At 66.7% G+C, this 54,935-nt stretch carries 56 protein-coding genes (1 of these 56 running past the window's edge); 26 read left to right on the forward strand and 30 right to left on the reverse strand.

Annotated elements, in window-relative coordinates:
- The 5 genes from AC3WOH_RS29145 to AC3WOH_RS29165 form a co-directional block, all read right to left on the reverse strand.
- A partial coding sequence (locus AC3WOH_RS29145) for a cupin domain-containing protein (RefSeq protein WP_492232798.1) occupies nucleotides 1-460 on the reverse strand: 460 nt, incomplete at its 3' end.
- Between the two features lie 20 nt (nucleotides 461-480).
- Nucleotides 481-810: a DHCW motif cupin fold protein gene (locus AC3WOH_RS29150; protein WP_492232799.1), complete on the reverse strand. Its 330-nt coding sequence runs from the start codon at nucleotides 808-810 to the stop codon at nucleotides 481-483.
- 6 nt (nucleotides 811-816) lie between these two features.
- Complete coding sequence (locus AC3WOH_RS29155; RefSeq protein ID WP_492232800.1) at nucleotides 817-1,278, reverse strand: RidA family protein; 462 nt, start codon at nucleotides 1,276-1,278, stop codon at nucleotides 817-819.
- Nucleotides 1,275-2,189 carry a DMT family transporter gene (locus AC3WOH_RS29160; RefSeq protein ID WP_492232801.1) on the reverse strand — a complete coding sequence of 305 codons (915 nt, stop codon included), beginning with the start codon at nucleotides 2,187-2,189 and terminating at the stop codon, nucleotides 1,275-1,277. The genes AC3WOH_RS29155 and AC3WOH_RS29160 overlap by 4 nt, the downstream gene beginning before the upstream one ends.
- On the reverse strand, nucleotides 2,186-2,800 hold the full coding sequence (locus tag AC3WOH_RS29165; protein WP_492232802.1) for a LysE family translocator: 615 nt from the start codon (nucleotides 2,798-2,800) through the stop codon (nucleotides 2,186-2,188). The genes AC3WOH_RS29160 and AC3WOH_RS29165 overlap by 4 nt, the downstream gene beginning before the upstream one ends.
- A 138-nt stretch (nucleotides 2,801-2,938) precedes the next feature.
- On the opposite strand from AC3WOH_RS29165, the gene AC3WOH_RS29170 reads away from it, so the two are divergent.
- Both AC3WOH_RS29170 and cls read left to right on the forward strand, forming a co-directional pair.
- Complete coding sequence (locus tag AC3WOH_RS29170) at nucleotides 2,939-4,405, forward strand: aminotransferase-like domain-containing protein (RefSeq protein WP_492232803.1); 1,467 nt, start codon at nucleotides 2,939-2,941, stop codon at nucleotides 4,403-4,405.
- Nucleotides 4,406-4,493: 88 nt separating this feature from the next.
- Nucleotides 4,494-5,966, forward strand: a complete 1,473-nt coding sequence (gene cls / locus AC3WOH_RS29175) for a cardiolipin synthase (RefSeq protein ID WP_492232849.1) — start codon at nucleotides 4,494-4,496, stop codon at nucleotides 5,964-5,966.
- Nucleotides 5,967-5,978: 12 nt separating this feature from the next.
- Here the strand turns inward: cls and AC3WOH_RS29180 are convergent, their stop codons facing one another.
- The 13 genes from AC3WOH_RS29180 to AC3WOH_RS29240 form a co-directional block, all read right to left on the reverse strand.
- Nucleotides 5,979-7,211: an HDOD domain-containing protein gene (locus AC3WOH_RS29180; RefSeq protein WP_492232804.1), complete on the reverse strand. Its 1,233-nt coding sequence runs from the start codon at nucleotides 7,209-7,211 to the stop codon at nucleotides 5,979-5,981.
- A gap of 67 nt (nucleotides 7,212-7,278) precedes the next feature.
- A complete protein-coding gene (gene flgL / locus AC3WOH_RS29185) occupies nucleotides 7,279-8,538 on the reverse strand; it encodes a flagellar hook-associated protein FlgL (RefSeq protein WP_492232805.1) in 1,260 nt (419 codons plus the stop codon).
- Nucleotides 8,539-8,716: 178 nt separating this feature from the next.
- On the reverse strand, nucleotides 8,717-10,645 hold the full coding sequence (gene flgK, locus AC3WOH_RS29190; RefSeq protein WP_492232806.1) for a flagellar hook-associated protein FlgK: 1,929 nt from the start codon (nucleotides 10,643-10,645) through the stop codon (nucleotides 8,717-8,719).
- Nucleotides 10,646-10,661: 16 nt separating this feature from the next.
- Nucleotides 10,662-11,588 (reverse strand): flagellar assembly peptidoglycan hydrolase FlgJ, encoded by a 927-nt coding sequence (gene flgJ, locus AC3WOH_RS29195; protein WP_492232807.1) that lies wholly within the window; start codon nucleotides 11,586-11,588, stop codon nucleotides 10,662-10,664.
- Between the two features lie 2 nt (nucleotides 11,589-11,590).
- Nucleotides 11,591-12,745 (reverse strand): flagellar basal body P-ring protein FlgI, encoded by a 1,155-nt coding sequence (locus AC3WOH_RS29200; protein WP_492232850.1) that lies wholly within the window; start codon nucleotides 12,743-12,745, stop codon nucleotides 11,591-11,593.
- Nucleotides 12,746-12,903: 158 nt separating this feature from the next.
- A complete protein-coding gene (locus tag AC3WOH_RS29205) occupies nucleotides 12,904-13,536 on the reverse strand; it encodes a hypothetical protein (RefSeq protein WP_492232808.1) in 633 nt (210 codons plus the stop codon).
- A 75-nt stretch (nucleotides 13,537-13,611) separates the two neighbouring features.
- Entirely contained in the window at nucleotides 13,612-14,325 is a 714-nt protein-coding gene (locus AC3WOH_RS29210) for a flagellar basal body L-ring protein FlgH (RefSeq protein WP_492232809.1), read from the reverse strand.
- Nucleotides 14,326-14,366: 41 nt separating this feature from the next.
- A complete protein-coding gene (gene flgG / locus AC3WOH_RS29215) occupies nucleotides 14,367-15,149 on the reverse strand; it encodes a flagellar basal-body rod protein FlgG (protein ID WP_492232810.1) in 783 nt (260 codons plus the stop codon).
- A gap of 27 nt (nucleotides 15,150-15,176) precedes the next feature.
- A complete protein-coding gene (gene flgF / locus AC3WOH_RS29220; RefSeq protein WP_492232811.1) occupies nucleotides 15,177-15,917 on the reverse strand; it encodes a flagellar basal-body rod protein FlgF in 741 nt (246 codons plus the stop codon).
- A gap of 31 nt (nucleotides 15,918-15,948) precedes the next feature.
- Entirely contained in the window at nucleotides 15,949-17,229 is a 1,281-nt protein-coding gene (gene flgE / locus AC3WOH_RS29225; protein ID WP_492232812.1) for a flagellar hook protein FlgE, read from the reverse strand.
- Nucleotides 17,230-17,289: 60 nt separating this feature from the next.
- Complete coding sequence (locus AC3WOH_RS29230; RefSeq protein ID WP_492232813.1) at nucleotides 17,290-17,943, reverse strand: flagellar hook assembly protein FlgD; 654 nt, start codon at nucleotides 17,941-17,943, stop codon at nucleotides 17,290-17,292.
- 17 nt (nucleotides 17,944-17,960) lie between these two features.
- Complete coding sequence (flgC, locus tag AC3WOH_RS29235) at nucleotides 17,961-18,365, reverse strand: flagellar basal body rod protein FlgC (RefSeq protein ID WP_409959578.1); 405 nt, start codon at nucleotides 18,363-18,365, stop codon at nucleotides 17,961-17,963.
- 33 nt (nucleotides 18,366-18,398) lie between these two features.
- A complete protein-coding gene (locus AC3WOH_RS29240; protein WP_492232814.1) occupies nucleotides 18,399-18,890 on the reverse strand; it encodes a flagellar basal body rod protein FlgB in 492 nt (163 codons plus the stop codon).
- A 213-nt stretch (nucleotides 18,891-19,103) separates the two neighbouring features.
- On the opposite strand from AC3WOH_RS29240, the gene flgA reads away from it, so the two are divergent.
- The 3 genes from flgA to AC3WOH_RS29255 all read left to right on the forward strand — a co-directional run bounded on the left by flgA (nucleotide 19,104) and on the right by AC3WOH_RS29255 (nucleotide 20,704).
- On the forward strand, nucleotides 19,104-19,844 hold the full coding sequence (flgA, locus tag AC3WOH_RS29245) for a flagellar basal body P-ring formation chaperone FlgA (protein ID WP_492232815.1): 741 nt from the start codon (nucleotides 19,104-19,106) through the stop codon (nucleotides 19,842-19,844).
- A gap of 92 nt (nucleotides 19,845-19,936) precedes the next feature.
- Nucleotides 19,937-20,266 carry a flagellar biosynthesis anti-sigma factor FlgM gene (flgM, locus tag AC3WOH_RS29250; RefSeq protein WP_184860547.1) on the forward strand — a complete coding sequence of 110 codons (330 nt, stop codon included), beginning with the start codon at nucleotides 19,937-19,939 and terminating at the stop codon, nucleotides 20,264-20,266.
- Nucleotides 20,267-20,323: 57 nt separating this feature from the next.
- Nucleotides 20,324-20,704, forward strand: a complete 381-nt coding sequence (locus AC3WOH_RS29255) for a hypothetical protein (RefSeq protein WP_492232851.1) — start codon at nucleotides 20,324-20,326, stop codon at nucleotides 20,702-20,704.
- Nucleotides 20,705-20,949: 245 nt separating this feature from the next.
- On the opposite strand, the gene AC3WOH_RS29260 is transcribed toward AC3WOH_RS29255, so the two are convergent.
- The 9 genes from AC3WOH_RS29260 to motA all read right to left on the reverse strand — a co-directional run bounded on the left by AC3WOH_RS29260 (nucleotide 20,950) and on the right by motA (nucleotide 30,304).
- On the reverse strand, nucleotides 20,950-21,666 hold the full coding sequence (locus AC3WOH_RS29260; RefSeq protein WP_184860549.1) for an RNA polymerase sigma factor FliA: 717 nt from the start codon (nucleotides 21,664-21,666) through the stop codon (nucleotides 20,950-20,952).
- 4 nt (nucleotides 21,667-21,670) lie between these two features.
- On the reverse strand, nucleotides 21,671-22,465 hold the full coding sequence (locus AC3WOH_RS29265; RefSeq protein ID WP_492232816.1) for a hypothetical protein: 795 nt from the start codon (nucleotides 22,463-22,465) through the stop codon (nucleotides 21,671-21,673).
- On the reverse strand, nucleotides 22,458-23,990 hold the full coding sequence (gene flhF / locus AC3WOH_RS29270) for a flagellar biosynthesis GTPase FlhF (RefSeq protein WP_492232817.1): 1,533 nt from the start codon (nucleotides 23,988-23,990) through the stop codon (nucleotides 22,458-22,460). The genes AC3WOH_RS29265 and flhF overlap by 8 nt, the downstream gene beginning before the upstream one ends.
- Nucleotides 23,987-26,062: a flagellar biosynthesis protein FlhA gene (gene flhA, locus AC3WOH_RS29275; protein WP_492232818.1), complete on the reverse strand. Its 2,076-nt coding sequence runs from the start codon at nucleotides 26,060-26,062 to the stop codon at nucleotides 23,987-23,989. Before flhA ends, flhF begins: the two co-directional genes overlap by 4 nt.
- Entirely contained in the window at nucleotides 26,059-27,222 is a 1,164-nt protein-coding gene (locus tag AC3WOH_RS29280) for an EscU/YscU/HrcU family type III secretion system export apparatus switch protein (protein WP_492232819.1), read from the reverse strand. Before AC3WOH_RS29280 ends, flhA begins: the two co-directional genes overlap by 4 nt.
- Before the next feature lie 177 nt (nucleotides 27,223-27,399).
- A complete protein-coding gene (locus tag AC3WOH_RS29285) occupies nucleotides 27,400-28,032 on the reverse strand; it encodes a protein phosphatase CheZ (RefSeq protein ID WP_492232820.1) in 633 nt (210 codons plus the stop codon).
- Between the two features lie 4 nt (nucleotides 28,033-28,036).
- Nucleotides 28,037-28,423: a chemotaxis response regulator CheY gene (cheY, locus tag AC3WOH_RS29290; protein WP_184860561.1), complete on the reverse strand. Its 387-nt coding sequence runs from the start codon at nucleotides 28,421-28,423 to the stop codon at nucleotides 28,037-28,039.
- Between the two features lie 72 nt (nucleotides 28,424-28,495).
- The gene (gene motB / locus AC3WOH_RS29295) at nucleotides 28,496-29,428 is read right to left on the reverse strand and encodes a flagellar motor protein MotB (RefSeq protein WP_492232821.1); all 933 of its coding nucleotides are present in this window, start codon (nucleotides 29,426-29,428) and stop codon (nucleotides 28,496-28,498) included.
- A gap of 15 nt (nucleotides 29,429-29,443) precedes the next feature.
- Nucleotides 29,444-30,304, reverse strand: coding sequence for a flagellar motor stator protein MotA (motA, locus tag AC3WOH_RS29300; RefSeq protein ID WP_184860565.1), 861 nt, complete (start codon nucleotides 30,302-30,304; stop codon nucleotides 29,444-29,446).
- 333 nt (nucleotides 30,305-30,637) lie between these two features.
- Here motA and rfbF point away from each other — a divergent pair, with 333 nt between their 5' ends.
- From rfbF to AC3WOH_RS29340, 8 genes are read left to right on the forward strand one after another with little or no spacing between them, the layout of a single operon-like run.
- On the forward strand, nucleotides 30,638-31,420 hold the full coding sequence (gene rfbF / locus AC3WOH_RS29305; RefSeq protein WP_492232822.1) for a glucose-1-phosphate cytidylyltransferase: 783 nt from the start codon (nucleotides 30,638-30,640) through the stop codon (nucleotides 31,418-31,420).
- Between the two features lie 2 nt (nucleotides 31,421-31,422).
- On the forward strand, nucleotides 31,423-32,502 hold the full coding sequence (rfbG, locus tag AC3WOH_RS29310; protein WP_492232823.1) for a CDP-glucose 4,6-dehydratase: 1,080 nt from the start codon (nucleotides 31,423-31,425) through the stop codon (nucleotides 32,500-32,502).
- Nucleotides 32,499-33,062, forward strand: a complete 564-nt coding sequence (locus AC3WOH_RS29315; RefSeq protein WP_492232824.1) for a dTDP-4-dehydrorhamnose 3,5-epimerase family protein — start codon at nucleotides 32,499-32,501, stop codon at nucleotides 33,060-33,062. The genes rfbG and AC3WOH_RS29315 overlap by 4 nt, the downstream gene beginning before the upstream one ends.
- Before the next feature lie 13 nt (nucleotides 33,063-33,075).
- On the forward strand, nucleotides 33,076-34,302 hold the full coding sequence (locus AC3WOH_RS29320; protein ID WP_492232825.1) for a methyltransferase domain-containing protein: 1,227 nt from the start codon (nucleotides 33,076-33,078) through the stop codon (nucleotides 34,300-34,302).
- Nucleotides 34,299-34,787 carry an acyltransferase gene (locus tag AC3WOH_RS29325; protein WP_492232826.1) on the forward strand — a complete coding sequence of 163 codons (489 nt, stop codon included), beginning with the start codon at nucleotides 34,299-34,301 and terminating at the stop codon, nucleotides 34,785-34,787. Before AC3WOH_RS29320 ends, AC3WOH_RS29325 begins: the two co-directional genes overlap by 4 nt.
- On the forward strand, nucleotides 34,784-35,575 hold the full coding sequence (locus AC3WOH_RS29330) for an NAD-dependent epimerase/dehydratase family protein (RefSeq protein ID WP_492232827.1): 792 nt from the start codon (nucleotides 34,784-34,786) through the stop codon (nucleotides 35,573-35,575). Before AC3WOH_RS29325 ends, AC3WOH_RS29330 begins: the two co-directional genes overlap by 4 nt.
- Before the next feature lie 30 nt (nucleotides 35,576-35,605).
- Nucleotides 35,606-36,352: a class I SAM-dependent methyltransferase gene (locus tag AC3WOH_RS29335; RefSeq protein ID WP_492232828.1), complete on the forward strand. Its 747-nt coding sequence runs from the start codon at nucleotides 35,606-35,608 to the stop codon at nucleotides 36,350-36,352.
- Nucleotides 36,353-36,362: 10 nt separating this feature from the next.
- A complete protein-coding gene (locus AC3WOH_RS29340; protein WP_492232829.1) occupies nucleotides 36,363-37,142 on the forward strand; it encodes a cephalosporin hydroxylase family protein in 780 nt (259 codons plus the stop codon).
- Nucleotides 37,143-37,167: 25 nt separating this feature from the next.
- On the opposite strand, the gene AC3WOH_RS29345 is transcribed toward AC3WOH_RS29340, so the two are convergent.
- Entirely contained in the window at nucleotides 37,168-39,345 is a 2,178-nt protein-coding gene (locus tag AC3WOH_RS29345; protein WP_492232830.1) for an O-linked N-acetylglucosamine transferase, SPINDLY family protein, read from the reverse strand.
- A 128-nt stretch (nucleotides 39,346-39,473) separates the two neighbouring features.
- Complete coding sequence (locus AC3WOH_RS29350) at nucleotides 39,474-40,985, reverse strand: flagellin N-terminal helical domain-containing protein (RefSeq protein WP_492232831.1); 1,512 nt, start codon at nucleotides 40,983-40,985, stop codon at nucleotides 39,474-39,476.
- A 324-nt stretch (nucleotides 40,986-41,309) separates the two neighbouring features.
- On the opposite strand from AC3WOH_RS29350, the gene AC3WOH_RS29355 reads away from it, so the two are divergent.
- From AC3WOH_RS29355 to AC3WOH_RS29370, 4 genes are all read left to right on the forward strand, one after another.
- Complete coding sequence (locus tag AC3WOH_RS29355; protein ID WP_492232832.1) at nucleotides 41,310-42,821, forward strand: flagellin N-terminal helical domain-containing protein; 1,512 nt, start codon at nucleotides 41,310-41,312, stop codon at nucleotides 42,819-42,821.
- 239 nt (nucleotides 42,822-43,060) lie between these two features.
- Complete coding sequence (gene fliD, locus AC3WOH_RS29360; protein WP_492232833.1) at nucleotides 43,061-44,491, forward strand: flagellar filament capping protein FliD; 1,431 nt, start codon at nucleotides 43,061-43,063, stop codon at nucleotides 44,489-44,491.
- 65 nt (nucleotides 44,492-44,556) lie between these two features.
- The gene (fliS, locus tag AC3WOH_RS29365) at nucleotides 44,557-45,015 is read left to right on the forward strand and encodes a flagellar export chaperone FliS (RefSeq protein ID WP_492232834.1); all 459 of its coding nucleotides are present in this window, start codon (nucleotides 44,557-44,559) and stop codon (nucleotides 45,013-45,015) included.
- A gap of 3 nt (nucleotides 45,016-45,018) precedes the next feature.
- Complete coding sequence (locus AC3WOH_RS29370) at nucleotides 45,019-45,318, forward strand: flagellar protein FliT (protein ID WP_007860919.1); 300 nt, start codon at nucleotides 45,019-45,021, stop codon at nucleotides 45,316-45,318.
- Nucleotides 45,319-45,583: 265 nt separating this feature from the next.
- Here AC3WOH_RS29370 and fliE read toward each other — a convergent pair whose 3' ends face one another.
- Nucleotides 45,584-45,895: a flagellar hook-basal body complex protein FliE gene (gene fliE / locus AC3WOH_RS29375; RefSeq protein ID WP_492232835.1), complete on the reverse strand. Its 312-nt coding sequence runs from the start codon at nucleotides 45,893-45,895 to the stop codon at nucleotides 45,584-45,586.
- A gap of 175 nt (nucleotides 45,896-46,070) precedes the next feature.
- Here fliE and fliF point away from each other — a divergent pair, with 175 nt between their 5' ends.
- The 9 genes from fliF to fliN all read left to right on the forward strand — a co-directional run.
- The gene (gene fliF / locus AC3WOH_RS29380; RefSeq protein ID WP_492232836.1) at nucleotides 46,071-47,780 is read left to right on the forward strand and encodes a flagellar basal-body MS-ring/collar protein FliF; all 1,710 of its coding nucleotides are present in this window, start codon (nucleotides 46,071-46,073) and stop codon (nucleotides 47,778-47,780) included.
- A 32-nt stretch (nucleotides 47,781-47,812) separates the two neighbouring features.
- Nucleotides 47,813-48,808 (forward strand): flagellar motor switch protein FliG, encoded by a 996-nt coding sequence (gene fliG, locus AC3WOH_RS29385; protein WP_184860588.1) that lies wholly within the window; start codon nucleotides 47,813-47,815, stop codon nucleotides 48,806-48,808.
- Nucleotides 48,795-49,523: a FliH/SctL family protein gene (locus AC3WOH_RS29390; protein ID WP_492232837.1), complete on the forward strand. Its 729-nt coding sequence runs from the start codon at nucleotides 48,795-48,797 to the stop codon at nucleotides 49,521-49,523. The genes fliG and AC3WOH_RS29390 overlap by 14 nt, the downstream gene beginning before the upstream one ends.
- Complete coding sequence (gene fliI / locus AC3WOH_RS29395) at nucleotides 49,513-50,913, forward strand: flagellar protein export ATPase FliI (RefSeq protein ID WP_492232838.1); 1,401 nt, start codon at nucleotides 49,513-49,515, stop codon at nucleotides 50,911-50,913. Before AC3WOH_RS29390 ends, fliI begins: the two co-directional genes overlap by 11 nt.
- Before the next feature lie 18 nt (nucleotides 50,914-50,931).
- Nucleotides 50,932-51,381 (forward strand): flagellar export protein FliJ, encoded by a 450-nt coding sequence (gene fliJ, locus AC3WOH_RS29400; RefSeq protein WP_492232839.1) that lies wholly within the window; start codon nucleotides 50,932-50,934, stop codon nucleotides 51,379-51,381.
- Between the two features lie 24 nt (nucleotides 51,382-51,405).
- Nucleotides 51,406-52,809 (forward strand): flagellar hook-length control protein FliK, encoded by a 1,404-nt coding sequence (locus AC3WOH_RS29405; RefSeq protein WP_492232840.1) that lies wholly within the window; start codon nucleotides 51,406-51,408, stop codon nucleotides 52,807-52,809.
- A gap of 188 nt (nucleotides 52,810-52,997) precedes the next feature.
- Nucleotides 52,998-53,576, forward strand: a complete 579-nt coding sequence (locus AC3WOH_RS29410; RefSeq protein ID WP_492232841.1) for a flagellar basal body-associated FliL family protein — start codon at nucleotides 52,998-53,000, stop codon at nucleotides 53,574-53,576.
- An 18-nt stretch (nucleotides 53,577-53,594) separates the two neighbouring features.
- Entirely contained in the window at nucleotides 53,595-54,599 is a 1,005-nt protein-coding gene (fliM, locus tag AC3WOH_RS29415) for a flagellar motor switch protein FliM (RefSeq protein ID WP_184860598.1), read from the forward strand.
- A protein-coding gene (fliN, locus tag AC3WOH_RS29420) for a flagellar motor switch protein FliN (RefSeq protein ID WP_492232842.1) crosses the window boundary here: on the forward strand, nucleotides 54,589-54,935 show its 5' portion. 97 nt of this gene lie beyond the right edge of the window; only the first 347 of its 444 coding nucleotides appear in the window; its start codon is at nucleotides 54,589-54,591; its stop codon lies off the right edge, out of view. Before fliM ends, fliN begins: the two co-directional genes overlap by 11 nt.

The following is a 54,935-nucleotide window of genomic DNA, read 5'->3' on the forward strand; positions in this document are numbered from 1 at the left end:
GTCCAATCGCCCGATTTCGCCCCAACCCTTCGGGCAAGTGCCTTGCCGGGGGGTCTGCGGCGTTGCGGCGCTTGTTGATAGCCGGGCTATCAACTGCGCACCGCGCCTTGCATCCCATCCCGGCAAGGCACTTGCGCGACCCCGAATAAATTGTGAACAGGTTCTTTAAGACCACCCACGTTGCAAAGTCGTCAGAAAAATCTTCAAAGCGGTGGGGTTGTCCCGCCGGTACGAAAAACGCATCGCCAGGCGCAAAGCGGTGCCGCTCCTGCCCCTGCACGAATTGTCCCCGCCCGCTGTGGATGAAGTACAGCTCATCCTGGGCGTGCGGTTGCTGCGGGTCGTGCCCGCGCGATGCATACAGTTCCGTGCGCATGGATCCATGCGCGATCAGTTCGGCAAAACGCTCCCCGTTCGGCCCCGGGAGCCGCGCAAGTCCTTGTTCCACCGAGTATTTCATAGCGCGAGAGCCCTTGCCCTTCAGTCCACGATGAACAGCGTGGCGCCCTTGGGCGCGGTCGAGCGGTGCGCCTCGGCATTGTCCGCCACCTGGTAGCTCATGCCGGGCGTCAGGGTGAACTGCCGGCCATCCTCCAGTTCGGTGTGCAATTCGCCCGCCAGGCACAGCAGCACATGGCCCTTGCGGCACCAGTGGTCGGACACATAGCCCGGGGTGTATTCGACCTTGCGCACGCGCAGGTCGCCGTACTGCAGCGTCTGCCAGAAGGCCTGGCCGGCCTGGGCGCTCTTTTCCACGCGCTCGACCGTGCTCCAGTCGGTGGCGGCGAAGGGGATGTTGTTGATTTGCATGGCGTATCAGTCTTTCACGCGCACGATGGCCTCGATCTCCACCGCAAAACCGCGCGGCAGCGAGCCCACGCCCACGGCGGAGCGCGCATGGCGGCCGGCCTCGCCGAACACCTCGACCAGCAGGTCCGAGCAGCCGTTGACCACCTCGGTGTACTGCATGAAATCGGGCGTGGCGTTCACCATGCCCAGCACCTTGACCACCCGCTGCACGCGGGACAGGTCTCCGAGGGCCTGTTGCATGGTGGCGATCAGGTGCAGGCCCACCTCGCGGGCATGCCCGCGCGCCTGGGCGGTGCTGATCTCGCGCCCCACCTTGGGCACGCTGTCCATGTCCTCGCGCAAGGGCGATCCCTTGCCCGACAGGTACAGGGTGTGGCCATCGAGCACCCAGGCGTCGAAGTTGCCGCGGGGTGCCGTGACGGTGGGCAGGGCCAAGCCCAGGTCGGCCAGGCGTTGTTCGGGGCTCATGCAGGGCTTCCTTGGTGGATCGGCATCTTCTTGCCCACGAACACCGTGGCGATCACGGCGAGCGCGAAGGCGGCGGTGGCCAGGTCCAGGCGCTCGCCCACCAGCGGCACGGCGAACAGCAGGCTCAAAAAGGGCTGGATCAGCTGGATCTGGCTGACCCGCACGGCACCCAGGGCCAGGGCGCGGTACCAGGCGAAAAAGCCGATCCACATCGAGAACAGGGCCACATAGGCGAAGCCGACCCAGGCCATGGGGCCGATGGCTGCAGGCGTGGCCGGCGCGAACCACCAGGTCACGGGCAGGGTCAGCGGCAGGGAGCAGGCCAGCACCCAGCAGATCACCTGCTCAGCCCCCAGGCTGGGCGTGAGCCGCGCACCGCCGATGTAGCCCAGGGCGCCGGTCGTCATGGCGACGATGAGGTAGAGGTTGGCCGCACCCAGGTAGAAGCCGCCCGCGCGCCAGGCCATGAAGGCCAGCACCAGGCCGCTGCCCAGCACGGCGCAGGCCCAGAAGCCGGCCGAGGGGCGTTGCCGGTACCACAGTGCACCGAGCACGGCCGTGGACAAGGGCAGCAGGGCCGTGACCACGGCGCCATGGGTGCTGGGCACGTAGCGCAGGGCCAGCGCCAGGAACAGCGGAAAGCCGACGATGACACCGAAGGCCGTGACGCCGAGCACCGGCCACTGCGAGCGCACGGGAACCCGCAGGCGCCCTTGGGCGTGCTGCCAGCCCAGGTAGGCCAGCGACAGCAGCCCGGCCACGGCCGCCCGGCCGAAGGTGACGAACCAGGGGGACAGCTGCGGCGCATCGGTGGAGCCGACCGCCAGGCGCGTCATCGGCAAGGTGGCGGCAAACAGCGTGACGCCCACCAGGCCCCAGACCAGGGCTTCGCGTTCCTGGCTGCGGTTCATAGCGTGAGCATCCAGGCCGCCGTGGCCACCAGCACCAAGGCCAGCGCGCGGTTGAACCAGAGCAGGCGCGTGCCCTGTGCCAGCCACTGGCGCAGCAGCGAACCCACCAGGGCATAGACGAAATTGCTGGTGAACGCGAACACCATCATCACCCCGCAGATGATGGCCAGGCGCTCGCCGGGATTGCTCGAAGGCTGGCCCGCGGCGTTCACCACCCAGCCCGCGCTGAGCGTGAGCGCCAGCATCCAGGCCTTGATGTTCACGAACTGCAGGCCCACCCCCTGCCAGAAGGTCACCGACAGGCGCGTGCTGTCCACCTGGGTCATCTGGCCCGCGCGGCTGAGCTTCCAGGCCAGCCACAGCATGTAGGCCACGCCCAGCAGGGTCACGGCCATGCGCAGGGCCGGCACGCCCGTGATCAGGGCGCCCAGGCCCAGGCCGCTCACCAGCATCAGCAGCGTCCAGCCCGTGGGCACGGCCACGCAGAAATTCAGCGCCCGGCGCAGCCCGAGGTTGGCCGCCAGGGCCGTGGACAGGGTCGTGTTGGGGCCCGGCGAAAAGCTCATCGCGGTGCAGAAGACCAGCAGGGCAGTGAGTTCGGCGGCGGTCATGGGGCGGGTTCGGAATTCGTGGGCTTGTCAGCGTCTGGCCTTCACTGTAATCTTGGGCGCCAGTACACGACCAGTACAGTACAGCAGGTCAGTTGGTCATCTGTATTGGCCGCCTTGGCAGTACACCGGATTTCGCCCATGTTGATGAAGACCCCCACCCAGTCGCTCACCGAGCAGCTCTCGGCCCGTTTTGGTGAACGCATCCGCAACCGCCTGCTGGCGCCCGGGGCGCGCCTGCCCTCGGTGCGCCAGTGCGCGCTGCAGCATGGTGTCAGCCCCTCCACCGTCGTGGCGGCGTATGACCAACTGCTGGCGCAGGGGCTGGTCGAGGCGCGCAAGAACCGCGGCTTTTTCGTGCGCGAAGTGGCCCCCGTGGGCGCCGAGGCCGTGAAGGCCGGGGAGTCCGCGGCGATGGAGGTGGCGGCCGGCAACTGGACCACAGCCCACTGGTTCGCCGCGCGCGGGGCGGCGCGCGGCTCGCCGCCGGTGAATGCCACGGCGCTGATCAGGGGCATGTTCCACAAGATCAGCGACAAGCCCCAGCCCGGCATGGGCGTGCTGCCGCCGCAGTGGCTGGAGTCGACCTTCATGCCCGCCGCCGTGCGCAAGGTCACGAGCACCCGCGCGCTGCAGGAATACTCGCTGCAGTACGGCGAGCCGCTGGGCGACGGCGGACTGCGCCGCCTGCTGGTCAAGAAGCTGGCCAGCCTGAACGTGCACACGGGGCCCGAGAACATCCTGACCACCGTGGGGGCCACGCATGCCCTGGACATCGTGAGCCGCACCCTGCTGCGCCCGGGCGATCCGGTGATGGTGGAGGAGCCTGGCTGGGCCGTGGAGTTCGCGCGCCTGGCGGCCCTGGGCATGCACATCCTGCCCGTGCCGCGGCGCGCCGACGGCCCCGATCTGGAGGTGATGGCGCGCTACTGCGAGGTGCACAAGCCCAAGCTCTATGTGAGCGTGAGCGTGTTCCACAACCCCACGGGCTACTGCCTGTCGCCGGGCAGTGCGCACCGCATCCTGCAACTGGCCAACCAGCACAACTTCCACATCGTCGAGGACGATACCTACAGCCACATCGCGCCGGAACACGCCACACGGCTCACGGCCCTCGATGGCCTGCAGCGCACCATCTACGTGAGCGGCTTTGCCAAGATCCTCGCGCCCAACTGGCGCATCGGCTTCCTGGCCGCACCGCAGGGCCTGGTCGAGCAGTTGCTCGACACCAAGCTGCTGGCCACGCTGACCACGCCCGCCCTGCTCGAAAAAGCGCTGGCGCTGTGCATTGAGCAGGGCCAGCTGCGCCGGCATGCCGAGCGCATCCGCACCCGGCTCGATGCGGCGCGGGCGCGCAGCGTCAAGCTCGCGCTCAGCGCGGGTTGCACCTTCGCGGCCGACCCCGTGGGCCTGTTCGGCTGGGTGGACACCGGTGTGGACACCGATGCCCTGTCGCAGCGTATGCTCGACGAGGGCTACCTGCTGGCCCCGGGGGCACTGTTCCATGCCGAGCGCAAGCCCAGCACCCTCATGCGCATCAATTTTGCGACCACGCAGGACGCTGCGTTCTGGCGCACCTTCGAGCGGGTTGTGAAACAGAGCCGCTGACCCTGGGGTGTCACCGCGGCTGCCTACAATCGCGGTCTGATCCCACTACCGCGAAGGAACCATGGACGTACAAGGGCGCTGGGCCGCAATGACCGAGGGCCTGCAGTCCCTGGTGCAGTTCTTTCCCGGCGGGCACGAAGGCCTGCTGACGGCGATCTCCGTCACCTGGAGCCTGTACATCGCCGTGCTGGCGGTCTGGATCGTGCTGCAAAAGCGCCCTCCGGTGTCCACGCTCAGCTGGATCCTGTCGATGGCGCTGCTGCCTTTCGTGGGCTATGTCATCTACTATTTCTTCGGCCCGCAGCGCCTGCGCAAGCAGCGCTTGAAGCGCATGCGCAGCCAGTCGGCGCTGTATGCCCATGCCGATTTCGCCAGCCTGCGCGAGACGGCGGCCGCAGCGCCCGAGGCCCTGCGCCAGCTGGTGCTGCTGGGCGAGGCCAGTTGCGACCTGCGCGTATCCACCGCGGTGCGGGTGGACCTGCTGGTCGACGGGGCAGAGACCTTCGATGCGATCTTCGACGCCATCCGCGCAGCGCGCCACCATGTGCACCTGGAGTACTACATCTACGAGCCCGATGGCATCGGCACGGCCCTGCGCGACCTGCTGGTGGCCAAGGCGCGCGAGGGCGTGATCGTGCGGCTGCTGGTCGATGCCCTGGGCTCCAAGCGGCTGGGCCGGCGATTCCTCGCTCCGCTGCTCGATGCGGGCGTGCAGGTGGCGTTCTTCCATGCCTCGCGCATCGGCCGGCGCGTGCGCCCCGTGATCAACTTCCGCACCCACCGCAAGATCGTGGTCTGCGATGGCGTGGTCGGGTTCACCGGCGGCATCAACATCACCGACGAAGAAGACCCGCGCGCGCGGCGCGATGCCTACCACGATGTGCACCTGCGCATCGAGGGCGGGGCCGTGCGCCTGCTGCAGATGACCTTCATGGAGGACTGGGTCTACACCACGGGCGAAGGCCCGGCGGCCGTGGCGCGCGAAAGCCGCCACCTGCTGCCCGCCACCGAACCGGGCGACCACCCGGTGCAGATCCTGACCTCGGGGCCGGACAATGCCAACGAGGCCATCCACCGCATGTATGTGGCGGCCATCCACATGGCCACCGAGCGCGTGTGGCTCACCACGCCGTACTTCGTGCCGGGGGAGCCCGCGCTCATGGCACTGACCAGCGCCGCACTGCGCGGGGTGGATGTGCGCCTGATCGTGCCCCGGCGCAGCGATTCCTTCGTGGTCAGCGCGGCCGCGCGCTCCTACTTCGACGAGTTGATCGCGGCCGGCGTCAAGGTCTGGGAGTACACGGCCGGCATGCTGCATTCCAAGACCATGCTGGTGGACGGCAACTGCGCCTTCATCGGCACGGCCAATTTCGACAACCGCAGCTTCCGGCTCAACTTCGAGGTCTGTGCCGTGGTCTACGGACCGGCGTTGGCCCTGCCGTTGGCGCGCCAGTTCGAGGCCGACATGCGGCGTGCCCGGGCCGTGCCCACGCGCCGCCGCCAGGCCTTCCTGCCGCGACTGGGCGATGCCACGGCGCGCTTGTTCTCGCCGCTGCTGTAGCCGCTGGCAGCGCTAGCGCTGCACCTCGAGATCAGACAGCACGCGCAGCAGGCCGCGGTTGACCTCTTCCAGGTCCATCTCGTAGGTTTCGCACAGGTGGCGGATGGCGCTTGCGTCCCCGGTCTCCAGTGCACAGGCCATCTGCAGGCTGGGGGCGTAGGGGCCGGTCTGCAGCACGGTGGCGTCGTAGATGCGCTCGGACAGCGGGATGCGCCTGAGGATGTTGGCCAGGGGCTCCTGCATCAGCTCGTCGATCTGCGAGAGCAGGCCGCACAGGTAGATCTCGCGGCGCAGTTCGTTCTCGATGCCGGCATCCAGCAGTTGGGTCATGAGCGTGGCGCGCAGCACCATGGATTCGCGCACGGGCTGCATGTTGGGGTCGGTGTTGGAATGGGGCAACTGGTCCGACAGCCAGCGGTTGATGGACCCGTAGCCCATCATCACCAGCCCGCGGCGCAGCGAGTCGATGCCGGTGCGCAGGCCCAGCGACGCCGAGTTGGTGTAGACCATGAAGCGGTAGGCCAGGAGCGGGTCCTCGCCCATGATGTCCTCGAAGGTTTCGAGCGACTGCTCCGCGTCGATGGCCTTCTGCAGCTTGGCGATCACGGCGTGCGAGGGCTGCTGCGGCGTGTGGCGCATGCTGTAGAGCACGTCTTCCGTGGGCCAGCCGGCCAGGGCCAGGGCGTTGTGCTTGTCCAGGCAATGCTCCATCAGGGCACGGCTGGGGATGTTCTCGTACATCTGCCCGGCCAGGATGGGGCTCACGGCCCGGGGGGGCGTGCGGGCTGCCGGGCTGCCGGGACGGGGGTTGGCCTGCAGGGTTGCCACCGCGTCGGCCGGCGTCAGGCTCAGCAGGCTGTTGTCGAAGCACTGGGCCACGGCGGGCTCGGGCAGCTGGCCGATGTTGCCACGCCAGACCAGCTTCAAGCCGCGCTGGTGCGCGGCCTTCACCAGGGTATAGACGCCCGAGTCCTGCAGCCAGTCGCCGCGCACCTCGATCCACGGGGCGCCGCGGGGGGCATGCTCGAGCATGTCGGCCAGCACCTGGTGGGTCTGGGGCGAGAGCAGCAGGGGGGGCGAACTCGCGGACCACAGCTCCTGCAGCGTGCGCAGCAGGTGGCCGGTCTCGACCAGGGCGGCGGGGGATTCGTTCTGGACGTAGAGCTGGATGGCAGCCAGCTTGCGGGCGCGGTTCCACAGGGGGCGGTACCCCAGGATCAGGCTGCCGAGGACGGATTGGACCATGGGCTCTCAGGCGTTGTCTCGTTGGGGGCCGGCCCCCGCCCGGGAGTGCGGCTCGGGGCAGGCCCGCTTAACTGATGAAATTGAACAAGGACAGCTTCTGCACCTGGGCATAGGACTTGAGTGCTGCCTCGTAGCCCACCTGCTGGTTCTGGAAGTCTGAAATGCCCTTGATCATATCCAGATCCTCGGCGCGCGAGCGGTCGCCCTCGAGCTGGATCGAGCGCTTTTCCTGGTCGCCCGTGATGCGGTCGGCGCGGTTGAGCAGCTCGCCCGCATAGCTGCGCATATTGCTCAGGCGTTCGAGGCCGATGTCCACGTTGGTCAGGGCCTGGCCTACGGCCTGGGTGGCCGCGTTGCTGTTGACGGCGCCGCGGATGTCGCGGATCGCGCTGTCCAGGGTGCTGAACACGCTGGCCGTGGGCTGCAGGGTGATGGCGTCGCCGTTGGCGGGGTTGCCCTTGATGTCGAAGGTCAGCCCCGGGATGCCGGTCACCGAGATGGTCACGGGCTTGTCGGTCGGGTAGTCGGGAACCACAACGGGGGCCGAGACCACGCCGGTCGTGGTGTTGGTGATGGTGTAGGTCGCGGTGGTGGTGCCCGTGGTCGCGCCCGGGCCCACCGCACTGAAGGTGATGGAGTAGTTGTTCCCGGTCACCAGGCTCAGGTCCACCGGCTTGACGCCCGTGGTGGTCAGCTGCTGGTTGTTGTTGATCGTGGCGGGGTTCACCTGCACGTTGTAGGCCCCATCGCGCTGCGGCTGGAACATGAAGGCGAATTCGCCATCCAGCATGTTGGGGATGGAGGTCCCCGTGCTGCTCGACTGCCCGGGTTGACCGTTGAACAGGTAGTCCGGCGACGTGGACAGCGGGCCCAGGAACGGAGCGAGTGCGCTGCCCAGGGCGCCGAGCAGCGGCAGGCCGTTGGTGTCCTTGCGGTTGGACACCTCCAGCAGTTGCTCGCGCAAGCCCTGCAACTGGTTGGCAATGGTGGCGCGGTCGTTGCTGGTCAGGGTGGCACTGCCGGCATTGACCATCAGCTCACGGGCGTTCTGCACCAGGCTGATGGCGTCGCCCAGCGCGGACTCGGCCTGCGCGACGGCGTTGCGCTGGGTCTCCAGCGCGCGTTGCTCGGTCTGGATGCGGGTGAGGCGGGTCAGCGCGCGCTCGGCCTGCGCGGCCGACACGGGGTCGTCGCTGGCGCGCACGACGCGCTTGCCCGAGGTCAGGTTTTCCTGCAGGTTGGACAGGTTGGTCTGGCGCGCGCCCAGGTTGCGCAGCGCGTTGTCGTACATGTTGGCGGTGCCAAGGCGGTAGAGGGTATTGCTCATGTCGAACTCCTGAACCTGTATCCCAAGGTGATCATTTCAGTTATCCATGGCACGGCGCGCCACGCGCAAAGCACGAAACCGGCGCGGCACAAGCCAGTGCCCCCGTGCAAGGGCCGCCCCGCCGCACCGGGGGCGTCCCCCTGGGGGGAAGGCGCGAAGCGACTCAGGGGGGGGAGGGTCATCGCGTCAACCCCTGGATGAGGGTGTCGAAGATGCTTTGCGCAATCTGCAGCATTTTGGCGGAAGCCTGGTAAGCCTGCTGGTATTGGATCAGCTTGGCGGCCTCCTCGTCGAGGTTCACGCCCGAGACCGCCGTGCGGTCACGCTCCAGGTTGGCGGCAATGGTCGTGGACAGCTCGGCGGCGAAGGTGGCGCTTTGCGTGCGCGTGCCCACCTGGGCCATCAGGCCGGAATAGCCATCGGCGAGCGTCGATTCGTCGAACATCTTCACGTCGCGCAGGTTCATCAGCGCGGTGGCGTTGCCGGCATTGCGCGTGTAGTTGTCGCCGTACTGGGGGTCCAGCGCATTGCCGACCCGCACGGTATCGCCGGTCTTGGGCGAGCCCTGCAGCTTGATCTCCCAGCCGTCGATGGTGATGGTGGACCCCGAGGTGTAGGGGATGCCTGCCGTGCCCGAAGGGGGGGTGGTCGAGCCGTTCACGGCGTAGGTCGTGGGCGGTCCCGCCGTGAAGGTCAGGGTCACGCCGCCCGGGATCGGCGGGGTGACCAGCGTGTCGGTGGCCTTGAGCCCGGCCAGCTGCAGGGTGCCGCCATTGGTCGTTCCCATGGCGGCGTTGATCGGGTTGGCGGCGGCCAGGTCACGGGGCGAGTACACCAGCGCATTGATGTTGGCGCCGGCCGTATTGAACGGCTGGAACAGCATGCGGTCGCCCGGCACGCCCGGTGTCGTGAGGTTGAAGGTCAGTCCATCGATGTCCAGGGTGGCCAGGTTGGCGGCATCGGTGAAGGCCGTGGCCTTGCCGTCGGACAGGCGCACCACCTGGCCGGCCGTGCCGGTGGTGAAGCGGATCTCGTAGTCGGAGGCGGCGAACTTGGTGGGGTCGCTGAAGGTCACCGTGCCCACGCCGGCGCCGTTGGTCAGGCCCGGCATGCTCGTGGGAATGCTGAACAGGTCCTTGCCCACCTGGCCGTCCAGCGTCAGGCCGAGCTTGTGCTGCTCGTTCAAGGTCATGCCGATGGCCATGGCCATGCGCCCGAGCAGATTGCGGCTTTCCGACAGGTCGGTGTTGTTGAAGCGCAGCAGCCCCGAGACCGAGCCGCCGCCGAGCATGTTCTCGTCCACCGCGATGGCCGGCGAGCCCGGGCGGTTGAAGAACAGCTTGAGCTGGCCGCTGCCGGGAAACTGCGTCGCATCGTCCACCGACACCTGCGACGGGGTGGTGCCCAGCACCAGGGGCTGGCTGCCGCCCACGAACAGGCCGACCGTGCCATCGTCCGCAGGAATCTGCGTGGTCTGCACGTACTGGTTCATCTCGCGGATCAGTTGATCGCGGTTGTCCAGCAGGTCATTGGGCGTCTGGCCGTTGCCTTTGGCGCGCGCGATCTGTTCATTCACGGCGGCGATCTGCCCTGCCAGGCTGTTGATCGCGGTGATGCTGCTTTGCAGTTGCTCCTTGACCGTGTACTCGATCTCGTCGACGCGCTCGGCGGCGGAGCGCATGCGCGAGGCGGTCTCGTCGATGCGCGTGAGCACCAGCGTGCGGGCCGTGATGTCGGTGGGGGCACTGACCACGTCCGAGAACGCGTTCATCATGTCGTTGATGGCCGCGCCCAGGCCCGTGGCCCCGCCGCTGAACACCTCCTGCAGCTGGCGCAGGCGCTCGGCGCGCACGATGTCGCCGCTCTGCACCGAGCCGGCGGCGGCCGACTGGCGCGTGAGCAGCTCGCTCTGGTTGCGCAAAATGGTCTGCACGTCCACACCCTGGCCGATGTAGCCGCCGCCCGTGAACTGGCCCTGCACGGTCTGCAGCACCACGGTCTGGCGTGAATAGCCGGGCGTGTTGACGTTGGCAATGTTGTTGCCGGCGGTCTGCAGGGCCACCTGGTTGGCGAGCAGGGCGCGGGCGCCGACGTTGAGCAGGCTCATGGTCTACCTCGTGTTCTCACGCCTGCGCACGCTGCTGCTGCGCGCGCTGCACACTGTTGATGGCGCCGCTGAGCTTGCGGGCGTACTCGGGGTCGGTGGCATAGCCCGCCTTCTGCAGCGCGGAGGCATAGTCCATGGCCGAGCCGGACTGCGCCACGGACTCCGCCTTTGCGTAGCGCGGGCTTTCCTTGATGAGGCGCGCGTAGTCGCGGAACGAATCCTCGTACGAGTCGTAGGCGCGGAACTTGGCCACCACCTTGCGCGGCGTGCCGTTGATGTACTCGGTGGTCGTGACCTCGGCAACCTTGCCGGTCCAGCCCTTGCCGGCCTTGATGCCGAACAGGTTGAAGGAATTGCTGCCGTCGGCGTTCTTGATCTCGCTCTTGCCCCAGCCGGTCTCGTGGCCGGCCTGGCCGAGCATGAAGCTGGCCGGGATGCCGCTTTCCTGCGACACCTTCTCGGCCGTGCCGCTCAGGTGTTGCACGAAACCATCGCGGCCCTTCGGGGCCTGGCCCACGGCCTCGGTGCCGGTGGAGCCGGGTGCGACCCGGGCCGCCGTTGTGCGCTGGACCTGCGACAGGCTGAGGGTGGAAGGCACGGAGAAGGTCGGATCGGGGCCGCCCATCTGGCGCGAGAGCTGGCGCGCGATGGCCTCGGACAGGCCACCGGGCTGGCCGGCCATCTGCACCGACAGCTGCTGGTCGAGCAGGTCGGTGCCCAGGTTGCCCCCGGCACTGTCCAGCAGGCCCGACTTCATGGTGGCCTCGCGCATGCTCTTGATGAGCTCGCGCATGAACAGGGACTCGAACTGCTTGGCCGCCTCTTTCGTGGCCTGGGGGTTGTTGGCGCCGGCCTCGTACTTGAGCGCATTGAGCGAGCGAACGTCGGCCGCCAGCGCATTGGACGCGCTGGTGGTGGAAGACGAAGGCAGCGTGAGGGCCATGGTCAGATCACTTCGAGCTCGGCGTTCAGGGCGCCGGCGGCCTTGATGGCCTGCAGGATGGCCAGGAGGTCACCCGGCGTGGCGCCCAGCGTGTTCAGGGCGCGCACCACGTCGGCCAGTTGCGGCGAGGGCGGCATCTGGATGATGTTGCCCGGCTCCTGGTTGATCTTGATGTCGCTTTGCTGCGTGACCACGGTCTGCCCTTGCGACAGCGGGTTGGGCTGGCTGATGACCGGGCGCGAGCTGATGGTGATGGACAGGTTGCCGTGCGCAATGGCGCAGGGCCCCAGGGTCACGGCCTGGTTGAGCACGATGGAGCCGGTGCGGGCATTGATCACCACCTTGGCGGCCGGGGCGGCCATCTCCAGCGGCAGCTCTTCCAGGTCCGCGATGAAGCCGACGCGGGCACCGGGATCGCTGGGCGCGCGCACCTGCACCGTGCGGCCGTCCAGGGCCGTGGCTAGACCGTTGCCCAGGCGGCTGTTGATGGCCTGGGCCACGCGGCGCGCGGTCTGGAAGTCGGAGGCGTTGAGCCCGAGGCTGATGGTGTCGCCCTCGTTGAGGGGCGTGGGCACGGAGCGCTCGACCTGGGCACCCAGGGGGATGCGGCCGGCGGCCAGGTGGTTGATCTGCACCTTGCTGCCACCGGAGGAGGCGCCGGCACCGCCGACCACCAGGTTGCCCTGGGCCAGGGCGTAGATCTCGCCATCGGCGCCGCGCAGAGGCGTGACCATGAGCATGCCGCCCTTGAGCGACTTGGAATTGCCCATGGAGGAGACGTTGACGTCGATTTGCTGGCCGGGCTGTGCGAACGCGGGCAACTGGGCCGTGACGATCACGGCGGCAACGTTCTTGAGCTGCAGCTGCGAGGCCGTGCCGGGGGGCAGGCTGATGCCCATCTGCTGCAGGTAGTTGGACATGGCCTGCGTGGTGTAGGGCATCTGGGTGGTCTGGTCGCCCGTGCCGTCCAGGCCCACCACCAGGCCATAGCCAGTCAACTGGTTGGTGCGCACGCCCTGCACCGCCGCGATTTCCTTGATGCGCAGCGCATGCGCCGGCCAGGTGGCGCAGACCAGGGCCACGGCGAGGGCCATGAGCCACAGGGTGCGCAAGGGGGCGGCCGAAAAGGGCGAGGGCAGGGCTTTCATGGCCCTTATTGTGGGCGGATGGCGCCCGAAAGGAATGCCCAAAAAGAGGCGAATTCACCCGCCTTTTGGCGATGGCCGTTGTTACATCTGGGCCGTTTCAGGCCGCGTCTGCCCGCGCAGGCTGGGCCGGCCTGGCGCGTGCAGTCTGGGTGCAGGCCGGCAGGCGGTTACTCGCAGTAGTTGTTGGTGAAGCCCTTCCAGGGCTTGCGCAGCATGAACGGCACGGTGTCCCACGCGCTCCAGGTGCGCGGGTCGTCGAAATTGACCGTGGCGGCGGGGGCTATGATGGCCGTGACCATCCAGATACCCGCGTCCAGGCCGTGCAGCGTGAGGTTGCCGCCAAGCACCACTTCGGTCTGGGCGCCACCGAGGTTGTCGGCCGTGGCGATGTAGGCGTCCGTGGTCTGGATGTTCCCCGGCCCCACGTACACCTTGAAGATGGCTCCGGTGGTGATCAGGGGCGAGCGCACCAGGGGAAAGACGAATCCACTCTCCCGGTGGAAGATCAGGTACACGTTCTGCAGGGTGCTCGGGGTGGTGCCCACCCCGGGTTTGCCGGCGTCGTACTTGATGGTGAAGGCGAACTGGTCGAGCGCGGTCGCATCGCAGGGCGAGAACTTGATGCCGGCGGGCAGTGTCTTGTTCTTGGACACGGCCTCGGAGGCCGAGCCCTTGGGCGCCGTCACCGTGAGGGCCACGGAGTAGGCATAGGTGGTCCCCTGCGCCGAGGCCGCTGGCGAGAACGCAGCGGCGGCAAGGGTCATCAGGCCGCAGGCCAGGGAGCGGCGAAGAAAGGGCATCGGAAACCTCGAATCTGACAGCACAAAAAAGACAGGCCGGGGCACGGGCAATGCGCCCCGGCGTCACATTTTGTATCAGAACGGCGTCACGGTGTTGAAGAAGCGTCCGAGCCAGCCGGTGACCTGGGCTTCGTTCTGTGCGCCGCGGCCGCGCGATTCCACGCGCACATTGGCCACTTGGGTGGATGCCACGATGGAGCCGGGCTGCAGTGCGCGCGGGTCCACGGTGCCCGAGAAGCGCAGCACGTCCACGTTCTGGTTCACCCCGATCTGCTTTTCGCCGGTCACCACCAGGTGGCCGTTGGGCAGCACATCGACGACGGTGGCGGTGATCGAGCCCTGGAAGGTGTTGGCGCTCTCGGTGCCACCCTTGCCCTCGAAGGCATTTTCCGAATTGGCACCCACGCCGAGCTTGTTGGTGAACTTCTGGCTGGTGAAGGGCAGTGCCGTCACCCCGCTGGTCATCTTGGAGGTGCGGTCCACGGTGGAGGAGGACTTCTGGCTGGCCGTCACGTTCTCCACGATCTGGATGGTCACGTTGTCGCCCACCAGGCGCGCACGCCGGTCTTCGAACGAAGGGCGGTAACTGGCCGTGTGGAACAGCCCGCCGGTGACGGGGGGCGGCGTGCGTGGCGCGGTTGCGGCGAGGGGCGGCGGGGTGGTGGGCAGGATGTCCACGGGCGGCGGCGGTGACAGGCTGGCGCAGCCCGTGCCGAGCACGGCGGCGGCCAGGGTGGGCCATGCAAGAAGGCGGGCGCGTGCGGCCTGGAAGGCGTGGAGGAAAGTCATGGTGAAGGTCCTGGCGGGGCGGCTTGTGACCGGTCTGCGGGTTACATCTGGCTGAGCTTGGCCAGCATCTGGTCCGAGGTCTGGATGGCCTTGGAATTCATTTCGTAGGCGCGCTGGGTCTGGATCATGGTCACCAGTTCCTGCACCACGTTCACGTTGGAGGTTTCGAGGTAGCCCTGCATGATGGTGCCCAGGCCATTGGTGCCGGGCGTGCCCTGCTGGGGCTGGCCCGAAGCCGCCGTCTCGATGAACAGGTTCTGGCCGCGCGGCTCCAGGCCGCCCGGGTTCACGAAAGTGGCCATGGCGATGTTGCCCAGCGGCTGTGGCGCGGTGTTGCCGGGCACGGTGGCGGTGACGGCACCCTCGGCGCTGATGGAGACGCTGGTCGCGTTGGCGGGCACGGTGATGCCGTTGGCAATGGGCAGGCCGCTGGCGGTCACCAGGCGGCCCTGCGAGTCGAGCTGGAACGAGCCGTCGCGCGTGTAGCCGATGGTGCCGTCCGGCTGCGTGACTTCGAAGAATCCATTGCCCTTGATGGCCACGTCCAGGTTGTTGTTGGACTGCTGCATGCTGCCCTGCATGAAATTGCGCGCCGTGGCCACGGTGCGCACCCCCAGGCCCAGGTGCAGACCGGTGGGCAACTGGCTTTGCTCGGTGGTCTGGGCACCCACCTGGCGCAGGTTCTGGTAGATCAGGTCTTCGAACACCGCGTTGGCGCGCTTGTACCCGGTGGTGGACACGTTGGCCAGGTTGTGGGAGATGACGTCCAGCTGGGTCTGCTGGGCCTCCATGCCGGTCTTGGCGATCCAGAGGGAATTGATCATGGCGTTTTCCTAGGGGCTGGTGGCGGTTCAGCCGTTGATGCTCAGCAATTGGCTGGCGGCCTTGTCATCGGCCTCGGCGGTCTGCAGCATCTTGATCTGCTGCTCGAACTGGCGCGAGGCGGCGATCATGCCGACCATGGTTTCCACCGCATTCACGTTGGAGCCTTCGATCGCGCCCGACAGCAGGCGGGCATTGGGGTCGTTCGGGATCTGTTCGCCCGAGGTGGCGCGGAACAGCCCGTCGTCACCGCGCTTGAGCGGGTCTTCGGCGGTGGGCGTGGCCAGTTTCAGGCGCCCGATGGCCGCCGGGGGTTGGCCCGCCGTCTTGGCGGTCAGGGTGCCGTCCGATCCGATCGACACCTCGGCGTTGGGGGGCACGTCGATGGGGCCGCCACCATCCGAGAGCACGGGCAGCCCGGTGTTGGTCAGCAGCGCCCCGGTGGGGGAGACCTCGAAGCCGCCATTGCGGGTGTAGGCCTCCACGCCATCCAGGCCCTGCACCGCGAACCAGGCATTGCCGACGGCCATGGCATCGAGGGCGCGGCCCGTGCGCTGCACGGGGCCCGGCTTGTCGACATAGCCCGAGGTGGCTTCCAGCGCGAACACGCGTGTGGTGGAGCCATCGCCCTGCAGCGGGACGGAGCGGAAGGTGGACATCTCCGCGCGGAAGCCGTTGGTGGACGCATTGGCCAGGTTGTTGGCCAGCACCGACTGCCGGTGGGCAGCGGCGCTGGCACCTGTCATGGAGGTGTAGATGATGCGGTCCATGGCGGCTTCCGGTCAGGGGATCAGGGGTGGGTCAGCGCAGGTTCACCAGGGTGGACATCACCTGGTCTTGCGTCTTGATGGTCTGCGCATTGGCCTGGTAGGTGCGCTGCGCGGTCATCATGTTCACGAGCTCGGCCGTGAGGTCGACGTTGGAGTCTTCCAGCGCACCCGAACGCAGCGCGCCGAAGTTGCCGTCCGTGGCCGTTCCCATCACGGGCTGGCCCGATTCGAAGGTGGCCACCCAGTTGTTGCCGCCCACCGAGGCCAGGCCCTGGGTGTTGCGGAAGCTCGACAGCGCGATCTGCCCTTCGGCGCGCGTGACGCCGTTGGAGTAGCGCGTCATGATCATGCCGTTGTTCTCGACGTTGATGCCCGTGAGGTCGCCCGCGGTGTAGCCGTCCTGCGAGAGGTCGGACACCGAGAACTTGCGGCCGAACTGCGTCACGTTGTCCAGGTTCACCTCGACGTCGTAGGCGGGCAGGTTGTTCGGGTTGGGCGGCGTGGGGTTGACGTTCAGCGTTAGCGCAAAGCCGGTGGCGGGCGGTGTGGCGGCCGGGCCGGTGATCACGCCGTTGTTGTCGAAGGTGATCTGGCCGATGGCCGTGGCCACCACGGGGGGCACGGCCGTGGGGTCGTCGAGGGCGTCGTAGACGTCCCAGGTGTTGTCCGTGGCGGTCTTCTGGAAGTACAGGTTGACCGGCTTGGCCACGCCCTGGCTGTCGAACACGTTGATCGAAGTGCCGTAGGTGGCGCGCGGCGTGGCGGGCACGGGCGGCGTGGCGGCCGGGTCGCCGGCGGCGTCGGTGGCGCGCGCGTCCAGGTTGAAGGCGGCGTCGATGCGGGTGGTCTGCTTAGCGGGGATGGGCTCCGAAGTGGGGAACACCATGGGGATCGGGTCGGTGCCCGTGCGCAGGCCGGTGGTGGGGTCGATCGGGTAGCCCATGACCTTGGCGTTGTCATTGGTCACCATGTTGCCCACCTTGTCCAGCTTGAAGTTGCCGGCGCGGGTGTAGGCGGCAGAGCCATCGGGCAATTGCAGGGTGAAGAAGCCGTTGCCGTTGATCGCCACGTCCAGGCTGTTGCCGGTGATGGTCAGGTTGCCCTGTGTGAACTGCTGGGCCACTGCGGCCGTTTCCACCCCGATGCCCGCATTGGTGCCGCCGGCCGAGCCGATGGCATTGGCCACCATTTCCGCGAATTCGGCCCGCGATGCCTTGAAGCCCACGGTGTTGGAGTTGGCGATGTTGTGGCCGATGACGTCCAGGTTCTTGCTGGCGGCGTTCAGGCCGGAGAGGCCTTGCTGGAAACCCATGGTGTTCTCCTTGAGGGGCGTGTGCGGGGGATCGGGGGAGGGGGCGGCCGGGGTCCGTCGTCAGACGATGGACTTGATCTGGCCGTAGTTGATGTTCTTGCCGTTGGCCAGCGTGAGCACGAGCTGGCCATCGGTGGCGCCCGCCGCCGTGACCTTGGACTGGGTGAGTGCCGTGTATTCGAGCGTGGTGGTGCCGTTGACGGCCTTGACGCGGAACTGCAGGCCTTCGGTGGAGCCCTTGTAGCCGCTGGCGTCCCATTCGAAATTGTGGCGGCCCGCGTCCTTGGGACCCAGGTCCAAGGTGTCGACCACCTGGCCGCCGGGGGTCACCACTTCCACCTCCACCTTGGTGGCGGGGTAGGCGATCTCGAATCCGGCCTTGCCCACCTTGTCGGCCACGGTCATGCCCGAGCCCTCCGTCAGCACATTGCGCCCGACCAGGGTCGTGCCCTGCATGACCTGCAGCGAGTTGAACTGGGCGGCCATGCTGGCCATGGTGGTGTTGAGCTGCTGGATGCCCGTGACGGTGTTGATCTGCGCGATCTGCGAGGTCATCTGGGCGTTGTCCAGCGGGTTCATCGGGTCCTGGTTGTTGAGCTGGGCGACCAGCAGCTTGAGGAACCGGTCCTGGGAGGCGGCAGGGTCGTTGGCGGCCGTCGCCTTGGCGTTGGCGGTGTCGGCGGTCGTGGTGGCGTTGGTGGCGTTGAGGATCATGGCAAGGGTCTCCCGGGTTACTGGCCCATCTGCAGGGTCTTGAGCAGAAGTGACTTGGCCGTGTTCATCACCTCGACGTTGTTCTGGTAGGAGCGCGACGCGGAAATCATGTTCACCATCTCTTCCACGGCATTGACGTTGGAGTGGGTCACATAGCCCTGCTCGTCGGCCGAGGGGTGGCTGGGGTCGTGGATCTTGCGGCCGGGCACGTTGCTCTCGGTGATGGCGCTCACGCGCACGCCGTCCGAGCCCTCCTGCCCCATGTTGGTGGTGCGAAAGACGACCTGGCGGGCCTTGTAGGCATTGCCGTCGGGGCCGGCCACCGCGTCGACGTTGGCCAGGTTGCTGGCCACGACGTTCAGGCGCTGGGACTGCGCGCTGATGGCGCTGCCCGAGACGTTGAAGATGGAGAACATGGACATGGTGGGGTGCCTCTTCTGTCGCGGTGGGGCTCGTTACTGGCCCTGGATGGCGCTGAGCATGGTCTTGGCGTTGCCGTTGATGAAGCGCAGCGTGGCCTCGTAGCGCACGGCGTTGTCCACGAAGGCGGCGCGTTCGCGGTCCAGGTCCACCGAGTTGTTGTCCAGCGCGGGCTGGGTCTGCAGCGAGTAGGCCAGCTTGCCCTTGCCGCCCAGCTCTGCCGACGAGCCTTCGTCGGCGGTGGATGCGGTGATGTGCCGCGGGTCCGTGCCTATCGTGACCGTGGGCCGCTGGGTGGTGTAGCCGGAGTTGCCCAGCGTGGTGGTGGACAGGCGGTGGGGCGATTCGGTGTACGAGGAGCGCTCGCCCGTGGCGTTGCTCAGCGCGTCGGAAAACTTGAAGTCGCGCGCGACGTAGCCGGGGGTGTCGGCGTTGGCGATGTTGCTGGCGATGGCGCGCTGGCGCTCGGCACGCAGGATCAGTGCGTTGCCGTGGAAGTCCAGCCGGTTGGTCATCTTGTCAAGCATGTCTGCCTCACGTCCAGGTTGCGAAATGCCAGCAAACACGGTTTTCTGGCGTGGCTCGATTATGAAAACCGCCCGGATTTTCTAAAGCGCGAAGAGCCTGCGTTTGGGGTCGCAGTTCGGGGCTTCGGCAGCGGCGGCTGGGCCTACAGTGGTGGTCGTGAAATGGCCTGTGCACCGCGCTGCAGGGCCGCATTGACCCACCAGGAGGCGCCCATGGCACCCGCATTTCCCATCTTGTCCACCGCTGGCCGCACTGTGCTCGCCGCGCTTGCATGCGCATGGCTGGCCAACGCGGCGCAGGCCCAGTCCGTGGCCGACCCGGCGGCGGAGCTGCCCGCCCTGACCCAGCGCTGGCTGGACGACGCCATCACGCGCAACCAGCCCGCGGGCCTGCCGCTGCGCATGGAGGTGAGCATCGGTGCGCTGGACACGCGGCTGCGCCTGGCGCCCTGTGCCCGGGTCGAACCCTACCTGCCTGCGGGCTCGCGCCTGTGGGGGCGCACCCGGTTGGGCCTGCGCTGCGTGGAGGGGCAGACCGCCTGGAACGTGTTCCTGCCGGTCACGGTCAAGGCCTTCGGGCCGGCATGGGTGCTGACGGGCAATGTGGCCTCCGGGGCCGTGCTGGCGGCCACCGATGCAGCAGAGGCGGAAGTGGACTGGGCGGCCGACGCCGCCGCGGTGGTGGCCAATCCCGACCAGTGGGTCGGCCAGATCGCCTCGCGCCCCCTGGTCGCGGGGCAGGCCTTGCGCCAGTCGATGGTGCGCCCGCCCAGCATCTTCAAGGCCGGGGCCCAGGTGCGGGTGGTGGCACAAGGCCCCGGATATGCGGTAACCTCGGCAGGCCAGGCGCTCACTGCGGGCGCCGTAGGCCAGACTGTGCGGGTCCGCATGGATAATGGGCGCACCATCTCTGGTATTGTGGGTGAAAATGGGACGGTTGACGTTACCCTTTGATGCATCACACCTGCATAAATAGCTAAAGTCCAGCGCCGAAGGGTCGAAAACATTGCTACGAGCTCCGTGTCATCGGAGCGCTGGAGAAGGCGATGAAGATAGGTCAACAACCGGAACTTCCGGGCGCACTGGCGCAGACGGGGCAGGCCAAGCAGGCCAAAACCCCCGCACCTGCCCCTGCGGCACCCCAAGGAGTGGCCCAGAGCACCACGGCGGCTCCTGCCCCCGGCGTGCCTGTGACGGTTTCCACTGCGGCGCGGGCCCTGGACCAGACCACCCGTGCAGCGAGCGATTTCGACACGAAGAAGGTGGCCGCCGTGCGCGCAGCCATCGAAAAGGGTACTTTCTCGGTCAGCGCCGGCGCGATTGCCGACAAGCTGCTGGCCAACGCCCAAGAGATTTTCTCCCGTTCGCGCGGCTAGCGCGCCATCGCCTCTCGCAGGCGCACCCGCCGCATCCACCAGGAAACACCCGTGAGCATGCCGCTGGAAGACGCCCTGCAAGCCGTAGAGCAGCACATCGAGGCAGTGTCTGCCGCCCTGCTCAAGGCCGACGCCCCCACCTTGGAACAAGCCAGCACCGGGTTGCGCGATGCCGCAGCCCGTTTTTCGTATGCGCTGGATCTCTCCCGCCAGCAGGTGAGCTCCATCACCCCCGCCCTCCAGGCCCGCATGGACGCCATCGCCGCCACCCTCGTGGTGCACCGCGAAAGCCTGGCCCGCCTGGCCGCCATCACCGACCGCCAGACCGCCGTGCTCGTCCCCTCGCAGGACAGCTCCGCCAACGCCACCTACGGCAACGGCCTGGGCGGCAAGCAAAACGCCCCCGGCATCGCCAAGATCTACCGCTCCGCGGGCTGATCGGCGCACGCCACAGGCGCCGCAAGGCCGCACTGTATGGCCACAATTCTGAGTTTGTAGTTTGTATTAGTACATATACGCTGCAGCGCGCCAGCGCCAAGAGCAGGCCGTGGATAGCGCGCTGCCCATACCAGGGCAGCCGTGCAAGGGCCGCCCCGCCGCACGGGCTGCGTCCCCCTTCCCGAATTACGCAGTAATTCGAGAGAAGGGGTGAAGGCGCGAAAGCGCCTCAGGGGGTTGTACGCCTAATGACTTCGCATCTTCGCCCGCAAGCGGGCAATCGACTGGCTGTGCAGCTGGCACACCCGGGATTCGGTGACGCCCAGCACGGCCGCGATCTCCTTGAGATTCATGTCGTGCTCGTAGTACATGCCCATGATGTGCTGTTCGCGCTCGGGCAGCGACTCGATGGCGCTGACCAGCGCCGAGCGCAGGCGGTGGTCGCGCAGCATCTCGAGCGGGTTGGCCGCCTCATCACCCACATGGCGGTCGAGGAAACCATCGTCCTCCTCGTTGCCATGGGTCATGTCCTCCAGGTACACGAGCTGCGTGCCGCGCACCTTGCCCAGCAGGTTCTGGTATTCGGGCAGGGGCATGCCCATCTCGGTGGCGATCTCCGACTCGAGCGGGCTGCGGCCCAGGCGCTGCTCCAGCCGGTTGACGGCCTGCTCGATGTCTTTCTGGCTCTTGCGCGAGCTGCGCGACATCCAGTCGCCCTCGCGCAGTTCATCGAGCATGGCACCGCGGATGCGCTGGGTGGCAAAGGTCTCGAACTGCACGCCCTGGGCGGCTTCGTAGCGCGAAAGGGCTTCCGCCAGGCCCATCATGCCGACCTGGATCAGATCATCCAGCTCCACATTGGGAGGCAGCTTGGCAATCATGTGGTGGGCGATCCGCCGTACCAGGGGTACGTGCTGGCGAATCATCGCATCACGATCGAGCTGGCCTTTGGCGGTGTACATCAGTTCAGTGGCTCCGGACGAGATGTGCGGGCGTGGATGGGAAGCTGCTGGATGCCGCAGCTGCCACCATCGACCCATTGATGGTGCCCGCGTTTTCCAGCAGTTGCAAGGCCAGGCGCTGCAGGTCCTGCGGGTTCTGCGTGGAGACGGCCGTAGTGTGCACGTGCCCGCCGAGGTGGCGCTCGGCGCAGTCCTGCAATGTCTGCAAGGCGACAAGGGTCTTGCGGCGCTCCCGGACTCCCGAGCCGCGCACCAGGGCCGCCACTGTACAGGACAGCCCGGTGTACTGCGCCATCTGTTTCAGACTTTTGTACGTGGTGAGCACCCCGGCGGAGCCGCCCTCCATCACCATCAGCGGGGTGGTGCGGGTGTGGGTGAGCAACTGCCCCAGCAGGGGGGCGGGCGCATGCAGCACCAGGATGCTGTAGGCGCGGAAGTAGGGCTGGATGTCCTGCAGCGGCGAGACATGGGGCGGGCGATCGGTCCGGGTGAGCTGCCACAGGCCCCGGGCGGCGGGAAGCACCGCCAGCGAGGAGGCATTGGCGCCGCCTTCCAGGCCATCGTGCCAGGGGGCCTGGCGCAGCAGGTGGTACAGGCCGGGCGATTCCTCGGACTCGTAGCCCGTGGCGTCGAGCACCACGACCGGGTAGCCCAGGCGCTGCAGGCTGGCGCAGACCTGCCACAGGGTTTCCAGGCCGCTGCCGGGCTGCTCCTGGCTGGCCACGGCCAGCACGCGCAACTCGGTCTGCGGGGTGAAGCTGTGCAGGCTCGCAGCCTGGTGAAAGCCGGTATCAAGCATCGACCAACCCCCTGTCCGTCACCAGTTCTGGCGAGTGTGAGAAAAAGAAATTCAGGTCGCTGGCCTTGGGATCGAACGGCGACTTGACGGGTGCCCGCATCGAGGTGCCGATGAGCTGGTGGGCGTCGGCAGCCTCCCAGTCCTCGGGCACGCGCTGGCCGTTGGTCACGCCGCGCAGCACCATCTGGTGGCGGATCAGCGCGTCGATCGAGGGGCCGAGCTTTACGGCCTCGTCGACCTTGGACAGGATGGCCTGCTGCGAGCCATTGGTCTTGAACGAGGTCAGCACATCGTCCAGCGTGTCGCCGTGGCAGCCGGCGTTGAGCACCAGCAGGCGGTTGACGTGGGGCAGGTCGAGCACGTCGAGCATGTCGCGCTTGCGTGGATCGCGCGGCGCGACACCGGTGGTGTCGATCAGCACCATCTTCTTGCCGCTGAGCAGGCCCAGCAGGTCCTGCAGCGCCGCACGGTCGTGCGCCAGGTGGGCCACGATGCCCAGCATGCGGCCATAGGTGCGCAGCTGCTCATGGGCACCCACGCGGTAGGTGTCCAGCGTGATCAGGCCCACGCTGCCGGGGCCGTGGATGCGCGCGCACAGGGCTGCGAGCTTGGCCGTGGTGGTGGTCTTGCCGACGCCGGTGGAGCCCACCATGGCGAAGATGCCGCCTTGCTCGTACAGGGGGAGGGCGCCGGCATCGGTCTTGAGGTTGCGTTCCAGCACGTCCATGAGCCAGCGCACGGCTTCGGCAGCCGACAGGTCCTCGGGCAGGCGCTCCAGCACGGCGCGGGCCAGGGCGGGCGAGTAGCCGGCCCGGATCATCTTGAGCATCAGATTGGACTGGATCGGGTTCTGGCGCGCCTGGCCCAGCCAGGCCAGCGTGTTGAAGCGGTCCTCGATGAGATCCTTCATCGATTGCAGCTCGTTCATCAGGTTCTGCTGGCCGTTGAGCTGCGCGTTGGACAGGGCGGGCGCTTCCTGGTGGTGGTGGCGCTGTGGCTTGCGTGGGGCCGGCTCGGGCAGGTCCATGGGAATGGAGCGCAGCGGGTTGTGGCGGGCCACCTGGGATGCCGGGCGCTCGCGGGCGAGTTCCTCCGCGCGGTCGCGGCTGCGCTGCATCATGGGCACGGGGTCCGACGGGCCGGCAATCGCTTCATGGCGGCGGCGCAGCATGCGTTCGCGCACGTAGTCCTGGAAGGACAGGGTGCTCATGGCCAGTTGCTCGGTGTCTTCCTCGACCGGGTTGCGGTTCGTGGCGATCGGCTGGGCAGCGCGGGGCTGCGGCTGCTGCTGTTGTTGCTGCTGGCGCTGGCTGGCCTGCACCAGGGGCGAGGCGGCGCTGGCGGCCGGTTGCTTGGCGACCGCGGCGCTGTCCAGGGCGGACAGGGTGTCCTCGGCCGTGGCCATCACTTCCACGCCATTGGCCGTGGGGCGGTTGGACAGGATCAGCGTGCCCTCGCCAAAGGCCATGCGTGCTTTGGCCAGTGCTTCACGGGACGTGGCAGCGTGGAAGCGTTTGATGTTCATGATGCACCTTTGAGGATGGGCCCGATGCGGATCGTGTGGGTCTCGGGAATTTCACTGTGGGCAAGGACCTGCAGACGGGGCGCGACGCGGCGCACCAGGCGGGAGATCGCATTGCGGATCTGGTCGGGAACGAGCAGGCAGGCGGGCAGGCCCATCTCCTCCTGGCGCAGGGCCACTTCGGCGGCCTTCTGGGTCAGGATGTCGGCCACGCCGGGGTCGAGCGCCGGGGCGGCGGTATTGCCCAGGGCCTGCACCAGCAGGCGCTCCAGACCGGGCTCGATGGCGATGACGTTGAGCTCGCGCGTCGGGCCGTAGATCTGCTGCACGATGGCTGGCGACAGGGCGATGCGCACGCGGCGGGCCAGCTCCACGGGGTCGGAGATGCCGCCGGCGTGCTCGGCCAGGGTCTCGATGATGGTGCGGATATCGCGGATGTGCACAGACTCTTCCAGCAGCAGCTGGAGGACTTTCTGGAACGTGGCGATGGAGACCATTTTCGGGACGACTTCTTCGATGAGCTTGGGGGCCAGCTTGGCGACGTGTTCCACCAGTTGTTGGGTTTCCGTGCGGCTGAGCAACTTGGCTGCCTGCACTTGCATCAAGTGTGACAAATGCGTCGCCATCACGGTTTCCGAATCAACGACCGTAAAGCCGGCCATTTGCGCCGCTTCCTTCTGGCGGTCGTCGATCCAGTGGGCGGGCAGGCCGAAAGCCGGGTCGGTCGTGGGCGTGCCGATCAGCGGCGTGGTGATGCCGCCGGGGTTGATGGCCAGGAACATGCCGGGGAAGGCCTCGCCTTCGCCCACCACCACGCCGCGCAGCGTGATGCGGTAGCCGCTGGGCTTGAGCTCCAGGTTGTCGCGCACGTGCACGGCCGGCGGCAGAAAGCCCACTTCCTGCGCAAACTTGCGGCGCACGCCCTTGATGCGGGTCAAGAGGTCGCCCTGGCGGCTCTTGTCCACCAGCGTGATCAGGCGGTAACCCAGCTCCAGGCCCAGCAGGTCCACGGGCTGCAGGTCGTCCCAGGTGGCTTCGCCGTCGGTGGCCACGGGGGGCGGTGCGGGGGCTTCCACAGGCACCTGCTGGCGCTGGTGCAGGGTCCAGGCCCAGTAGCCGATGCCGCCGCCGATGACCAGGAACACCAGGTGGGGCATGCCGGGGATCAGGCCCAGCAGGATCAGCACGCCGGCCGTCACGGCCAGCACGCGGGGCGACATGAACAGCTGCTGCACGATCTGGCGGCCCATGTCCTGTTCCTTGCCCACGCGCGAGATCACCATGGCGGCGGCCACGGAGATCAGCAGGCCGGGGATCTGGGCCACCAGGGCGTCACCGATGGCCAGCAGGATGTAGCTGTCGGCGGCCTGCTTGGCCGAGAGGTCGTGCTGCAGCACACCGATGGTGAAGCCGCCGATGATGTTGATGAGCAGGATCAGGATGCCGGCGACGGCGTCGCCGCGCACGAACTTGGAGGCACCGTCCATGGAGCCGAAGAAGTTGGCTTCCTCGGCCACTTCGGCGCGGCGGCGCTTGGCCTCCTTCTCGTCGATCAGGCCGGCGTTGAGGTCGGCGTCCACGGCCATCTGCTTGCCGGGCATGGCGTCCAGGGTGAAGCGGGCCGAGACCTCGGCGATGCGCTCGGCACCTTTGGTCACCACCACGAAGTTGATCACCACCAGGATGGCGAACACGATCAGGCCCACGGCGAAGTTGCCGCCGATCAGGAAGTGGCCGAAGGCCTCGATCACGGCACCGGCGGCACCGGGGCCGGTGTGGCCTTCGAGCAGCACCACGCGGGTGGAGGCCACGTTCAGCGACAGGCGCATCAGCGTGGTCAGCAGCAGCACCGAGGGGAAGGCGGCGAAGTCCAGCGGCCGCACCATGTAGGCCGACACCATCATCACCATCAGCGCCACGGCGATGTTCAGGGTGAAGAAGGTGTCCAGCATCCAGGGCGGGATGGGCAACACCATCAGCGCCAGGATGGCCACCACGAGCAGGGGCGCCGACATGCCCTGCAGGGCGGAGCTGTTGTTGCCCGCCCATTGCCGAAGGGTGTTCAATTGGTTCATGGCGCGCTGCCTTGCACGGTGGAGGGAGAGGTCTTGTTCAGCGGATCGAGCTCAGGTGGCACGAAGGGTTCGACCAGTTCGCCCGGCATCTGCCCCTCGCCGCGCAGGGCGGCCTTGAGGCGGTACACATAGGCCAGCACCTGGGCCACGGCGGCGTACAGCGTGGCAGGGATGGCCTGGTCGATTTCGGCATGGGCGTACAGGGCGCGGGCCAGCATGGGCGACTGCAGCACGGGCACGTCGTGGGCCTTGGCCAGGTCGCGGATGCGCATGGCAACCAGGTCGGTGCCGCGCGAGATCACCTGCGGGGCGGCCATGGTCTTGTCGTCGTACTTCAGGGCCACGGCATAGTGGGTGGGGTTCATCACCACGAAGTCCGCCTTGGGAACGGCCGCTACGCTGGCGCCGTCGGCCATCTCGCGCTGCTTCTGGCGGATGCGGCCCTTGGTGTGCGGATCGCCATCGGACTCCTTGTGCTCCTGCTTGACTTCCTCGTGCGACATCTTCAGGCGCGAGCGGAAGAAGTAGGCCTGCAGGGGCACGTCGATCAGGGCCGCCATGAACACCACCAGCAGCATCAGGCTGACACCGGAGACCAGCCATTCGGACATCTGGCGGATGGCCATGGGCGAAGGCTGCAGCACCAGCATGGCCACGCGCTCGATGCTGCCCGCCATGTAGTGCCAGGCCACGGCGGAGATGATGGCCGTCATCAGCACCATCTTGGCCACGTTGGCCATCTGCTGCTTGGAAAACAGGTTGGCGACGCCGGACAGGGGGTTGAGCCGGTTGAACTGCGGGCTGATGGGCTTGCTGCTGAAGATCCAGCCGCCGGCGCCGATGGCGCTGAGCAGCGCGGCGCCGCTGGTGAGCACGGCGAACAAGGTGCTGGCGACCAGGCCCACGATGACCATGGTGCGCAGCCGGTCCAGCATGGTGGTGGGGGCCATCACCGTGCTGACGTTGAACACCAGCTGGTGGCTCATGGCCTGCTGCAGCTGTTCCATGAGGGTCGGGGCCAGGACCAGCATGGCGCCGCCACCCGCACCCAGAATCGCCAGGTGCGACAGGTCGCGCGAGCGCGCACCCTGCCCGTCTTCGCGCGCTTTCTGCAGCTTGCGTTCGGACGCCGGAAGGCTTTTTTCTTGGCTGGATTCCATGATGGCATGACAACTCGTGTCCTGCCATTGTCGTGAGCGACCCGGAAATCTAAAGACGGATAAAAGGCGGCTGCAGGCCTCTTTTCCCTTGTACCCTGCTGCCGCTGCACGGCGCCGGGCAGGCGAGCATGGCCATCGCTGGCGGGCGGCGCAGCACCAGGCCGGTCACCAACCGGGTCAGAAACCCAGGCTGGCCAGCAGGTCGTCCACCTGGGACTGGTCGGTGACGATGTCCGGGGTGTTCTCCGGATCCACCACGGGGCCGGCGAGGTGCTCGCGCGGGGCCTCGGCGGTCAGTGCCGCGGGCACATGGGCATGGGGCGGCGCGGTCTGGATCAGCAGCTGCACGAGCTGCTCCTCGATGGTGGCCGCCAGATTGACCACCCGGGCGATCACCTGGCCCGTGAGGTCGTGGAAGTCCTGCGCCATCATGATTTCGGTCAGGTGCGTATCGGCTTCCATGGTGACGCGCTCCACGTCGGTCAGGAAGTTCATGATCTCGCCCTTGGCCACGGCGGCCACAGGGTCTTTCACCAGGGAGGCCACCACGCGGCGTGTCTCGGCCGCGATGAAGTCGTGCTGGGCCTTGGCCTGTTCGACCCGATTGAGCACCTTTTCGGCCGCTTCACCCGTGAGGCGCGCGATATAGGACAGGCGGCTCTGGGCGTCCGGCAGCTCGCCCATGGAGCCGCGCAGCTTGTCGGCGTAGCCCAGTTCGTTGAGCGAATCGTGGAGCTGGCGGGTCAGCAGGCCGATTTTGTGGTGGACATCGGTCGCGGGTTCCCCAGGGGTATGGTCGGGTGTATCCATGGCGTCACAGCCCCATCTTCTTGAGAATCAGCAAGACCTTTTCTTCAAGCGTGGCCTTGGTGAAAGGCTTGACGATGTAACCGGCGGCGCCGCCCTGGGCGGCTGCAACGATGTCTTCCTTGCGGGCCTCGGCAGTCACCATCAGCACCGGCAGGTGCTTGAGCTTGTCGTCTTTCTTGATTTCCGCCAGAAGCTGGAAACCGTTCATGTTGGGCATGTTGATGTCCGTCACCACGAAGTCAAACTTGCCGTTGCGCAGTTTGTTCAGTGCGGCGACGCCGTCCTCGGCCTCGTCGGCATCGGAGAACCCGCTCTCCTTGAGCAGATTGCGCACGATGCGTCGCATGGTGGAGAAGTCGTCAACGATCAAGAAGCGAAGGGCTGTGGTCACGTGGGACCCTTTCGGTCGAAATAGGCTGGTTGTATTGTCAAGTGTGGCAGGTTTGGTGACAAGTCGTAACGATCACCTGCCAGGCGTTGGATTTTCGCGTTTTTCCGTCGGCACTTCCGGAGCACTGGCCGCAGGAGTTCCCTTGCCCAGGAGGCGCTCTTCGGCCTCGCGGGTCAGCACCGTGATGGTAATACGGCGATTGGCGGGCGCGCGGGGATTCGTGGGTTCGAGCAGATCGCTGGCGGCCAGGCCGACCACGCGGCCGAGCCTGGAGTCGGGCATGCCGGCCGAGACCAGCTCGCGGCGCGAGGCGTTGGCCCGGTCGGCCGAGAGCTCCCAGTTGCTGTAGCCGCGCTCACTGTTGCCGTACGGAACGGCATCGGTATGGCCGGCCAGGCTGATGCGGTTCTCCACCCCGCCCAGGGCGGCGCCGATCTCGCGCAGGATGTCGCGCATATAGGGCTTCACCAGCGCGCTGCCGCTGTCGAACATGGGGCGGTTCTGGTCGTCCACGATCTGGATCTGCAAGCCGTCGGGGGTGACATCGATGCGGATCTGCGACTTGTACTCGTTCAGGCGCGGGTTTTCGGTGATCAGCGCATCGATCTTGGCCTGCAGGGCCTTGATGCGCTCCTGGTCCTGCTTGGCCCGTTCGGCGCGGGCGTTGTCGATGCTGGCCTTGCGGTTGTTGTCGGGGTCGGAGTCGGAACGGCGCACCTGGCCGTGCACCTTGGACAGGTCGTTGCCGCCGCCCGGGATCACGCTGGAGCTGTTGCCCGCGCCGTCGCCGCCGGTCATGGCCACCTTGAGCGGAGAGGCGAAATAGGCCGAAATGCCCTGCAGCTCCCCCTTGGCCGTGGAGCCCAGCAGCCACATCAGCAGGAAGAACGCCATCATGGCCGTCACGAAGTCGGCATAGGCGATCTTCCAGGCGCCGCCATGGGCGGCATGGCCGCCCTTCTTGACGCGCTTGATGATGATGGGTTGGAGCTTCTTTTCAGCCATGGTGGGGGTGGGCGCCTACTTCTTGCCCTTCACATGCCCTTCCAGTTCGGAGAATGTCGGTCTGTCGGTCGAGAACAACACCTTGCGGCCGAATTCGATGGCCGTGGCGGGGTTGTAACCCTGCATGCTGGCCAGCAGGGTCGACTTGATGCACAGGAATTCCTTGGCGGCATCTTCGCTCTTTTGTTCCATCAGGCCACCCAGGGGTTCCACGAATCCATAGGCCAGCAAAATCCCCAGGAAGGTCCCGACCAGGGCCGAGGCGATCATGCCCCCCAGCACCGAGGGGGGCTGGCCCACCGAGCCCATGGTGTTCACCACCCCGAGCACGGCGGCCACGATGCCGAAGGCGGGCAGGGCGCCGGCCAGGCGGGCAATCGCCGCCACCGGGGCGTGGGCCTCCTGGTGGTGGGTGTCGATTTCGTTGTCCATCAGGGCCTCGATCTCGTGCGAGTTGAGGTTGCCCGAGACCATCATGCGCAGGTAGTCGGTCGTGAACTCGATCACATGGTGGTCGCTGCCCACCGTGGGGTATTTCTTGAAGATCTCCGACTCGTGGGGGGTTTCCACGTCCTTCTCGATGGCCATCAGGCCTTCCTTGCGGGCCTTCTGGAGAATGTCGTAGAGCATGGCCAGCAGCTCCATGTAGCGGGCCTTGGTGTACTTGGAGCCCTTGAAGGCGGCCGGTACGGCCTTCATGGTCGCCTTGAGCACCTTGGGCTGGTTGTTCACCACGAAGGCGCCCAGCGCGCTGCCGCCAATGGTGATGAGCTCGAACGGCAGGGCCTTCAGGATCACCTGGATGTTCCCGCCGTGCACGATGTACACACCGAAGATGCAGACCATGCTGACGACGTAGCCAATGATGACGAACATGCTGATTCAGTTTGTTTTGGCGGGCGCCAGTCGGGGCTGGGCGGTTGCGGTGGAAACACGGCACCAGGCCGTATCGCTGGTTTTACTGTATCTGATTGTGCGCGAACCAGTCCCGTGAGCAAGCGGTAAAGCGCCCGCCACTTCACGGGTTGCACCGCTTGGGCGGGATTTCCGCCGGTTTTCCCGATTTCGGAGGCTCCCGGAGTGTTTATGCTACGCGATGGCAGGGGCTTTCGAGAACTGCAGTTTCCGCAAATCCCAATTACACACAGGTGATCTACAGATGAAAACAGGCCCGTTTGCGGATGTCCGCGCAGCATGGGAGTACCGTCCATGAAGGCTGTGTTGCTGGCCGGTGGCCTGGGCACCCGCATCTCCGAAGAGTCGCACCTGCGCCCCAAGCCCATGATCGAGATCGGTGGGCGGCCCATCCTGTGGCACATCATGAAGACCTATGCCGCCCATGGCGTCAACGACTTCATCATCTGCCTGGGCTACAAGGGCTACATCATCAAGGAATACTTCGCCAACTACTTCCTGCACATGTCGGACGTGACCTTCGACATGGCCGAGAACCGCATGGAGGTGCACCACCGCCATGCCGAGCCCTGGCGTGTGACGCTGGTGGACACCGGCGCCTCCACGCTGACCGGTGGGCGGCTCAAGCGCGTGCGCGAGTACCTGTCGCCCGATGAACCCTTTTGCTTTACCTACGGCGACGGCGTGGCCGATCTCGACATGGCCGCGCAGTTCGCCTTCCATGCGGCGCACGGCAAGCTGGCCACGGTGACGGCGGTGCTGCCGCCTGGCCGCTATGGCGCCCTGGTGCGTGACGGGGACGGCAAGGGTGCGGGTGTGAACGGCTTTGTCGAGAAGCCGCGCGGCGATGGCGGCTGGATCAATGGCGGCTTCTTCGTGCTGTCGCCAGCGGTGCTCGACCGCATCGAGGGCGATGCCACCCCCTGGGAGGCGGCGCCCATGGAGAGCCTGGCGCGCGATGGCGAGCTGATGGCCTTCGAGCACCATGGCTTCTGGCAGCCCATGGACACGCTGCGCGAGAAGAACCTGCTCGAAGAGCTCTGGCAAAGCGGCCAGGCGCCCTGGAAGTGCTGGTGAGCATGGCACTTCCCGATCCCGACTTCTGGCGCGGCAAGCGCGTGCTGCTCACGGGGCACACGGGCTTCAAGGGCAGCTGGCTGGCCCTCTGGCTGCAGCGCCTGGGTGCCCAGGTCACCGGCCTGGCGCTGCCACCGGCCACCGAGCCCAGCCTGTTTGCGCTGGCCGGCGTGGCGCAGGGCATGGACAGCCATGCCTGCGATGTGCGCGATGCAGCGGCCACGGCCGCCCTCGTCCGGGCAGCCTGCCCCGACATCGTGCTGCACCTGGCGGCCCAGGCCCTGGTGCGCCCCAGTTACGCAGCGCCGCTCGATACCTATGCCACCAACGTCATGGGCACGGCCCATGTGCTCGATGCCCTGCGGGGATTGCCGCAGGTGCGTGTCGCCGTGGTCGTGACCACCGACAAGGTCTACCGCAACCGCGAGTGGGTCTATCCCTACCGCGAGGACGATGCGCTTGGGGGGCATGACCCCTACAGCGCCAGCAAGGCCGCGGCCGAGATCGTGGCGGCGAGCTACCGCGATGCCTTTCTTGCCGCCCAGGGCGTGGCCGTGGCCACGGCGCGGGCCGGCAATGTGATCGGCGGCGGCGACTGGTCGCCCGAACGCCTTTTGCCCGATGCCGCCGCCGCCTGGTCCGCCGGCCAGACCCTGGTGCTGCGCAACCCGCACGCCACGCGCCCCTGGCAGCATGTGCTGGAGCCCCTGGCCGCCTACCTGCGCCTGGCCGAGCTGCTCTGGGCAGACGCCGCCAAGGCGGGTGCCTACAACTTCGGGCCTGCGCCGCACGAGGCGGCCACGGTGGGGCGCGTGATCGAGATCGCACAAGCCTCCTACCCCGCAGCACCCGTGCAGTACCAGAGCGACGCGAAGAACCCGCACGAAGCCGGCCTGCTCGCGCTGGACACGGCGCTGGCGCGCAACCGCTTGGGCGTCGCCCCGGTCTGGGCGTTGCCCCAGGCCGTCGGGCGCACCATGGCCTGGTACCGGGATTTCCATGTGGGCGCCTCGGCGCGCACCCTGTGCCTGTCCGATCTGGAGGCCTTCGAAATGGCCTGCCGGGGAGGCCTTGCGCCATGAGTCGCTTCACCGTGGAGGGGACGCCGCTGGCCGGCCTGGTGACCGTGCAGCGCCAGCCGCTCGCGGACAGCCGGGGCTTCCTGGCGCGCATGTTCTGCGCGCAAGACCTGGCGCCCGCGGGCTGGACCTGGCCCATTGCCCAGATCAACCACACGCACACCGCGCAGCGCGGCACGCTGCGGGGCCTGCATTTCCAGCACCCTCCTGCGGCCGAGGCCAAGCTCGTGAGCTGCCTGCGGGGCGCCGTGTGGGACGTGGCGGTGGACCTCAGGGCCGGGTCCCCGACTTTTCTGCAATGGTTCGGCCGCGAGCTGTCGGCCGCCAACCACTGGGCCATGCTCATTCCGCCGGGGTTTGCTCATGGCTTTCAGGCGTTGACCGACGATTGCGAAATGCTGTACCTGCACTCCGCGCCCTACGCGCCCGCCTCCGAAGGCGGGCTCGATGCGCTGGACCCGCGCCTGGCCATTGCCTGGCCGCTGCCCGTGGCAGAGCGCTCCGTGCGCGATGCCCAACATCCTTCCCTGGCGCCCGCTTTCCCCGGGTTGTCGCTGTCCTGACCGAGTTGTGCCCATGCAATGCCGCCACTGCGCCGCCCCCGTGACCCTGCCCATGGCAGACCTGGGTACCGCGCCCCCTTCCAACGCCTACCTGCGTGAACCCGCACTGCATGCGCCCGAGCGCTGGTACCCGCTCAGGGTGCTGGTGTGCGAGAACTGCTGGCTGGTGCAGACCGAGGACTTCGCGGCCGCCGATGCGCTGTTCGATGCCGACTACGCCTACTTCAGCTCGTTCTCCAGCAGCTGGCTGGCCCATGCCCAGGCCTATGTGCAGGAGATGGCCGAGCGCCTGGCGCTGGGCGCACACAGCCAGGTGGTGGAGGTGGCCGCCAATGACGGCTACCTGCTGCAGTATGTGGCGGCGCGCGGCATCCCCTGCCTGGGTGTGGAGCCCACCGCCAGCACGGCCGCTGCCGCACGGGCGCGCGGCATCGAGGTCGTGGAGCGGTTCTTTGGCGTGGCGCTGGCCCGCGAGCTGGTGGCCCAGGGGCGCGCGGCCGATCTCACAGCGGCCAACAACGTGCTGGCCCATGTGCCCGACATCAACGACTTCGTGGCGGGCTTTGCCGTGCTGCTCAAGCCGCAAGGCGTGGCCACCTTCGAGTTCCCGCACCTGCTGCAGCTGGTGCAGCAGTGCCAGTTCGACACGCTGTACCACGAGCATTTCTCGTACCTGTCGCTCACGGCGGTCCAGCGCATCTTTGCCGCCAACGGCCTCACCGTGACCGACGTGCAGGAGCTGCCCACCCACGGCGGCAGCCTGCGCGTGTTCGCCCAGCGCAGCGATGCCATGCCCGTGGTACACGCCCGGGTGGGCGAGCTGCTGGCCCGTGAAACGGCTGCCGGCGTCTCATCTGCCGCGTTCTACGCGGGCCTGCAGGACGAGGCGCTGCGCATCAAGCGCGAGCTGCTGGCCTTTTTGCTCGACTGCCACGCGCGCGGGCTCACGGTGGGCGCCTATGGCGCAGCCGCCAAGGGCAATACCCTGCTCAACTTTGCCGGCGTGCGGGCCGACCTGCTGCCCTATGTGGTCGACCGCAATCCCGCCAAGCAGGGCCAGTTCCTGCCGGGCAGCCGCATTCCCATCGTGGACGAGGCACACCTGCGTGCACATCGGCCCGACCGGGTGCTGATCCTGCCGTGGAACCTGCGCGACGAGGTGACGGCGCAGCTGGACTATGTCCGGGCCTGGGGCGGGCAGTTTGCCGTGGCGGTGCCCCGGCTGGAGGTGTTCCCGTGATCGACATCCATGCCACGGCGCGGGTCTCGCCGCTGGCCGACATCGAGGACTCGGTGCGTGGCACGCGCATCGTCGTGGGCGCGCATTCGGTGATCGACAGCTTCGTCAAGGTCAAGCCTGCCGGTGGCTCCGGCGATCTGGTGCTGGGCGAGCATGTGGTCATCAATTCCGGCTGCGTCCTGTACACGGGCAACGGCATCCGCATCGGCAACCATGTTGCCATTGCGGCCAACTGCACTTTTGCGCCCGTGAACCACGCCTATGCCGAGCGGGGCCGCCTGATCCGCGAGCAGGGCTTTCAGGCCAGCAAGGGCGGCATCACGATCGAGGATGATGTGTGGATCGGTGCCAATTGCGTGCTGCTGGACGGGGCCGTGCTGCGCCAGGGCTGCGTGGTCGGGGCCGGCTCCATCGTGCGTGGAGAGCTCAAGCCCTACACCGTGTACGCAGGGCACCCACTGCGGGCCGTGGGGGCGCGCACGTGACCGCCTTCACGGTGCTGGGTGCCTCGGGCTACATTGGCAGCCACCTGGTGGCGCACCTCCGGGACCAGGGCCATGTGGTTTGGGCACCGGCCAGGGACGATGCGGACATCTTCAACCAGCCGCTCGGCCATGTCCTTTACTGCGTGGGCCTCACGGCGGATTTCCGTTCGCGCCCCTTCGACACGGTGGAGGCCCATGTCGGGCTGCTGGCCGAGGTGCTGCGTCGCGCGCAGTTCGACTCGCTGCTCTACCTGTCCTCCACGCGCGTCTACATGGGGGCGGCCAGCACCGACGAGGATGCGCCGCTGAGCGTGGTGCCGGGCGACCCGTCCTATCTGTACAACCTGTCCAAGCTGACCGGTGAATCCCTGTGCTACGCCAGCGGCCGTGCGGGCGTGCGCGTGGCGCGGCTGTCCAACGTGGTCGGGCCCGGGATGGATGCGCAGTCGGGCAACCTGGTGGCGGATCTCGTGCGCCAGGCGCAACAGGGTGCGATGCTGCTGCGAAGCGACCCGGCCAGTGCCAAGGACTACATTCACATCGACGACGTGGTGCAATGGTTGCCGCGCATCGCCCTGGGCGGCAGGTCGGCGACCTACAACGTCGCCAGCGGCCGGCAGACCACGCATGCCCAATGGCTTGAATGGCTGAGCGCGCACTATGCAAGCTCCTTTGAAGTGCAGGACGGCGCCTCGCTGCAGTCTTTCGCGCCGATCAGCGTGGCGCGCCTGCATTCCGAGTTCGGTGTGACGGCGCGGCAGGTGTGGATCGACAACAATTGGCGGTAGCCCGAGCTGGCTGCAGAAACGGAAAATTGCATGAAGAATCATTTGAGTGCTGCCTTTTTCGGGCTGCGCGACGGCCCGGGGTTCTTCCAGGGCATGCAGCAGTCGATCGATGGCATCGACGACCCCCAAGGCATCTATGCCGGCGACAACCTGTTCACGTACCACCGCAACCTGGGCTTCCTGGACGACGAGCCATTGATGCGGGCATTTGAAGCCCATGCGAGCACCATCGAAGAGAAGGCCGTTCTCTGGCGCATTTCCACCGTGCTGTGGGGGGTGCGCAATGGTTTGCGCCTGGAGGGTGATTTCGTGGAGTGCGCCTGCTACAAGGGCACCACGGCCCGCATCGTGTGCGATGCGGTGGATTTCGCCAACCGCCCCGACCGCCACTACTACCTGTACGACCTGTTCGATCACGACCCGTCCCTGCCCCACCATGCGATGCCCGAACACAGCAAGCAGCTGTATGCGCAGGTGAAGGAGCGCTTTGCGGGATTCGACAACGTCACCGTCACCCAGGGCAAGGTGCCCGAGGTGCTGGCCGATGTCGCCCCTCAGAAAATCGCCTTCATGCACCTGGACATGAACAATGCGGACGCGGAGGTTGGCGCGCTGGAGGTCCTTTTCGAGCGCATGGTCCCGGGCGCCGTCCTCATCCTGGACGACTACGGTTGGCTGGCCTACCGCGCGCAGAAGCTGGCCGAAGATCCCTGGTTTGCCAAGTACGGTTACCGTGTGCTCGAGATGCCCACGGGCCAAGGTTTGTTGATCAAGTAAGGCTATCCCTATGACCCCTTTGGAACAATTCAGCCAGGAGCGGCAGGCCCGCCTGCAGGCCTATGGCTCGGATGCCGACTTCAAGGCGCTGTCGCAGCAATGGCTGCAGGCCTCCATGCAGCGGCAGTATGTGTACAACTTCGACTGGATGGGGCGCCCCATCATCCAGTACCCGCAGGACATGGTGGCCATGCAGGAGCTGGTCTGGCGCGTGCGGCCGGACCTGATCATCGAGACCGGCATCGCCCACGGCGGCTCCCTGGTGCTCAGTGCCTCGCTGCTCGCCCTGCTGGACATGAGCGATGCCATCGAGGCCGGGACCACCCTCGACCCGCGGGTGTCGCGGCGCAAGGTGCTCGGAATCGACATCGACATCCGTGCGCACAACCGCGCAGCCATCGAGGCGCACCCCATGGCCAGCCGCATCGCGATGGTCCAGGGCTCGGCCATCGCGCCCGATGTGGTGGCGCAGGTGCGGGACTTTGCCAAAGGCTACCAGCGCGTCCTGGTGTGCCTGGATTCCATGCACACGCACGACCATGTGGTCGGGGAATTGGAGGCCTACGCGCCGCTGGTCACCCCGGGCAGCTACTGCGTGGTGTTCGATACCTTTGTCGAGGACATGCCGCCGCGCTTCTTCGCCGATCGTCCCTGGGATGTGGGCAACAACCCCAAGACGGCGGTGCGCCAATGGCTGGCCGGGCATGCCGAGTTCGAGATCGACACCGAGATGGAGCAGCGCCTGCAGGTGACGGTGGCGCCGTCGGGGTTCCTGCGCCGAAAGGGGTAGTCTCCCCGGGCGTCTTCGGCCCGGCTCAGATCACCAGGGGCGCCATGCCCATGGCCTGGGTGGCATGCCGCAGGTAGGTCACCGCGAATTCGGTATGGCCATGTGCGTGCTCGACCTCTGCAAGGCAAGCCAGCGCCACGGGATCGTTGGGAACGGCATTCAGCACGATCTCGGCCAGGGAGGTCACGGCAATCCAGTGGCGGTCCGATATCTGGGCGCTTGCGGCCTCGGCAGTGGTTGCAGGCCGTGCAGAGCCCTTGGCCTTCTCGACCAGGTCCTGCAAGCGCTGGTGGGCTTCCGCCAGGCCCACCCGGTGGCCGGGCTTCAGTCCGACCCCCGGCGCAGGCGGCTGCATCCACTCCTGCGGCAGGCCGGGCAACCAGCCCTGGATGGCCTGCATCTGGGCTTCGGCATCGTCCGGGTGCTCGGCACGGGCCAGCCACTGCAGCCACATGGCGCGCAGGCCCTCGCCAAAATGGTGGTTGAAGATGTCCTCGCGCATGAGGGCCGAACCCTCCACTTCGGCGCGCAAGCCCAGGCGCAGGGTGTTCAGCGCCTGGACATCGGCGGCCAGGCCGCATGCGATGCGGACGTAGTCCTCTGCCGTCTCGGCCAGCCATTCGGTGCGGCCCAGGTAGGTGAGCAGGCCCACGCCCATGCGGCTCTTGAAACTCTGGCCCACCATCGAGACGATGGGAACGCCCATCCACAGCACGTCGAAGGTGGTAGTGCCGCCCGTCAGGGGAAACGGGTCCAGCGCAATATCGATGCGGTGGTAGGTCAGGTACTGGTTGTCGCTGTGCAGGGCCACCAATTCCAGGCGCTCCGGGTCCAATCCCAGCCCCCGGCAGCGTTCCCGGTAGGCGTTGGCGAAATCGGGGCGGTTGAGGTTCTTGCCCTCGATGAGCAGGCGTGACCCGGGGACGGCCTCCAGGATCCGGCCCCACAGGGCCAGCACATCATCGGTGAGCTTGCCCAGGTTGTTGCACGAGCCAAAGGTGATGAAGCCGTTCTCCAGGGCCGGCGTGGGCCGCACCAAATAGCGGGGCTGGTAGCGCCACAGCGGGTTGCGGCTCATGGGGCGGTAGCAGGCGAACAGGGTGGGCAGGCGGTACAGCTGCTCGGTGTATTGCGCCTGGGCATCCGGCGGATCGGTGACTTCGTCGGTGAACTTGTAATCCACCGCGTCCAGCCCGGTCGTTGCCGGAAAGCCCAGCCACGATACCTGCACGGGGGCCGCCTTGTGGGCCATGGCCAGCAGCCCGTTGTAACCCGTGTGGCCTGCCAGGTCGATCAGGATGTCGATGCCCTGGGCGCGGATGGCCTGGGCCTGCTGCTCCGCGCTGAGGCCCGCCAGGCGAACGAAGTGGTCCACATGGTGCTGGACCCTTCCAGAGACATGGTCTTCGCGTGGGAAGAGGGAGAGCGCGAACACTTCGAACTGCCGCCGATCCAGCTGGGCCAGCAGGCCTTCCACGAAATACATCACGGAGTGGACCCGGAAGTCGGGCGACAGGAAGCCGATGCGCAGTTTCCGCCAGGGGTCTCCCCTGTGATCTGCGAAGTCCGGCCATTGGGGCTTGAGCGGGGGCTCGAAGACGCTCGCGAAATCGCGTGCCGCGCGGGCCAGACTGCCCGCATCCGCGCTGGGGTCGGCCAGCATGAACAGCAGGCGGTTGGTGTGGTTGGACACCTCCGTGGGGGTCAGCGCAATGGCGGCCAGGCAGTCCTGCACGGCCTCCCGCACCTGTCCCAGCTCGCGCCGATGGATGGACGTCTGCGTGAGGGCGGCCGAGCGTTCCTGGTCGTTGGTGGTCAGTGCCGCGGCTTTCTGCGCGGCGCTGAAGCCTTCTTCATGCCGGGCCAGCAGGTAGCAGCATTGCGACAGCTTGAGCCAGCAGATGGCTTTTTCGGGCCGCAGCTCGCACACTTTCTCCAGAATGGGCAGTGCCTGCGCATTCTGAGCGTGGTTGAGAAGCACGTTGCCGTAATTGATCAGCAGTTCTGCGTCGTTCGGCCACAGCAGTGCGGCATGGCGGTAGACGGTGATCGACTCGTCGCCCTTGCCCTGGCAGTCGAGGGCATAGCCCAGCAGCCGCGTGGCCTGCAGGTCACGCGAGTTCTTGCGCAGAATCTGTTTGCACAGCCGCACCAGAAGGTCCCAATCGCTGGCCTCCAGGGCTGCTGTCAGTCGGCCGTCCATTGGGGCTTTTTTTTTGCCGTGCACTGTGCATCCTTCGCGATCTGAATGGCGACAGTCTAGCCAATGGAGGATGCGCGCACCGTGGCCCAGACAGGCGCCGCGTCCATGGGGGCGGCCCGCGATGGCAATTACTGCAGGAGCTTCAGAACGCCCTGTGGGATCTGGTTGGCCTGGGCCACCATGGCCGTGCCCGCCTGTTGCAGGATCTGCGAGCGCGACAGGTTGGCGGTTTCTGCCGCGAAGTCCGCGTCCAGGATGCGCGAGCGCGATGCGGACAGGTTCTCGGACGTGATGTTCAGCGATGCGATGGCCGTCTCGAAGCGGGCCTGCAAGGCGCCCAGCTTGGCACGCTCGCCGTTGATATAGGCGAGGGCCGAGTCCACGGTCTTGAGGGCTTCGGTCGCCTTCTTGAAGGTGGTCACGTCCAGGTTGGCCACTTCCTGCAGGTCCGAGGCACTGTTGGCCGGCGTGGCCGTGTCGAAGGCATTGGTGGTCGTGGCATTGGTCGAAAAGGACTTTTCGGAGTCCAGCACCACATAGCCGCTGATGGTGGAGCTGTCTGCGCCCGACGCTGCAGCCAGGGTATCCGCCGCTCCGGCGGCGGTTCCGTCGGCCTGGAGCTTCTGGATGGTGACAGCGCCGGCATTGGCGCCCGAGGTGGCGCCTTTGTAGATACCGATGTCCTGGCCGGTCGCATTGGTCAGCACGATCCCGGTGCTGGTAGCGTTCAGCGAGGCGGTGACCCCCGTCTTGGCGGACTGCTCATTGATGGCGGAAATGGCGTTGGACAGGCCGTCCGAGGTGTTGATCGCGGAAACATTGAACGAGATCGACTGGCCGAGCGCGGGTGCGGTGGGCACGTTCTCCGAGCGCAGCTCGAAAGTGTAGGACCCCACGGAGGCGAAGGACAGGTCCACTTCGGTGCGTGCCGTGGCCGTCACACCCGTGTTCGCGGTCTGCAGGTTGATGTTGTCGGCCATCGCCTTGGACGTATCGTTGGCATTGATGGTGATGTTGCGCGAGCCCAGGGAGCCATTCACCGCCAGCGTACCGCCGGTCACGCCGTTGGCACCCCAGGTGCCTGCGTTGGCGCCGCTGCCCGCGCCGTTGGCCGACGTGTTCTGGTTGTTGCCGTACACCGTGGTGCGCAGGTTGGCCGTGGCCGCCACGATAGTCTGGTTGGCGTTGGCACCCACCTGGAACTGCTGCGTACCGAACGTGCCGTTGAGCAGTTTGGCGCCGTTGAACTCGGTCGTCTGGGAAATCCGGTCCAGTTCCGCGACCAGTTGGCCCACTTCCTGGTTCAGCGCCTGGCGGTCGCTGGGGCTGTTGGAGGCGTTGGCCGATTGCACGGCCAGTTCACGCACGCGCTGCAGAATGTCGCCCGCGGCTTTCATGGCGCCTTCCGTGACCTGGGCCAGGGAGATACCATCGTTGGCGTTGCGCGCCGCCTGGTTCAGGCCGCGGATCTGGCTGGTGAAGCGCTCGGAAATGGCCAGGCCGGCGGCGTCGTCCTTGGCGCTGTTGATGCGCAGGCCCGACGACAGGCGCTGGATGGAGGTGTTGAGCGAGGATTGACTCATGCCCAGGTTGCGCTGGGCCGTCAACGAAGCGACGTTGGTGTTGATCGTGGCTGCCATGGAATGCTCCTTGAGGCTTGAGTGGACATTTGTGCCTGAGGGGGACTACCACCGTCCGGGCAGGCGATACGGGAACGATGAGGAATTGTGGCCAAGGAGCCTCCCTGGCGTAGGCCCGATAAAGCGCCGAAAAGCCTGCCAACTTGCACTTTTGGCCCTAAAGTTTCCGGAGGCGGCGTCGAAAAGACTCACAACGGAAGGCAAACGCCCTCCGCCGTTCAACAGAAGGCCATGCAGGCGCTGTGGACCGTATAGCCGGGTGCCTTACCTGGCACCAGGTTGGCGGCAACGCCATTTCAGTCAGTTCTTTTCAGGAGATTTGCCATGGCATCCACCATCAATACCAACGTCGCTTCGTTGACGGCCCAGCGCAATTTGGGCATGAGCCAGACCTCGCTCAACACTTCCATCCAGCGCCTGTCGTCGGGCTTGCGCATCAACAGCGCCAAGGACGACGCCGCCGGCCTGGCCATTTCCGAGCGCTTCACCAGCCAGATCCGCGGCCTGAACCAAGCTGTTCGCAATGCGAACGACGGTATCTCCCTGGCGCAGACGGCTGAAGGTGCCCTGAAGGCTTCCGGCGACATCCTGCAGCGTGTGCGTGAACTGGCCGTGCAATCGGCCAACGCCTCCAACAGCGCCGGCGACCGCCAGGCCCTGCAACAGGAAGTGGGCCAGCTGGTCAGCGAACTCGATCGCATCTCGCAGACCACTGAATTCAACGGTGCCAAGCTGCTCAACGGCACGTTCGGTACTCAGCAGTTCCAGGTGGGTGCCAACGCCAACCAGACCATCGTGGCGGCCACGGCCAACCTGCGCACCAGCGTCTACGGCAACAACCAGAACACGTCGGCCAACGGCTCGGGCAGCGGCGCCAACGCCGGTACCTGGGGTGCCAACGGCGTGACCGGCGGTACGCTGGCGGTGAACGGTGCCCTGGGCTCCAAGAACATCACCATCGCTGCCAACGACACGTCCAAGACGATGGCCGACAGCATCAACAAGGAAACCGCGAACACCGGCGTGACGGCCACGGCCCGCACGGAAGTTCAACTGAGCTTCGAGTCCGTGGGCGCCTACACCTTCGAACTGCGCTCGGACAACACGCCCACGGGCACGAACCTGGGCCAGTCGATTTCGTTCAACGTGACGGCGCTCGCTACATCGGATGGCCTGTCGAACGCCATCTCCGCGATCAACGAGCAGTCGTCCAAGACGGGTGTGACCGCGTCGCTGAACTCCACCAACAACGGCATCATCCTGACCAATGCCACGGGCAATGACATCGGTATCTACAAGGGTGCAGCCTCCGGCGTGAACGCAGGTGCGGTCAACATCCAGAAGCTGCAGGCCGATGGCACCGCCATCGGTGCGGCCGACACGCTGGCTGCCGCCTCGGGTGCCGACTCTTCGACCGTCAGCGGCTATGTCGTGCTGGACTCCGACAAGTCCTTCTCGACCGTGGCCACCACGACCAACGCCTTCAGCACGGCAACGGCCGCCAACTCGGCCTCCGATCTGCAGGAAGTCGCCAACCTGGACGTGACCACCTTCAAGAAGGCGACCGAAGCCCTCAAGACCGTGGACTCCGGCCTGGCCTACATCAACGGTGAGCGCGCCAAGCTCGGTGCTCTGCAATCGCGCTTCGAGACCTCGATCGCCAACCTGCAAGTGACGTCGGAGAACCTGTCTTCTTCCCGCTCGCGCATTCTGGACGCTGACTTCGCGGCTGAAACCGCCAACCTGTCGCGCTCGCAGATCCTGCAACAGGCTGGTACGGCGATGGTGGCCCAGGCCAACCAGTTGCCACAAGGTGTGCTGGCCCTGCTGCGTTAAGCGCACAATGGCTGGCAGGGTCTGAAAAGGCCCTGGTGCATCGGCGGCGACAGTTTTCCTGTCGCCGCCTTTTCACCTTGAGGCGCTCTGTGCCGACCGCGGCGGCGGCGCAGAAGGCTTCTGAGAGAAAGAAGCGCGTGCCAGGAGCGCTGGAATTGGCAGGTTTCCTGGTGTGAATAAGGACGTTACTGGCGCCCGATTGGCTCCATAATTTCCTTTGGACAGTTCAGGAGGTTTGTATGGCAACCATTTCATCCCCAGGGCTCGGCACCAATGGGCTTGATGTCAAGAACATCATTTCCCAGTTGGTCGCGCTGGAAAAGAAGCCCCTCGATACGCTGAAGTTGCAGGCAGCAACGGTCAATACCAAGATTTCCGCCTACGGCCAGATCAAGTCGCTGGTTTCCACGCTCGCCGATGCGGCGGGCAAGCTCACCAGCGTGACCGGCTGGAATGGGGTCTCCACAACGTCCTCGGATTCCAAGTTCGTGTCCGCCACCGCGATCGGGGGCACCCTGCCCACGACCTTCAGTGTGGAAGTGCAGGGTCTCGCCAAGGCCCAGGCCACTGCGTCGGCTGCGCTTCTGCCGGTGGGCGGCGCCCTCGGTGCCGGCACCTTGCGCCTGGAGCTGGGCAAGTGGAGCGTGGCACCCGCCTCCTTCACGCCGGGCAGCGGCCAGCCTGTCGATATCTCCATCAGTGCCAGCGACAAGCTGACGGATGTGGCAAGCAAGATCAATGGCAGCACGGCAGGGGTGACGGCCTCGGTGCTGTCCGATGCATCCGGTGAGCGCTTGCTGCTGCGCAGCAAAAGCACGGGCGAGGAGTTCGGCTTCCGCCTGAGCGTGATGGAAGGGGGCGATACCGACATCGCCAGCGCCGGCAACACCGATGCCACGGGCCTGTCGCGCCTGGTGGCGGGCAGCACAACGACGCAGGCGGCGGCCAATGCCAAGGCCACGGTCAACGGCATCGCGGTGTCGTCGGCCACGAACACCTTTGCCACCACGGTCTCGGGTGTGACCTTCAAGGCCGAGCAGGTCACGACGGCCCCCATCGAGATCACCGTGGGCAAGGACACCACGGCCATCAAGGCCAATGTCGATGAGTTCGTCAAGGCCTACAACGCCATCAACCAGTTGATGCAGGACGCCACCAAGTACGACGCCAAGACCAATTCGGCCGGGCTGCTGCAGGGTGACTCGACGGCCATCGCCCTGCAGAACACCTTGCGCAATGCGCTGCAGTCGGTCACCACGGGGGGCGGGGCCTTCCAGCGGCTGGCCGATGTGGGCCTGACCCAGCAGCTGGGTGGCGACCTCGCCCTGGACTCCACCAAGTTCAACAAGGCCCTGACGGAAAACCCGGACGACCTGAAGAACCTGTTCCGCAACACGGCCAGCGGCTCTGCCGAGGGCATTGCCGTGAAGATCAAGGCCGTCACCACCAACCTGCTGTCCGCCGATGGCTTCTTCAAGTCCAAGGACGATACGCTGCAGCTCTCGCTCAAGCGCAATGCCAAGGACCAGGCCACGGTGAACGACAAAGTGGATGCGTTCGAGAAGCGCATCACCGCGCGTTACAACGCGCTGGACAAGCAGATGGCCTCGCTCAATGGCCTGAACGCCTACATTGCGCAGCAGGTGACCACCTGGAACAAGTCGACCTGACGGAAAGCCTTCAGTTTTGTCGGCGCCGGCCGATAAATAGAACATCACACCGTAAGGACCACCCCATGTTCAGCGCCCACAACCCCCGTGCAGCCAACGCCTACCAGCGCATCAATGTGGAAACCAGCATGCACACGATCGACCAGCACCAGCTGGTCAGCCTGCTGTATGAGGGTGCCCTGAACTCCATCGCCACGGCGCGCGGCGCCATGGCGCGCGGTGACATCCTCGGCAAGTGCAACGCCATCTCCAAGGCGGTGCGCATCATCGAGGAAGGCCTGAGCACCGCGCTGGACCCGGTCGACGGTGGCGAGCTGGCGCAGAACCTGGGGGCCTTGTACGACTACTGCGTGCGCCGCCTGATCCTGGCCAACGCGCGCAACGACGACGCCATGATGCAGGAAGTGATGCGCCTGATCGAGCCGGTTGCGCTCGGTTGGAACGAGATCAAGAAAAACAACAACGGCACGGCGCCATCCGCTGATGCCAACGCTTCGGGCCAGCCTGTGCTGGTGGAGGCATGAACCATGTCCCACATGCTGATTGATTACTACAAAGCCATCGAAGACAGCAGCGCGAAAATGCTGGAGGCCGCCAAGCTCAAGGACTGGGATGGCGTGGTGCGCTACGAGGGGGCCTGCGCCGTGCTGATCGAGCAACTGCGCTTCAAGTCCCAGGAGCACGAGCTGCTGCCCGAACACCGCCGCGAGAAGACGCGCATCATGCAGCGCATTCTGCGCAACGATGCCCAGATCCGCTGCCTGGCCGAACCCTGGCTGGCACAGTTCGAACACCTGTTCGAAGGCCAGCCGCAGATGATGCACTGACCGGGGTTGTGTGAGGGGGGGCGGTCAATCTGGCCGGTCCCTTGCCCCTGGTTCTGCTTCTTTCGCAAAAAAAGCCACCGCACGTCGCGAGACGTGCCGGTGGCTTTTTGCTTTTTTGCCGCGGGGGCGCGGACTGAGGAGGATAGAGTCGGGGCTGGCCGTCAGCCGCAGGTCAATGAATCACTTGGTGAATCCAAGGCGCCGACTGCGAGGTATTGGTGCTGAAATTCGGGGTAATGAAGTGGTATGGGGGTGTTTACCCGCCTCACACCTGCATGTTCATGATGTCGGTATAGGCCTGCACCATGCGGTTGCGCACATGCAGCGTGGCCTGGAAGCCGATCTGCGCCTTCTGGATGGCCACCATGGTCTCTTCCAGGCTGACCGAGGGATTCTCCAGCTGGACTTCCTTTTGCAGGTCGCCCGACTTGTTCTGTGCGGCGCTCACGGACTGCAGGGCCCCCTTGAGCGCGCCCGAGAAGCCCACATCGTTGCCTTCGGCCTGCGGCATGGCGGCGCGGCGCGCCATGCCGGCACCCGTCATGGGGGTGGTGGAGCTGGTGATGCGGAGGTCCATGGCGGTGTCCGTTGGGGATGGGGGATGTTGTGATCGTAGCCAGGCCCTGGCCGGCCATCATGGGGAATAGATGGTCAAAGGGGCGGCTTATCGGCAGAACATGGGGAGACCTTGAGCCGAATAATCGAGCCCACGCCAAGGTCCGTTGCCGGGCCCCACCTATTGGAAAAGCACGATGTCTGCAGTTGCCGAAGTCCCACTCGCTCCGCTCGCACCTCCCGCTGCCACCCCCAGTCCCAACTGGCTGCAGCGGTTGACCAGCCTCGACCGGGCCCAGCGCATGCGCCTGGGCGTGGGGGTGGCGCTGCTCGTGGCCATTGCGGTCGCTGCCATCGTGCTGGGCCGCCAGCCCGACTACCGCGTCCTGTTTTCCAACCTGAACGACAAGGATGGCGGCGCCATTGTGGCCCAGCTGTCCACGATGAACGTTCCCTACAAGTACGCCGAAGGCGGCGGCGCGATCCTGATTCCCTCCGAAAAGGTGCACGACGTGCGCCTGCGCCTGGCGACCCAGGGCCTGCCCCGCGGCTCGGTCACGGGCTTCGAGCTGATGGAGACCAACCGCTTCGGCATGACCCAGTTCCAGGAGCGCCTGAACTTCCAGCGTGGCCTGGAGGGTGAACTGACGCGCTCCATCCAGGCCCTGTCCTCGGTGCAGAGCGCCCGCGTGCACCTGGCCCTGCCCAACCAGAACGGCTTCTTCCGCGAGCAGCAAAAGCCCTCGGCCTCGGTGCTGGTCAGCCTGCACCCCGGCCGCTTCCTGGACCGGGCCCAACTGGCCGGCATCGTCCACCTGGTGGCCTCCAGCGTCCCCGAGCTGGCTCCCTCGGCCGTGAGCGTGCTCGACGACACGGGCAAGCTGCTGTCGCAGTCGCCTGACGGCGCTGGCGCCAATGCCATCGACGCCCAGCAGATGCTGTACGGCCAGCAGATCGAGCAGCAGCTCACGCGCCGCATCCAGGAGATCCTGGAGCCCGTGGTCGGCCGCAACAATGTGCGGGCCCAGGTGTCTGCCGAACTGGATTTCAGCCGCACCGAGTCCACCTCCGAGCAGTTCCGCCCCAACCAGACCCCCGATGCCAAGGCGGTGCGCAGCCAGCAGATGCTGGAAACCTCCGGCACGGCCCAGAAGACCGCCACCGGTGTGCCTGGCGCCGTTGCCAATCAACCGCCCGCACCCTCGGCTGCACCCATCAATGGTGCCAATCCTGCGCCACAGGCTGCCGGCCAGCAGGGCTCGGAAGAGTCTTCCAGCAAACGCGAGTCCACCACCAACTACGAAGTGGACAAGACCGTGCGGGTCGTGCGTGGCAACAACTGGGCCATCAAGCGCCTGAACGCCGCCGTGGTGGTCAACTACCAGTCGGCCGAAGACAAGGGCAAGACCGTCACCAAGGCGCTCACCCCCGAGCAGCTGGAGCAGATGAAGGCGCTGGTGCGTGAAACCATTGGCTTCAACAGCGAGCGCGGCGATTCGGTGAACATCATGAACACGCCGTTCCAGGTGGAAGCCGCTTCCTCGACCGACGTGCCGCTGTGGAAGCAGCCCGAGGTCATCGACGTGGCCAAGAGCTTTGCCTGGCCGGTGGGAGCCCTGCTGTTTGCCGCCATGGTGCTGCTGGGCCTGGTGCGCCCGGCGCTCAAGGGGGCGGCGGAACCCAAGACGTCCAAGGCCGGCGAACTGCCCAGGGCCGGCGGACAGCTCGATGCCATCGAGGCCGAGCAGCCCGATCGCCCGGCTTTGCCGTCCCCTGGCAAGAAGGACGAGAATGTGGTCGCCACGCCAGAGCAGCTGCGCCTGGAAGAGGCACGCGTGCTGGCCAAGGAAAACCCCGTGGCCGTCGCCAATATTCTCAAATCCTGGGTGAACGGCGAAAATGCCTGAGCCCGTCGCAGCTTCACACGCTTGGATAGCCCATGGATGAACAAGGTCTCAACGACGCAGCCATCATGCTGATGTCCCTCGGCGAGGAGGAGGCTGCCGAAGTCTTCAAGCACCTCTCGCCCAAGGAGGTCCAGAAGCTGGGCGAGACCATCGCGCGCATGAAATCGGTGTCGCGCGAGAAGGTGGACAGCGTGATCAACCGCTTTGCCGATGCCGCGGCCGCGCAGAGCCTGCTGGTCTCGGACACCGGCAACTACGTGCGCGCCGTGCTCAAGCGCGCCCTGGGCGATGACAAGGCCTCGCTGCTGATCGACCGCATCCTGCAGGGCGGGGACGTGTCGGGCATCGAAAGCCTCAAGTGGATGGACCCACTCTCGGTGGCCGAACTGCTGCGCAACGAACACCCGCAGATCGTCGCGGCCATCCTGGTGCACCTGGACAGCGAGCAGGCCTCGGGCATTCTGATGCACCTGACCGACCGCCAGCGCAGCGAGATCCTGCTGCGCGTGGCCACGCTCGAAGGCATCCAGCCCACGGCGCTCAAGGACCTCAACGAGGTGCTGTTCAAGGTGCTCGCCGGCGGCGACAAGATCCGCAAGAGTTCGCTGGGTGGCGTCAAGGCCGCGGCCGAGATCATCAACCTGCTGGGCTCCAACATGGATGCCGTGGTGATCGAGTCCATCCGCGGCTACGACCCGGACCTGGCGCAGAAGATCATGGACAAGATGTTCGTGTTCGAAGACGTGCTCAAGCTCGACAACACCGCCATCCAGGCCGTGCTCAAGGAAGTGGCGTCGGAGACGCTCATCGTCGCGCTCAAGGGGGCCGTGCCCGAACTGCGCGACAAGTTCCTGTCCAACATGTCCTCGCGCGCGGCCGAAGCCCTGCGCGAAGACCTGGAATCGCGCGGCCCGATGCGCCTGTCCGAAGTGGAAGCGCAGCAAAAGGAAATCCTCAAGACGATCCGCCGCCTGTCCGACGAAGGCCAGATCGTGATCGGTGGTGGTGGCGACGATGCCTTCGTCTAGCCAACGCTCCTACTCGCGCTTCATCCCCAGCGAAGAGGTGGGGGTGGTCACGCAATGGAAGTTCGGCGCCGTGGACGGTTCCGAACCGGAGGAGCCCGAACCGGAGGTCCTGCCGGAGCCCGAGCCGCCGCCACCCGATCCCGCCGAGGTGGAAGCCGCACAGCTGGCTTTGGTGCAGCAGGCCTGCGATGCCGCGTTTTCCCAGGGTCTCGCGCAGGGCCAGTCCGACACCGCGCTCGAATGGCAACAGCGCATGGACGACTATGTGGCCGGCCAGGCGCAGGAGATGTCCCAGAGCATCGCCAGTGTCGTGAGGTCCCTCGAAGAATCCTTGACCGCCATGCAGCAGCGCATGGCGCAGGACGTGCTGGCGCTGGCCTGCGACATCGCCCGCGAGGTGGTGCGGCGCGAGCTCTCGGTCAGCCCCGATGTGCTGGAGCCCGTGGTTCGAGAGGCCGTGGGCATGCTGGTGGCCGAGGGCCGGCCCGCCCTGGTGCGCCTGAACCCGGCGGACATGGGGGCGGTGGAGCAGCCACTGCGCGAGGAACTGGGTGCTGGCATCCAGTGGATGGCCGATGCGGCCATCCCCGCAGGCGGTTGCCTGGTCGAATCCGGCGGCACGGTGGTCGATGGCAGCGTGAGCAAACGCTGGGAGCGCGCCATTGCCTCGCTGGGCCTGGAGTCCCCCTGGCAGGAGAGCGGCGATGAGCGTTGATGCCCCTGCCGACAACGCCTGGACGCAGTTCATGGACGACGCGCGCGAGCGCGTGCGCACCCGTGCACCGCTGGAGACGCGCGGCACCCTCACCAAGCTGACCGGCCTGGTGCTCGAGGCCGCAGGCATCCGCGTGCCCGTGGGCTCGCAGTGCATGGTGCAGATGCCGGGCCACACGCCGGTGCTGGCCGAGGTGGTGGGTTTTTCCGCCGACCGGGCCTTTCTGATGCCCGCGGGCGATATCCACGGCCTGTCCAGTGGCGCCAGTGTGGTGCCGGCGGCGCCCTATGTGGCATCCCCTCGGCTGGGCGAGACCTCCCGGGGCAGCCAGAAGGCCGGCGTGCTGCGCCTGCCCATGGGCGATGGATTGCTGGGGCGGGTGGTGGATTCCCAAGGCATACCACTGGACCATGGCGGCCCCATCCAGGACGTGGTGTCCGAACCCATGGACCGCCGCCAGATCAATGCCATGGACCGCGACCCGGTGCGCCTGCCGCTGGACACGGGCGTGCGCGCCATCAATGCGCTGCTCACCGTGGGCCGAGGCCAGCGCCTGGGCCTGTTCGCCGGCTCGGGCGTGGGCAAGAGCGTGCTGCTGGGCATGATGGCCCGGTACACCGCGGCCGACGTGATCGTGGTGGGCCTCATCGGCGAGCGGGGCCGCGAGGTCAAGGAGTTCGTCGAAGACATCCTGGGCGAGGAGGGCCGTGCGCGCTCCGTCGTCGTGGCCGCCCCGGCCGATGCGCCGCCGCTGTTGCGCATGCAGGGCGCTGCCTACGCCACGGCCGTGGCCGAACACTTTCGCGACAAGGGCAAGCATGTGCTGCTGCTCATGGATTCGCTGACCCGCTACGCCATGGCGCAGCGCGAGATCGCGCTGGCCATCGGCGAGCCACCGGCCACCAAGGGCTACCCACCCTCGTGCTTTGCCAAGCTGCCGGCGCTGGTCGAGCGCAGCGGCAACGGCCTGCATGGCGTGGGCTCGATCACGGCCTTCTACACCGTGCTGTCGGAGGGCGACGACCAGCAGGATCCGATCGCCGATGCCGCGCGCGCCATTCTGGACGGGCACTTCGTGCTGTCGCGCGCGCTGGCCGAGTCGGGGCATTTCCCTGCCATCGACATCGAGCAATCGGCGTCGCGCGTGATGCACAACGTCGTGTCCCGTGGCCACTTCGACGTGGCGCGGCGCTTCCGGGCCGTGTACTCGCGCTACCAGAAGAGCCGCGACCTGGTGCAGGTGGGGGCCTACATGAGCGGCTCCGACCCCGCGCTGGACGAGGCCATCCGCCTGCAGCCGCAGATGGCGGCCTTTCTGCAGCAGGACATGTTCGAGGCATCCACCATGGACCAGAGCGTGAATGCCATGGCCATGGTGCTCGACCAGTAAACACACCGAGGCCGCACCATGTCCGCGCTCAATGCACTCATCGTCGCTGTCGAGATCGCTTCGCGCAAGCGCGACGAAGCCCGCCAGGCGCTGCGCGAGGCCCAGGCCGTGCAGCAGGCGGCGCAGGCACAGCTGAGCCAGCTGCAGGACTATGCGCGCGAGACCGAGCAGCGCTGGGGCATGCAGGCGGACACCACCGTCAAGCCCGAGGTGATGTTCCACCACTACCAGTTCATGGGCCGCCTGGACCATGCGGCCGGCCTGCAGACCAGCGTGGTCGGCGACCAGGCGGAGCGCGTGGAGCGGGCGCAGCGCACGCTGATGGAGACCGAATTGCGCCTGGCCAGCCTGCGCAAGGTGCTGGAGGCGCGGCGCCTCGAGCTGGAACGGGCCCAGGCCCGCATGGACCAGAAGCAGACCGATGAGCGGGCGGCGATGCAGTACAGCCGCCGGGTGAACGATCGATAGGACGACAGGGCAGGAGTTTTGACCATGGAACAAGCACGCATATCCACCCCGCAGGGAACCCAGTCGCCGCAAGCGGCCCGTACACGCCAACACACTGCCCAGAAAGGCACGACGGACGATGCCGCAGGGGCGGGCGCCGCGCAGGCCGGCAGCTTCCTGGCCCTGCTGGCCGCACAGGACCCGGAGCTGATTGAGGGGGACCCGCTGGCCGCGGACCCCGGTGCCGGGGATGCCTCCCTGCTCGCGCAAAACCCGGGCGATCCGTCGGCGCTGGCGGGACTCCAGGCCTTGGCCGCTGCGGACAGCATGGCGGCCCAGCGGTGGCAAGGGCTGGTGGGGCAGGGCGCGGTCGCCGCGGGGGGCGATGGCGCAGGCGCGGGCCTGTCCACCGTGGGCCTGGGTGGGTCGGCACGTGGTGCCCTGGCAGGCCTGGGACAGGACGCCGATGCGGCAGCCCTCAACGGCCGCCTGCTGGCGCAAGGCATGCCGGCGGCCGATGGCCTGGTGGCCCAGACGGCCACACTGGACGGCGGTGCACAGGGTGCACAGACACCCTCCACCGCCACCATGGGATTCGGCCGCCAGTTCTCGCGCATGCACGCAGCGGCGCTGCAGCGTGGCGGTGAGGCGGCCAGTGCTGGCCTCGCGGGTGCGGGCGACACGGCGGCAGCACGCACGGGCGGCCGGGCCGACGCCAAGCAGGTGGCATCGACCGCAACCGATCTGTCGGCCACCTCCCCTGCGCTGGCGGCGCTGGTGCGCGAAGCGGGGGCGGGCGCCCACCGGGCCTCTGCCGACAACCTGGGCGCGGCTGGCATGGATGCGGCGGCCCTGGCCAGCCAGGACCCGACAGCCGCGGTGACGGCGACCGGCACACGCAGCGCGGATGCAGGCGCCGGTGATTCCTCTGCGCAGGCGGGGGCGGGCGGGCTGGCCGAGGCCGGCGCGGATGCTTCTTCCACCTATTCCGTGGACGGCACCTCGGGTGCTCAGGGCTTTGACGAGCTGGCCCAGGCCAGCATGGAAGAGCAGTTGGCGGAGCAGGTGACCTACTGGGCCAACCAGAAGAGCCAGAACGCCGAAATGACCCTGAACCGGGACGGCCAGCCCCTGGCGGTGACCGTGTCCCTGTCGGGCAACGAAGCCCATGTGAGCTTCCGCAGCGACCAGGAGCAGACCCGCACGCTGCTGGACCAGAGCATGGCGCAACTGAGCGACCTGCTGCGCGGGGAGGGCCTGGTCCTGTCGGGCATGACGGTGGGCACCTCGGGCGGGCAGGGGGCGGCAGCGGGCGATGGCGGGCAGCAGCGCGATGGCCGCTCCGGGGAGGGCCAGCAGGCCACGGTCAAGGTCGCAGGCCCCACGGATGTGAGCCAGCGGCTGGCGGGCAGCAGCACGCGCAGCAGCGGGGTCGACGTCTTCGTCTGACAAGCCCGGGGCACAGGGGCGCATGGCCGCAGGCGCCATGCCACCCCCGTGGCACGCTGAATGCCATGGTTTTCGGTATGTATTCTGGCTATTATCGGGTCGGCAGCTGCGCCACAATCGGGGCATCCGCAGGTGGCGCCGTCGACCGCGGGGTGCCACCACCGAATCCCATCTAAGGAACCAGCCACGTGTCTGCCAATGCTGCCGCTCCGGCCAAGGAGAAGCCCAAAAGCAAGAAGATGCTGATCATCGTGGTCGCTCTGGTGCTCGTGCTGGGCATCGGGGGCGCTGCGGCTTTCTTCCTGCTGGGCAAGAAGAAGCCTGCCGGCGACGAGGAAGAGGGCGCTGCGGCGGAGCCGGCCCACCAGACGGCCAAGGCGCCTCCGACCTTCCTGCCCTTCGAGAACATGGTGGTCAACCTGGCCGACCCGGGGGGCGACCGGTTTGCGCAGATCGGCATCACGGTCGAGGTGGCCGATGCCAAGACGGCCGAGCAGATCAAGGCCTATTTGCCCTCCATCCGCAGCAGCGTGCTGCTGCTGGTCTCCCAGCGCACCTCCGGGGAACTGCTGGCGCGCGAGGGCAAGGAAAAGCTCGCCAAGGACATTCTGCGCGAGGTCTCGCGCCCGCTCGGCTACACCGTGCCGCGCGACCGGCCCAAGCGCGCCGCCTCGGCCGAGGACGAGGATGAGGACGATCGCCCCGTGCGCAAGCCGCCGAGGAATCCGGTACAAGGCATTCTTTTCTCCAGCTTCATCATCCAGTGACGCAAGGACAATCCTGCCATGAGTGATTCATTCCTATCGCAGGAAGAAGTTGATGCCCTTCTGGAAGGCGTCACGGGCGAGAGCCAGAAGTCCGTCGAGGAAGTGGCCGAATCGGGGTCGGTACGCAACTACGACATCTCGAGCCAGGAACGCATTGTCCGCGGCCGCATGCCGACGATGGAAATCGTCAACGAGCGGTTTGCGCGCAATTTCCGCATCGGCCTGTTCAACTTCATCCGCCGCAGCCCCGAGATTTCGGTGGGCACCGTGTCGGTGCAGCGCTACAGCGCCTTTCTGCGCGAGCTGGCCGTGCCGACCAACTTCAACATCGTGGCGATCCGCCCGCTGCGCGGCAGCGGCCTGATCGTCTGCGAGCCATCCCTGGTGTTCGGCATCATCGACACGCTGTATGGCGGGGTGGGCAAGTTCCAGACGCGCATCGAAGGGCGTGATTTCTCGCCCACCGAGCAGCGGGTGATCAACCGGCTGGTCGATGTGATCTGCGCCGAGTACAAGAAGGCTTGGCAGGGCATCTACCCGCTGGAGCTCGACTACCAGCGCTCGGAAATGCAGCCGCAGTTCGCCAACATCGCCACGCCCAGCGAGATCGTGGTGTCCACCGCGTTCCAGCTGGAAATCGGCGACCTGTCGGGCGCCATCCACGTCTGCATGCCCTATGCCACGCTGGAGCCCATCCGCGACGTGCTGTACTCCTCGACGCAGGGCGACTCCATCGAGGTGGACCGGCGCTGGGTGCGGGTGCTCACACGCGAGATCCAGGCGGCCGAGGTGGTGCTGGTGGCCGAGCTGGCCAAGGCCGACGCCACGGTGGAGCAACTGCTGGCGATGAAGCCCGGTGATTTCATCGAGCTCGACCGGGAGCCGCGCATTCGCGCCTCCATTGGCGGTGTTCCCATCTTCGAGTGCCAGTATGGGACCCACAATTCGAAATATGCCATCCGTATCGAAGAGTGTTTGCGCAATTCGGACATGAGCTGGCTGGGAGAAAAAGATGTCAACTGAAGACGACAACAACAAGGACGCTGCGGCCGAGGACCCGTTTGCCGGCTGGGCCGAAGCGCTCGAAGAGCAAAAGAGCTCGGACGCCAAACCGGGCGATGCCGAGCAGGGCGGCCCGCTGTCCGGCGATGCGGTGCGCCCGTCCTCGTCGACCAACAGCGATGGCACCGTCAACGACATCAACATGGTGCTGGACATTCCCGTCCAGCTGTCCGTGGAACTGGGCCGCACCAAGGTGCCGATCAAGTACATCCTGCAACTGGCGCAGGGCTCGGTGGTCGAGCTCGATGCGCTGGCCGGTGAACCCATGGACGTGCTCGTCAACGGCTACCTGATCGC

The organism is Acidovorax sp. FW305-C-20-28 (assembly GCF_058783375.1).

Bases quoted from the DNA above. Each gene is read 5' to 3' on its own strand.
- AC3WOH_RS29150 (WP_492232799.1), bottom strand. From the start codon at position 810: ATGCAAATCAACAACATCCCCTTCGCCGCCACCGACTGGAGCACGGTC.
- AC3WOH_RS29155 (WP_492232800.1), bottom strand. From the start codon at position 1,278: ATGAGCCCCGAACAACGCCTGGCCGACCTGGGCTTGGCCCTGCCCACC.
- AC3WOH_RS29160 (WP_492232801.1), bottom strand. From the start codon at position 2,189: ATGAACCGCAGCCAGGAACGCGAAGCCCTGGTCTGGGGCCTGGTGGGC.
- AC3WOH_RS29165 (WP_492232802.1), bottom strand. From the start codon at position 2,800: ATGACCGCCGCCGAACTCACTGCCCTGCTGGTCTTCTGCACCGCGATG.
- AC3WOH_RS29170 (WP_492232803.1), top strand. From the start codon at position 2,939: ATGTTGATGAAGACCCCCACCCAGTCGCTCACCGAGCAGCTCTCGGCC.
- cls (WP_492232849.1), top strand. From the start codon at position 4,494: ATGACCGAGGGCCTGCAGTCCCTGGTGCAGTTCTTTCCCGGCGGGCAC.
- AC3WOH_RS29180 (WP_492232804.1), bottom strand. From the start codon at position 7,211: ATGGTCCAATCCGTCCTCGGCAGCCTGATCCTGGGGTACCGCCCCCTG.
- flgL (WP_492232805.1), bottom strand. From the start codon at position 8,538: ATGAGCAATACCCTCTACCGCCTTGGCACCGCCAACATGTACGACAAC.
- flgK (WP_492232806.1), bottom strand. From the start codon at position 10,645: ATGAGCCTGCTCAACGTCGGCGCCCGCGCCCTGCTCGCCAACCAGGTG.
- flgJ (WP_492232807.1), bottom strand. From the start codon at position 11,588: ATGGCCCTCACGCTGCCTTCGTCTTCCACCACCAGCGCGTCCAATGCG.
- AC3WOH_RS29205 (WP_492232808.1), bottom strand. From the start codon at position 13,536: ATGCCCTTTCTTCGCCGCTCCCTGGCCTGCGGCCTGATGACCCTTGCC.
- AC3WOH_RS29210 (WP_492232809.1), bottom strand. From the start codon at position 14,325: ATGACTTTCCTCCACGCCTTCCAGGCCGCACGCGCCCGCCTTCTTGCA.
- flgG (WP_492232810.1), bottom strand. From the start codon at position 15,149: ATGATCAATTCCCTCTGGATCGCCAAGACCGGCATGGAGGCCCAGCAG.
- flgF (WP_492232811.1), bottom strand. From the start codon at position 15,917: ATGGACCGCATCATCTACACCTCCATGACAGGTGCCAGCGCCGCTGCC.
- flgE (WP_492232812.1), bottom strand. From the start codon at position 17,229: ATGGGTTTCCAGCAAGGCCTCTCCGGCCTGAACGCCGCCAGCAAGAAC.
- AC3WOH_RS29230 (WP_492232813.1), bottom strand. From the start codon at position 17,943: ATGATCCTCAACGCCACCAACGCCACCACGACCGCCGACACCGCCAAC.
- flgC (WP_409959578.1), bottom strand. From the start codon at position 18,365: ATGTCCATGTTCTCCATCTTCAACGTCTCGGGCAGCGCCATCAGCGCG.
- AC3WOH_RS29240 (WP_492232814.1), bottom strand. From the start codon at position 18,890: ATGCTTGACAAGATGACCAACCGGCTGGACTTCCACGGCAACGCACTG.
- flgA (WP_492232815.1), top strand. From the start codon at position 19,104: ATGGCACCCGCATTTCCCATCTTGTCCACCGCTGGCCGCACTGTGCTC.
- flgM (WP_184860547.1), top strand. From the start codon at position 19,937: ATGAAGATAGGTCAACAACCGGAACTTCCGGGCGCACTGGCGCAGACG.
- AC3WOH_RS29255 (WP_492232851.1), top strand. From the start codon at position 20,324: ATGCCGCTGGAAGACGCCCTGCAAGCCGTAGAGCAGCACATCGAGGCA.
- AC3WOH_RS29260 (WP_184860549.1), bottom strand. From the start codon at position 21,666: ATGTACACCGCCAAAGGCCAGCTCGATCGTGATGCGATGATTCGCCAG.
- AC3WOH_RS29265 (WP_492232816.1), bottom strand. From the start codon at position 22,465: ATGCTTGATACCGGCTTTCACCAGGCTGCGAGCCTGCACAGCTTCACC.
- flhF (WP_492232817.1), bottom strand. From the start codon at position 23,990: ATGAACATCAAACGCTTCCACGCTGCCACGTCCCGTGAAGCACTGGCC.
- flhA (WP_492232818.1), bottom strand. From the start codon at position 26,062: ATGAACCAATTGAACACCCTTCGGCAATGGGCGGGCAACAACAGCTCC.
- AC3WOH_RS29280 (WP_492232819.1), bottom strand. From the start codon at position 27,222: ATGGAATCCAGCCAAGAAAAAAGCCTTCCGGCGTCCGAACGCAAGCTG.
- AC3WOH_RS29285 (WP_492232820.1), bottom strand. From the start codon at position 28,032: ATGGATACACCCGACCATACCCCTGGGGAACCCGCGACCGATGTCCAC.
- motB (WP_492232821.1), bottom strand. From the start codon at position 29,428: ATGGCTGAAAAGAAGCTCCAACCCATCATCATCAAGCGCGTCAAGAAG.
- motA (WP_184860565.1), bottom strand. From the start codon at position 30,304: ATGTTCGTCATCATTGGCTACGTCGTCAGCATGGTCTGCATCTTCGGT.
- rfbF (WP_492232822.1), top strand. From the start codon at position 30,638: ATGAAGGCTGTGTTGCTGGCCGGTGGCCTGGGCACCCGCATCTCCGAA.
- rfbG (WP_492232823.1), top strand. From the start codon at position 31,423: ATGGCACTTCCCGATCCCGACTTCTGGCGCGGCAAGCGCGTGCTGCTC.
- AC3WOH_RS29315 (WP_492232824.1), top strand. From the start codon at position 32,499: ATGAGTCGCTTCACCGTGGAGGGGACGCCGCTGGCCGGCCTGGTGACC.
- AC3WOH_RS29320 (WP_492232825.1), top strand. From the start codon at position 33,076: ATGCAATGCCGCCACTGCGCCGCCCCCGTGACCCTGCCCATGGCAGAC.
- AC3WOH_RS29335 (WP_492232828.1), top strand. From the start codon at position 35,606: ATGAAGAATCATTTGAGTGCTGCCTTTTTCGGGCTGCGCGACGGCCCG.
- AC3WOH_RS29340 (WP_492232829.1), top strand. From the start codon at position 36,363: ATGACCCCTTTGGAACAATTCAGCCAGGAGCGGCAGGCCCGCCTGCAG.
- AC3WOH_RS29345 (WP_492232830.1), bottom strand. From the start codon at position 39,345: ATGGACGGCCGACTGACAGCAGCCCTGGAGGCCAGCGATTGGGACCTT.
- AC3WOH_RS29350 (WP_492232831.1), bottom strand. From the start codon at position 40,985: ATGGCAGCCACGATCAACACCAACGTCGCTTCGTTGACGGCCCAGCGC.
- AC3WOH_RS29355 (WP_492232832.1), top strand. From the start codon at position 41,310: ATGGCATCCACCATCAATACCAACGTCGCTTCGTTGACGGCCCAGCGC.
- fliD (WP_492232833.1), top strand. From the start codon at position 43,061: ATGGCAACCATTTCATCCCCAGGGCTCGGCACCAATGGGCTTGATGTC.
- fliS (WP_492232834.1), top strand. From the start codon at position 44,557: ATGTTCAGCGCCCACAACCCCCGTGCAGCCAACGCCTACCAGCGCATC.
- AC3WOH_RS29370 (WP_007860919.1), top strand. From the start codon at position 45,019: ATGTCCCACATGCTGATTGATTACTACAAAGCCATCGAAGACAGCAGC.
- fliE (WP_492232835.1), bottom strand. From the start codon at position 45,895: ATGGACCTCCGCATCACCAGCTCCACCACCCCCATGACGGGTGCCGGC.
- fliF (WP_492232836.1), top strand. From the start codon at position 46,071: ATGTCTGCAGTTGCCGAAGTCCCACTCGCTCCGCTCGCACCTCCCGCT.
- fliG (WP_184860588.1), top strand. From the start codon at position 47,813: ATGGATGAACAAGGTCTCAACGACGCAGCCATCATGCTGATGTCCCTC.
- AC3WOH_RS29390 (WP_492232837.1), top strand. From the start codon at position 48,795: ATGCCTTCGTCTAGCCAACGCTCCTACTCGCGCTTCATCCCCAGCGAA.
- fliI (WP_492232838.1), top strand. From the start codon at position 49,513: ATGAGCGTTGATGCCCCTGCCGACAACGCCTGGACGCAGTTCATGGAC.
- fliJ (WP_492232839.1), top strand. From the start codon at position 50,932: ATGTCCGCGCTCAATGCACTCATCGTCGCTGTCGAGATCGCTTCGCGC.
- AC3WOH_RS29405 (WP_492232840.1), top strand. From the start codon at position 51,406: ATGGAACAAGCACGCATATCCACCCCGCAGGGAACCCAGTCGCCGCAA.
- fliM (WP_184860598.1), top strand. From the start codon at position 53,595: ATGAGTGATTCATTCCTATCGCAGGAAGAAGTTGATGCCCTTCTGGAA.